This window comes from Citrobacter sp. RHBSTW-00671, assembly GCF_014103415.1.
Lineage (GTDB): Bacteria > Pseudomonadota > Gammaproteobacteria > Enterobacterales > Enterobacteriaceae > Citrobacter.
Genome location: NZ_JABXPR010000001.1, coordinates 3,797,080 through 3,854,750 on the forward strand (window position 1 = coordinate 3,797,080; position 57,671 = coordinate 3,854,750).

The following is a 57,671-nucleotide window of genomic DNA, read 5'->3' on the forward strand; positions in this document are numbered from 1 at the left end:
TTGCCGGAACCCGATTCGCCAACAATCGCCAGCGTTTCTCCACGTTTCAGACGAAACGACAGATTTCGTACGGCGCTGATACGCTGCTGCTCTTGTTCGAAGGCGATATTCAGGTTGCTGACGGACAGTACGTCACTGACATCAAGCTCATCACTGTGTGGCAACGCTATCTCCTTTTTCCCGATAAATACCGGTGGTTGGCGTATCGCCAGCGTATCCCCATGCGCGGTACATACCTTCGCTGTTAAACGGCAAAGCCACATTCCCTTCATGATCGATAGCAATTAGTCCACCGCTGCCGCCCAGCGCCGGCAATTTTTCCATCACCACGCGCTCGCACGCCTCTGACAGACTCAGGCCGCCATAATCCATCAGCGCTGCAATGTCATAGGCCGCCAGCGCGCGAATGAATACTTCTCCGGTTCCCGTACATGAAACCGCAACGTTGGCATTGTTGGCATAGCAACCTGCACCAACCAAAGGACTGTCGCCCACCCGCCCCGGTAATTTGTTGGTCATTCCACCGGTCGAGGTCGCCGCAGCCAGGTTGCCGAAAATATCCAGCGCCACCGCGCCGACGGTGCCCATTTTGGTGTTCTCATCCAGCGGAGTGCCGCTATGATCAAGTACCGTTTTACCCTCAGCACGCGCCACCAGCAGTTGCGCATAGCGTTCAGGGGTAGAGAAAACATCAGCAGGAACCCGTTCCATGCCCTGCGCAATGGCAAAATTTTCCGCCCCTTCGCCAATCATCATGACGTGAGGACTGCGTTCCATCACCAGACGCGCCGCAAGGATCGGGTTGCGCAGATGACTGACTCCGGCAACAGCCCCCGCTTGCAGGGTATTACCATCCATGACGCAGGCATCCAGTTCATGGGTTTCATCACGGGTATACACAGCACCAATTCCGGCGTTAAACAGAGGGCACTCTTCCAGTAGCCGCACGGCCTCAGTGACAACATCCAGCGCGCTTCGGCCCGCTTCCAGCATACGTTGACCGGTTTCAACGATTTCTGACAGCGCCTGTATGTAACGCAACTCCTGCTCCTGGCTTAGCTCTGCGCGGGTTATTGCCCCAGCGCCGCCGTGAATTGCAATGACTGCTTTGCCCATTTTTTTCATCCATTAAGGTGGCAGGTAACGGGGTTATAAATATCAGAATTTCTGTGAGTTATTGATTCGATTTTTGAATATAGAAAGATGCAGACGTCATGTAAAGGTAAAGGCCCCTTCTACAGAGCCAATCCGTTTAACCTACGGATAGCGGCAAAATAAGCGGCGGTTGTTCACGAATACGCCAGGCTTATTCCCGATGCGGTTAGATAAACTATTTCAGCAGCCCGGCAATCTGTGTTTTTGCGTACCCGACAAAACGTTCAACCGACGGCATCGATACGCCCCAATCCACGGTGGTTAACCCCAGATACTCCGCACGCGCAGCCTGCAGCGTGGCGGCATGCTCAGTGGGCAATTGCGGTATCAGCCAGGATGCGGCCGTCTCTTTAGCAACAATATTACCGGTCACGACGCTATACCAGATTCGCGCCAGAGTAAGGATGATATTGCGCTCATCCCCTTCTAAATCGGCCGGTTTCTGCCACATATCCAGGATATGTCGAAATGTTTGTACGATATCGCTAAAAGGGATGACGTTGAATAATGTCTCAGCGGGTTTACCGAACAACGGTACGCTGGCACGCCGGGCCTGGGTCAGCAGAATGGCAAGGTCAGGATCCACCTGCGCCGGTTCATACACGCCAGCGCAGATATCTTCACGCAACCATTCGCCAAACTGCATTTCTCTCGCCGGTGGAAATCGCCACGGTACAATCTGCGAGAACAGTACAACGGTCACTTCCAGCGCCCGATAGCTATCGGCACTGCCCGGCGGGGCTGATATTTCCAGAAAACCCTGCATCAATTCTTTTCTTTGCTGCGTATCCAGCGGTTGCCTGATGGTAACCAGTAAATCGACGTCGCTTTGGGGTTTTAATCCCCCTTCAACTGCAGAACCATACAAATGAATGGCAACCAGATTCCCCTCGAAAATCTGGCGGATGAGCGCACTGGCGGCATCCGCCTGGCGTCGAATGGCGTCCGGAATATGATGAGTCATTTAGCCCCCAGGGAAAAAAGCAGAATCATTGAGTTTATACGGCATTTTTCCTGTAGCGCTATCCTCTGGCAGAAAACCGTTTTCAGATCCGATCCTAAGCCTGAGGTGGCATACTGTCCGCGTCCATTTTCTGACATAATAACCGGATTCGATTTTGCCCCGCAGGAGTCTTCACATGGAATTTACCGCCGGACTGATGCCGCTTGAAACGGCTCTATCTCAGATGCTTTCGCGTATTACCCCACTCACCGCCGTCGAAACGCTGCCGCTGGTTCAATGTTTTGGTCGCATTCTGGCGACCGATATCGTCTCTCCCATTGATGTCCCAGGATTCGATAACTCGGCAATGGATGGTTATGCGGTGCGTTTGGCCGACCTGCAATCCGGCCAGCCGCTCTCCGTGGCAGGTAAAGCCTTTGCCGGCCAGCCTTTCCATGGTGAATGGCCTGCGGGAACCTGCATTAGAATTATGACGGGCGCCCCGGTACCCGCCGGTTGTGAAGCCGTCGTCATGCAGGAGCAGACTGAACAAACTGACGACGGTATTCGTTTTACCGCCGACGTCCGCAGCGGACAAAATATTCGTCTGCGCGGTGAAGATATCGCCAACGGCGCGGTGGTATTCCCCACCGGAACTCGTCTGACAACCGCAGAACTTCCTGTTCTGGCCTCGCTCGGTATTGCCGAAGTACCGGTCGTTCGCAAAGTTCGCGTGGCGTTGTTCTCTACCGGTGATGAACTGCAACTGCCGGGTCAACCGCTGGGCGACGGACAGATTTACGATACCAATCGTCTGACCGTGCATCTGATGCTGCAACAGTTGGGCTGTGAAGTAATCAACTTAGGGATTATCCGCGACGATCCTAACGCGCTGCGCGCCGCATTTATCGAAGCCGACAGCCAGGCCGATGTTGTCATTAGCTCCGGCGGCGTGTCGGTGGGTGAAGCAGACTACACCAAAACCATTCTGGAAGAGTTGGGAGAAATCGCCTTCTGGAAATTGGCCATCAAACCGGGTAAACCGTTCGCTTTCGGCAAACTGAGCAACAGCTGGTTTTGCGGCCTGCCCGGAAACCCGGTGTCTGCGGCTCTCACCTTTTATCAACTGGTACAACCGCTACTGGCGAAACTCAGCGGTAACACCGCCTGCGGGCTGCCGCCACGCCAGCGCGTGCGCACCGCATCACGCCTGAAGAAAACGCCCGGCCGTCTGGATTTTCAGCGCGGTGTATTACAGCGTACCGCAGAAGGCGAACTGGAAGTCACCACTACCGGACACCAGGGCTCGCATATTTTTAGCTCCTTTAGCCTCGGCAACTGCTTTATCGTGCTGGAGCGCGATCGCGGTAACGTTGAAGCTGGCGAGTGGGTAGAAGTCGAGCCGTTTAACGCCCTGTTTGGAGGCCTGTAATGGCGGAACTCAGCGACCAGGAGATGATGCGCTATAACCGGCAAATCATTCTGCGCGGCTTCGATTTTGAAGGTCAGGAAGCGCTCAAAGAAGCACGGGTACTGGTCGTGGGTCTGGGCGGGCTCGGTTGTGCGGCCACCCAGTATCTGGCGGGCGCTGGCGTCGGGCAGTTAACCCTGCTCGACTTTGACACCGTGTCCGTCTCAAACCTGCAACGCCAGACGTTGCATAGTGACGCAACCGTTGGCCAGCCAAAAGTAGAGTCGGCACGCGACGCACTGGCGCGGATTAATCCTTATATCGCTATTACGCCGGTGAATGCCCTTCTCGACGATACCGCAATTCATGCGCTCATCGCCGAACACGATTTGGTGCTGGACTGCACCGATAATGTCAGTATCCGCAATCAGCTGAATGCCGGCTGTTTCGCCGCAAAGATTCCGCTGGTATCCGGCGCGGCAATCCGCATGGAAGGACAAATTACGGTCTTCACATACCAGGAGGGTGAGCCCTGCTATCGCTGCCTGAGCCGCCTGTTCGGTGAAAATGCCCTGACCTGTGTAGAAGCGGGTGTAATGGCTCCTCTCATCGGTGTGATAGGTTCACTTCAGGCGATGGAAGCCATTAAGCTGCTGGCAAACTACGGTAAACCGGCATCCGGTAAAATCGTGATGTATGACGCCATGACCTGCCAGTTTCGCGAAATGAAGCTGATGCGTAATCCAGGGTGTGAGGTTTGTAGTCGGTAAAAAAGTCGGGTGGCGGCTTCGCCTTACCCGACCTACAACGGCCCGAACGCAGGCCGGGTAAGCGTTAGCGCCACCCGGCAACAGCATCAGAGAGACGTCCGCCCAAACGCGCTCTGCCAGTCGTGTTCAAACTTCGCCACAGCGGCATCAACCGCCGGGGCGCTAATCAGTTGCTGAGCGACATCCAGCGGCAGCGTAATAGCTTCACAGCCCGCCAGCAGGCAGTCCAGCGCCTGGCGTGGGGTTTTAAAACTGGCGGCCAGTACTTTGGCGTGCGGGGCATGCATTTTCAGTAAGCGCTGCAGGGCGTTCACCGTCTGAATACCGTCTCCCCCCTGTGCATCCACGCGATTAACATAGGGTGCAATATACTCTGCGCCAGCCAGCGCAGCTAATAGCCCCTGAGCAGCACCGTATACCGCAGTACCCAGCGTCGGGATACCTTCTTTCTTCAGCAGCTTAATCGCCGCCAGACCTTCAGCTGTGACCGGCACTTTCACCACAATCTCAGGAATAATCGTCCGTAGCTTACGCGCATCGCTGACCATTCCTTCGGCGGTAGTCGCCATTACCTGAGCAAACAGACGTCCTTGCCCTCCCATCGCTTCCTGCAATTGCGGCAGGAGCACGTCCAGCGTCTGCTTACCTGCCGCCACAATGCTCGGATTGGTTGTCACCCCCGCCAGCGGAAAAACACGCGCCAGCGCTTTTACCGCCGCAACGTCAGACGTATCTAAATAGAGTTCCATAACCTTTCCTCAAACGAATAATTAGCATGAATAAAAGGTAGCACGGCGAAACCTCACGGTTAGTTGACGCACGTCAATATAACTTTCATTCGAAAGTAATTTAATCTTTATACGAAAGAAAAGAGGCCGCTTATGATTTTTAATATTCAGCGCTATTCCACTCACGATGGCCCCGGTATTCGTACCGTGGTGTTCCTTAAAGGATGCTCCCTGGGCTGCCGCTGGTGCCAGAATCCGGAAAGCCGCGCCCGTACGCAGGATCTGCTCTATGACGCGCGTTTGTGTCTCGACGGTTGCGATCTGTGTGCGCAGGCTGCACCGGAAGTGGTTGAACGTGCGCTGAATGGCCTGCTTATTCACCGTGAAAAACTGACCGATGAGGCCATCACGGCGCTGACCCACTGCTGTCCGACCCAGGCCCTGACCGTCTGCGGAGAGACAAAAAGCGTGGACGAGATCATGGCGACCGTCCTGCGTGACAAACCGTTTTACGATCGCAGCGGAGGGGGCCTCACCCTGTCCGGCGGCGAACCGTTTATGCAACCGACGTTAGCGGCAGAGCTATTCAAAGCCAGCCATGATGCAGGTATTCATACGGCGGTCGAAACCTGTCTGCATGTCCCATGGAAATATATTGCGCCTTCATTACCTCATATCGATCTGTTTCTTGCTGATTTAAAACATGTGGCTGACGCCCCGTTTAAACAGTGGACCGATGGGCGTGCCTCTCGCGTGCTGGAAAATCTGAAAAAATTGGCTGCCGCGGGTAAAAAAATGATTATCCGCGTACCGCTGATTCAGGGATTCAATGCCAACGCTGAAGATATTCAGGCCATTACCGATTTTGCTGCCGACGAACTGCACGTCGATGAGATCCATTTTTTGCCCTACCACACCCTTGGCATCAACAAATACCACTTACTCAATCAACCCTACAACGCCCCGGAAAAACCGCTTGATGCGCCTGCACTGCTCGAATTTGCCCAGCAGTACGCCAGCCTTAAAGGTTTAACCGCGACCCTACGAGGATAACCGCCATGACGACTCTGAAACTGGACACACTCAGCGACCGCATCAACGCGCATAAAACAGCACTGATCCACATCGTGAAGCCGCCGGTGTGTACCGAACGCGCCCAGCACTATACCGAGATGTACCAGCAGCATCTGGATAAACCCATCCCGGTACGTCGTGCGCTGGCACTGGCTCATCACCTGGCGGAGCGCACCATCTGGATCAAGCATGACGAGCTGATCGTTGGCAACCAGGCAAGCGAAGTACGCGCTGCACCTATTTTCCCGGAATATACCGTGTCGTGGATCGAAAAAGAGATCGACGACCTCGCCGACAGGCCGGGTGCAGGCTTCGCGGTAAGCGAGGAGAATAAACGCGTATTACACGAGGTGTGTCCGTGGTGGCGGGGTCAGACCGTGCAGGATCGCTGCTACGGGATGTTTACCGACGAGCAAAAAAGTCTGCTGGAAACCGGCATTATCAAAGCCGAAGGTAACATGACCTCCGGCGACGCACACCTGGCGGTAAACTTCCCGCTGCTGCTGGAAAAAGGTCTCGACGGCCTGCGCCACAAAGTTGATGAGCGCCGCTCCCGCATCAACCTGACATGTCTGGAAGACCTCCATGGCGATCAGTTCCTGAAAGCGATAGATATCGTGCTGGAGGCCGTCAGTCTGCACATTGAGCGTTTTGCCACGCTGGCACGTAAAATGGCGTCCACAGAAACTCGCGCCAGCCGTCGTGATGAACTGCTGACCATAGCGGAAAACTGCGAGACGATCGCCCATGAGCCGCCCAAAACCTTCTGGCAGGCGTTGCAACTGTGCTATTTCATTCAGTTGATCCTGCAAATTGAATCGAACGGTCACTCAGTATCGTTTGGCCGAATGGACCAATATCTCTATCCGTTCTACCGTCGCGACGTTGAGCTGAACCAGAGCCTCGACCGCGAGCACGCCATTGAGCTGCTGCACAGCTGCTGGTTGAAACTGCTGGAAGTGAACAAAATCCGCTCCGGCTCCCACTCGAAAGCCTCGGCGGGCAGCCCGCTGTATCAGAACGTCACCATTGGTGGTCAGAATCTGATCAATGGTCAGGCGGTGGATGCCGTCAATCCACTTTCCTACGCCATTCTGGAGTCCTGCGGCCGCCTGCGTTCTACGCAGCCAAACCTGAGCGTGCGTTATCACGCGGGAATGAGTAATGACTTCCTGGATGCCTGCGTGCAGGTGATCCGCTGCGGCTTTGGCATGCCAGCCTTTAACAACGATGAAATCGTTATCCCGGAATTTATCAAACTCGGCATTGAACCCGAGGACGCCTATGACTATGCGGCCATCGGTTGCATCGAAACCGCCGTGGGAGGCAAATGGGGCTACCGCTGCACGGGCATGAGCTTTATTAACTTTGCCCGCGTGATGCTTGCGGCACTGGAAGGTGGGCGAGATGCCACCAGTGGCAAAGTCTTTCTGCCACAGGAAAAAGCGCTCTCGGCTGGTAACTTCAACAATTTCGACGAAGTTATGGAAGCATGGGATACGCAGATCCGCTACTACACGCGTAAATCTATTGAGATTGAATATGTCGTCGATACCATGCTGGAAGAGAACGTGCATGACATTCTGTGTTCCGCACTGGTAGACGATTGTATTGAGCGCGCGAAAAGCATTAAGCAAGGTGGCGCGAAGTACGACTGGGTATCAGGTTTGCAGGTGGGCATTGCCAACCTCGGTAACAGCCTGGCAGCAGTGAAGAAACTGGTCTTTGAACAGGGCGCTATCGGTCAACAACAACTGGCCGCCGCGCTGGCCGATGATTTTGACGGTCTGACCCACGAGCAGTTGCGCCAGCGTTTAATCAACGGCGCGCCGAAATACGGCAACGACGACGATTCCGTTGATACGCTGCTGGCTCGCGCTTATCAGACTTACATCGACGAACTGAAACAGTATCATAATCCGCGCTACGGCCGCGGCCCGGTTGGCGGTAACTACTATGCCGGGACCTCTTCCATCTCCGCAAACGTACCCTTTGGCGCGGCAACCATGGCAACGCCGGATGGTCGTAAAGCGCACACTCCACTGGCAGAAGGCGCCAGCCCGGCTTCCGGTACGGACCATCTCGGCCCAACGGCGGTAATTGGCTCGGTGGGTAAACTGCCGACCGGTTCGATTCTCGGCGGCGTGCTGTTAAATCAGAAGCTCAATCCGGCCACGCTGGAAAATGAATCCGATAAACAAAAGCTGATTTTCCTGCTGCGCACCTTCTTTGAAGAGCACAAAGGCTGGCATATTCAGTACAACATCGTGTCTCGTGAAACGTTGCTGGACGCGAAAAAACACCCGGATCAGTACCGTGACCTGGTCGTTCGTGTCGCAGGCTATTCCGCTTTCTTCACTGCGCTGTCTCCGGATGCGCAGGACGACATTATCGCCCGTACTGAACACATGCTGTAAACAATATTGCTGGCCGGATGAGACTCCACACTGCCATCCGGCACACTACCCTCCCCATTGCCGGATGCGCTGACGCTTATCCGGCCTACAACGACAGCACAACCCCCCGTCTTTCACGCACCTGTGGCGTGAAAGACGGGGGAAAACTTTCATTCGAAATTAAATTTGTGCTTCAGGTCACATTGTTATTAGAATATTTCTGGTCGCAGTTATGAGCCAGGAGCCAGTATGACCATCAACGTTATCGTCACTGATATGGACGGAACGTTTCTCGATGACGCCAAAAAGTACGATCGCGTACGATTTATGGCGCAGTATCAGGAACTGAAAAAACGCAACATTGAATTTGTCGTGGCCAGCGGCAACCAGTATTACCAGCTCATCTCTTTTTTCCCGGAACTCAAAGATGAGATCTCTTTTGTCGCCGAGAACGGTGCATTGGTGTTTGAGCATGGTAAACAGCTGTTTCACGGCGAACTGACGCGCCATGAATCGCAAATTGTGATTGGTGAACTGCTAAAAGATAAGCAGCTCAATTTTGTGGCTTGTGGCCTGCAAAGCGCCTACGTTAGTGAAAATGCCCCAGAGTCTTTTGTCGCGTTGATGTCAAAACACTACCATCGCCTGCAACCCGTGAAGGATTATCAGGATATCGACGATGTGCTGTTCAAGTTCTCGCTGAATCTGCCCGATCAGCAAATCCCGCTGGTTATCGATCACCTGCATACTGCTCTCGACGGTATTATGAAACCCGTCACCAGCGGCTTTGGGTTTATCGATCTGATTATTCCAGGTTTACATAAAGCCAACGGTATCAGCCGCCTGCTAAAACGCTGGAACCTGTCACCACAAAACGTCGTCGCCATCGGAGATAGTGGCAACGATGCGGAAATGTTGAAAATGGCGCACTACTCTTTCGCCATGGCTAATGCAGCCGAGAACATCAAATTTATTGCCCGCTATCAGACCGACGATAATAACCATCAGGGTGCACTGAACGTGATTCAGGCCGTGCTGGATAACACTTCGCCTTTTAACGCCTGATCCTGCCAACCGGAGTACCTGCTCCGGTTCTCACCGTTTTTGCATTCCGTGCACGCCATCAAGTTTTTAAACTTGCATTAACTTATTTTTAACTTATATTGCACTTGTAAGTTAAATAAGTTTCAAATGAAAGTTATGCGAGGTGGTTATGGCTTTTACTTTTACCAGCGACACATTGCCCGCCGACCACAAAGCGGCAATCCGTCAGATGAAGCAGCAGCTGCGGGCACAGCTCGGGGACGTCCAGTTGATTTTCAATCAACTTAGTGAGGGCATTGCCAGCCGCGTGGCGGAAATCAACGCCCTCAAAGCGCAAGGTTCTGCGGTCTGGCCGGTGTTGTCTTATGCGGATATCAGAGCGGATCGCGTGAGTGCAGCGCAGCGTGAAGAAATTAAGCGTCGCGGATGCGCGGTGATTAAAGGCCATTTCCCTCGCGAACAGGCTCTGGGTTGGGATCGGTCAATGCTGGACTATCTGGACCGCAACCATTTTGACGACGTCTATAAAGGACCGGGCGATAATTTCTTCGGCACCCTGAGCGCATCGCGTCCAGAGATCTATCCGATCTACTGGTCACAGGCGCAAATGCAGGCCCGTCAGAGTGAAGAAATGGCCACGGCACAGTCCTTTCTCAATCGCTTATGGACGTTTGAAAGTAACGGTAAGCAGTGGTTTAACCCGGATGTCAGCGTTATCTACCCTGACCGGATACGCCGTCGTCCACCGGGAACGACGTCCAAAGGGCTGGGCGCGCACACGGATTCCGGCGCGCTGGAACGCTGGCTTCTCCCGGCATATCAGCAAGTTTTTGCTCATGTTTTCAACGGTAAACCTGAAGATTACGATCCATGGCAGGCAGCGCATCGCACCGAGGTAGAAGAGTATACGGTAGATAACACCACGAAGTGCTCAGTGTTTCGGACTTTCCAGGGTTGGACTGCACTGTCCGATATGCTGCCAGGCCAGGGGCTACTGCATGTTGTTCCTATTCCGGAAGCGATGGCTTATGTGCTGTTGCGTCCCCTGCTGGAGGATGTCCCGGATGATGAACTGTGTGGCGTCGCGCCCGGCAGAGTGTTGCCGGTGTCAGAGCAATGGCACCCACTACTGATGGAGGCGTTAACCAGCATTCCACAACTGGAGGCCGGAGATTCAGTGTGGTGGCATTGTGATGTGATTCACGCCGTCGCACCGGTGGAAAATCAGCAGGGTTGGGGCAACGTAATGTACATCCCTGCCGCACCGATGTGTGAAAAGAATCTGGCCTACGCCCATAAAGTGAAGGCGGCCCTGGAAAAAGGCGCATCACCGGGTGATTTCCCGCGTGAGGACTATGAAACAAACTGGGAAGGCCGTTTTACGCTGGAGGATTTGAATATCCACGGTAGACGCGCGCTGGGGATGGAATAATCCCTCCCCTTGCATCGTTTTTAAAACAGTCCGGTTTTCTTCACTATATGATAAAAAACCGGATGTTTTTTATTCTACTGAAATTGCTGCCAGTTTCCATTTACCATTTTCTTTGAGCATAGTAACGTTAATTTCACCGGAATCTCCGTTTTTAAACACAACGCTTCCAGACAAAGAACCAACATCATTATTTACATTGAAACTATCGAAACTGTATTCATTAATATCATCAAAATGAACAGACTCAGTTACGAGCTTAAAATCCTCGCTGTTCATTTTTCTTTGCAGAGAAGAAGAGCTTGCCTGATAAGCCTGAATATATTGTCCGTCACGGAGCAAGTCTATCTCCGTTCGCGCAGCATCCTTCAAATCACCCATCGTAGAAAAAAGGAAAGAACCCAGGCCAATAAAAATAATCAGTGCGGCAATCACCGCTCCCGCAATAACAAATTTCCTTTTCTTCTTGTCTGCTAACAGACCACGAACCTGCCATCCCGCATCACGAACAATATCAAAAATAGGGTCGGTAATTTCCGTTGATACAAATTTATAGCCATCAATTTTACCGAAGCTACCATCTTCTTTTTTACCCCATGATCCTCCAGCAGAAAACTCAAGGCGTTTCCCTATTTGGACAGATTTGCTTAATCTGAACCCACCCAAATCTGCATCCCACTCAACATCGGTCGTTTTTTCCCGATAGCTAATTTGCTTTTTACTTTCATTGAAAAGCAGCCTTAGCTCATATTGTTTTTGCAATCCGTGTTGACTGAAATAATCTATCCACTCAGCATCTACGATATTCCAGGACGCAACAATATCATTGCCATCTTCACGTAAAATGAAAGGATGTTCGTTGCTGTTGTTTAACTTCAATAATTTTAATTTAAGATTAGCTAAAGAGAGCGGTTCCATCTGACTCATTTCCTTTCCTTGTGTAGGTAGTTATGGAAAGCATCTTAGCCACAATTGTGGCTAAGATTAATCAGTAGAACTTTTTTTCAGAAAAGTGCGGGGAGAGAGACTTATTCGACGCCTTTAGTCCGCAGATAATCTTCGTAGTTCCCGGTGAAGTCGATCACGCGTTCCGGCGTAATTTCAATCACGCGGGTTGCCAGCGAACTGACGAACTCACGGTCGTGAGAAACGAAGATCAGCGTACCCTGATACATTTCCAGTGCCATGTTCAGCGATTCGATTGATTCCATATCCAGGTGGTTGGTTGGTTCATCCATAACCAGGATATTCGGTTTCTGCATCATCAGCTTACCGAACAACATGCGCCCTTTTTCACCACCGGAGAGCACCTTCGCAGGCTTCTTGATGTCATCCTGGCTGAACAGCAGACGACCGAGGAAGCTGCGCACAACCTGCTCATCATCGCCTTCTTGTTTCCACTGGCTCATCCACTCGAATACGGTCAGATCGTTTTCGAACTCGTATTCATGATCCTGCGCGTAGTAACCGACCTGGGCGTTTTCAGACCACTTAACGGTACCATTGTCCGGCTGCAAATCGCCAACCAACGTTTTCAGCATGGTGGATTTACCCACGCCGTTGGCACCAATGATGGCAACCTTCTCTCCCACTTCCAGCAGCAGATTAAAGTTTTTAAACAGCGGGCCTTCCTCGAATCCTTTAGTCAGGGCTTCCACTTCCAGCGCGTTACGGAACAGTTTCTTATCCTGCTCGAAACGGATGAACGGGTTCTGACGGCTGGAGGCTTTCACTTCATCAAGTTTAATCTTATCGATCTGACGCGCACGAGAGGTCGCCTGACGAGATTTAGATGCGTTGGCGCTAAAGCGGCTGACGAAGGATTGCAGATCGGCAATCTGTGCTTTTTTCTTGGCGTTATCAGCCAGCAGACGCTCACGAGCTTGAGTCGCCGCCGTCATGTATTCGTCATAGTTGCCCGGATAAACGCGCAGTTCGCCGTAGTCCAGATCCGCCATGTGCGTGCAGACCATGTTCAGGAAGTGGCGGTCGTGCGAAATGATGATCATGGTGCTGTCACGCTCGTTCAGCGTCTGCTCCAGCCAGCGGATGGTGTCGATATCCAGGTTGTTCGTTGGTTCGTCGAGCAGCAGAATGTCCGGGTTAGAGAACAGCGCCTGTGCCAGAAGGACACGCAGTTTCCAGCCGGGTGCGACTTCGCTCATCGGGCCGTAATGCTGCTCTACCGGAATACCGACGCCCAGCAGCAGTTCACCCGCACGGGCTTCCGCAGAGTAGCCGTCCATTTCACCATACTGAACTTCGAGATCAGCCACTTTATAGCCGTCTTCTTCGCTCATCTCGGCCAGGCCGTAGATACGGTCGCGTTCCTGCTTCACTTCCCACAGTTCGGCATGACCCATAATAACGGTGTCGAGAACGGTGAACTCTTCAAAGGCGAACTGATCCTGACGCAGCTTACCAATGCGTTCGTTCGGATCGAGTGAAACGTTACCCAGCGTCGGTTCGAGGTCGCCGCCGAGAATTTTCATAAAGGTGGATTTACCGCTACCGTTCGCGCCAATCAGGCCGTAACGATTGCCGCCGCCAAATTTGACGGAAATATTTTCAAACAGCGGCTTACTGCCGAACTGCATAGTGACGTTGCTGGAAACTAACACTGGCGTATCCTGAAAGAGAAAGAAATATGTGACAAACCGCTTATTATGCCATAACTCTGCAATAAGATCGCGCCGTTCATGCTGCACAGATAAAGTGAAAGCAAAAGGAAAAAAGTGTGATTTAGTACACATCCGAATTCCTTGTTGCTCAGAATGCACATATAATGCGTGCCCAACACTACATAAATCTCAACCCACTAGCCTGCTTGGCTTCAGAATCTCGCAAAAATGAATATGAAATTGACAACGCTTTTCGCGGCGGCGCTCGCGGTAGTTGGTTTTTGTAACACTGCTTCAGCCGTCACGTACCCGCTGCCTACCGATGGTAGTCGTTTAATTGGCCAAAACCAGGTTATCACCATCCCTGAAGGCAACACCCAGCCGCTGGAATACTATGCGGCAGAGTACCAAATGGGTCTGTCCAACATGCTGGAAGCGAACCCGGGCGTGGATACCTTCCTGCCGAAAGGCGGCACCGTACTGAACATTCCTCAGCAGCTGATCCTGCCGGATACCGTGCATGAAGGTATTGTGATTAACAGCGCCGAAATGCGTCTGTACTACTACCCGAAAGGTACCAACACCGTCATCGTTCTGCCGATCGGTATCGGTCAGTTAGGTAAAGACACCCCTATCAACTGGACCACCAAAGTTGAACGTAAGAAAGCGGGCCCAACCTGGACGCCAACCGCTAAAATGCATGCGGAATACCGTGCTGCGGGCGAACCGCTGCCAGCCGTTGTTCCTGCGGGTCCGGATAACCCGATGGGTCTGTACGCGCTGTATATCGGCCGTCTGTATGCTATCCACGGTACCAACGCTAACTTCGGCGTAGGCTTACGCGTCAGCCACGGTTGCGTGCGTCTGCGTAACGATGACATCAAGTTCCTGTTTGAAAACGTGCCGGTCGGTACGCGCGTCCAGTTTATCGATGAGCCAGTGAAAGCCACCACTGAACCAGACGGTAGCCGTTACATTGAGGTACATAACCCACTGTCTACCACTGAAGAGCAGTTCGAAGGTGGCGAAATCGTACCGATTACGCTGAACAAGAGCATTACCAGCATCACCGGCCAGTCTGACGTCGATCAGGCCGTCGTTGAGCAGGCGGTACAGAACCGCTCTGGTATGCCGGTTCGTCTGAACTAAGCACATACCTGAAACGAAAAAGGCGGATGAATCATCCGCCTTTTTTATTGCCTCAATGCCGCTTTCACAGTAATAGCAACAAACCATACCCCACCAGCGCCGCCCATATCAGCATCGGCACCGAATACAGATGAAAACGCCACCAAATGCGTCGGTCATTTGCCATGCGTAAAGCAATCAGATTCGCCAGCGACCCCGGCAACAGGCCAAACCCACCGATATTAACTGCCCAAGCCAACAATAGCGTCGGCGGAACATAGTTGAGCAACAAAATCGTGCTGGGAACGTTACTGATAAACTGCGACAAGCCGATTGCCGTCAACCAGAGCCCTGGTGCTGAAAGCGTGCCAATCTGACTGGTTATTCCGTGTAACGCCGGTAACTGCGTCAGCAAATGCACATCAATAAACATCGCCATAAACACCAGAAGCAACGTCCAGTCCACGCTTAAAATCACACGACGAGCCAAGATCATGAACCCTGTCGCCACAATCGCCAGACCCCACAGCTCAAGCTTGAGCTCCAGTGCCGTCAGAAAGACGATATACAGCGCCAGGCAGCTCCACACCAGGCGCGGTTGCCAGTCAGGCGCGCGTGTACCGCTATGATAGTGCAGTGTTTTATGTGGGAAACTGAACCAGCACAACACCAGCAACGTCAGCATCATGGCCCCCGCAAGCGGCGCCATTTGACAGGTAAACGCAGTAAATGACAGGCCAGAGCGCCCCCACATCAGAATATTTTGCGGGTTTCCTATGGGGGTAAGCAACGAACCGGCGTTCACCGCCAGCGCCTCAAAGATAATGAGGCGGTTTACCGGGATCGCGCACAGTTTTTTCAGGGTAATGGTGAGGGGAACCACAATAAATAAGGCGACATCGTTGGTCAGAAAGGTCGACAGCAGCGCCGCCGCCAGCACCATAAATATCGCCAGTTGGCGCTCCGTGTGGAAGCGGCGGGTCATCTTGCGCCCTAATACATCAAAGTAACCGCTTAGCTCCACGCCTTTGGTTAGCAGCATCAGGCCGCTCAGGGTAATAATGGTGTGCCAGTCAATGGCCCCAGGCCAGGCCCGGGGTGTAAATGGCACAAACAGGCTCAGAATAGCCCCGATGAGGATTAACAGCTGGAAAAAACGATCGCGTTGTAAGGCGCGAAGAAGAGGAAAACTCATTCAGAGCCTGTTCCTTGCTGTTGCGTAAACCGACTAAAAGCCTCCAGCGTTTCCTTACTGACATGATGCTCCATTCCCTCCGCATCGCGACGGGCAATTTCCGGGCTAATACCTAACATCAGCAGGAAGTTTTCCACAATCTGATGGCGTTCCCGGCTCTCCTGCGCCAGACGCTCACCTTCAGCGGTTAAAAACACCCCACGCCAGGGGATCATTTCAATCAACCCAACGGAGGCGAGGCGCTTAAGCATTTTGGCAACCGTCGGCTGGGAAACCCCAAGACGGGCGGCCATATCCACCTGACGCGCCTCACCCACCTCAATGATGAGATCGGAAATCAGCTCTACGTAGTCATCAATCAGCTCACGGCGATGCGCCTCGCGGACCTGACGAAATCCTTCAACGTGTTCTTCGACATTCACCAATTGCGTCACTTTTTTTGTTGTTGGCATACCTGCGCGACGACTCATTCTGCTTCCTCGTTCCTGTGACGCGTTAACAGCATCTGATTAGAGAACGCTCATTGTAAACCAGAGTTGCGTGGGCACAAAAAATTAACGTTTTAGCAATAGCTATATAATATAGCCTGTGCTATATCTGTATATAATAAAGACATCCCTCAAGGACTGATGGGATCGTGAAGTCAGGAGGTTTATATGAATGAATTTAAGAGGTGTATACGCGTGTTTAGCCACTCTCCCTTTAAAGTACGGTTGATGCTGATCTCTATGCTGTGTGACATGATTAACGGCAAACCAGAGCAGGATAAACCCTCAGCAAAATAATGCGGCGTCGCGGTACGCCGCTTCATTTCGTTGCCGTAACCTGATTACGGTGATAGGTTTCGTCCGAATAACCCTTCTTTTTGCCTGTTTTGCAGTTGCCCTCTCAAAACAATTTCTTTGTAGTAGTTGACCTTCTCATGCACACACTCTATCTTTTCGCAGCCCTGCATATATTGCGGCTCGCGGATGCGGACCCATTCCCTCTTCTCGCTCTCTCAGGCAGGCATGACCCTTTGCGCCAGGGGTAGCACATGGCGTTTTTGCAACAGTGGCATATGAATTTAACCCTCAAAGATTCACTTATTGCTCGTAGCCGGGCTATGAGTCCGTGGACTGGCTTTTATTTTTTACAGTCTCTGCTGATCAACCTCGCGCTGGGCTACCCACTAAGCCTTCTTTATAGCGTTGCCTTTACCTGTGTATTGATGCTGTTGTGGCGTACTGCGCCGCGCACGCAAAAAACGCTGATTGGCATCTGTTCGCTGATTGCAGCGATGTATTTCCCATTCGGCCAGGCTTACGGCTCGCCAAACTTTAATACGTTGTTGGCGCTGCACTCGACTAACATGGAAGAGTCGACCGAAATCCTGACCATCTTCCCCTGGTACAATTACCTGGTTGGCGTGTTTATTTTTGCGCTCGGCGTTATCGCCGTACGGCGTAAAAAAGACGAGCAAAAACGTCGCTGGAACAAGTACGACAGCCTGTGCCTGCTGTTTAGCATCGTTGCATTCTTTGTTACTCCGGTACAAAACCTGGCATGGGGCGGCGTTTTCAAGTTAAAAGATACCGGTTACCCGGTTTTCCGCTTTGCCAAAGACGTTATCGTCAACAATAACGAAGTGCTCGACGAGCAAGAGCGCATGGCTAAGCTGTCGAGCGTGAAAGACAGCTGGACGGTAACCGCCGTGAAGCCGAAATATCACACCTATGTTGTGGTCATCGGTGAAAGTGCCCGACGTGATGCGTTAGGCGCGTTTGGCGGTCACTGGGATAACACGCCGTTTTCCAGCACCGTTAATGGCTACATTTTTGCTGATTACATTGCCGCCAGCGGCTCCACGCAAAAATCGCTCGGCTTAACGCTAAACCGGGTCGTCGATAATAAGCCTCAGTTCCAGGATAACTTTGTCACGCTGGCCAACCGCGCTGGGTTCCAGACGTGGTGGTTTTCCAATCAGGGGCAGATCGGTGAATACGATACGGCAATAGCCAGCATCGCGAAACGGGCCGATGAAGTGCACTTCCTGAAAAACGGTGACTTCGAAGCCGATAAAAACACCCGTGATGAAGCCTTGTTGAAAATGACCGCTCAGGTGCTGGCCACCGAACGCACCCAGCCGCAACTGATTGTGCTGCATTTAATGGGTTCTCACCCGCAGGCCTGCGATCGTACTCAAGGGAAATATGACACGTTCGTCCAGTCGAAAGAGACCTCCTGTTATCTGTACACCATGACGCAAACCGACGATCTGCTGCGCCAGCTTTACGAGCAGTTGCGTAACAGCGGCAGTAGCTTCTCCATGGTCTATTTCTCCGATCATGGCCTCGCCTTTAAAGAGCGCGGAAAAGAGGTGCAGTACCTGGCCCATGACGACCAGTTCCAGCAGAACTTCCAGGTGCCCTTTATGGTACTGTCCAGCGATGACAAAGCGCATCGGGTGATTAAAGCCCGCCGCTCGGCGAATGATTTCCTGAGTTTTTTCTCACAGTGGACGGGGATCAGCGCGAAGGAGATTACCAACAGCTACCGCTTTATCTCAGAGAAAAAAGCCGGGCCAGTGTATATCACCAACTTTAAATTGCAGAAGGTGGACTACAACCATTTGGGCACCGATGTCTTCGAGACCAAATAGTCTCCTTCCAGGCCGGATAAGGCATTTTGCCGCTATCCGGCACGTAACAATGCCTGATGCGCTGTGCTTATCAGGCATTCAACGACACGCCTTCCTGTATTGCAGGCAAAAAAAATCCGCCCAGAAGGCGGATTTTTTATATCACCGAAGTGATTAGAAGCGGTAACCAACACCCGCGATCCAGGTACCTACGTCAACGCTACGAATACGGCTCTGCTCGTAAGAGAAGTCCAGAGCAACGTTTTCGATCGGGTTGAACTGCACACCGGCACCGTAAGAGAAACCGTAGTCGCTGGTGTCGTGTTTGTCAGCAGGCGTTGCTGCATCCTGGAATTTACCGTAGCCAACACCTACAACACCGTAGACGCTTGCCCAGTCATTCAGACGGTAAGCCGGACCTGCAGTGATGCCGTAGTATTGGGTTTTGTTGTAATCGCCAAACGAGTCGGTACGATCTTTTTCAGTGTAAGTGAAGGAACCGATCACGCCCAGCGGGCTGTTGTCCTGCTCGTAACGATACTTCAGGTTGAAACCGTTCATTTTGTTCGCTGCGCCCTGAGCATCGCTCTGAGCGTAACCACCCGTAACGGTAGAAGTAGCAGCTACAGCGGTACCTGCGGAGAAAGCCAGAACAGCGGCCAGTGCTGAAAGACATGCAATTTTTTTCATAACCACCTCAAATGTGCTTCAAGTAAATCTTAAGTTTTAAATATACCAAAAACTGATGGGAAACTCTTTGCGATTCGCGATGTCTAACGGATCTTTTCATGTAACAGAACGTTTCAGAAACCCGCTATCTCTTTCAATTAACATCACTTTTCTAATGATTTATGCCATTATTGCGCGCACAACACGGCACATTCATCCAGATGATTCCTAATCGCGCAGATTATTAATCCATCGTTTTCATGCCATTGTACGGATCTCAGTAATTTTTTTTTCAACGAATACTCAACCAGCCGAGCGTATTTCCATTACACTCGCTGTTTTACTTTTCTATACACAAACTCATGCGCATCGCAGCAAATCTGCGGCGTCCCGCGGGGGAAGGTGTGTAACCATCATTTGACAGGAGAAAGGATGCCGGGGTCGTCACGTAAAGCGCCAGTCTGGTTGCCTATTTTGGTTTTGCTGATAGCTATGTCCTCTATTCAAAGCGGCGCATCGCTGGCGAAATCGCTGTTCCCTCTCGTCGGTGCGCCAGGCGTTACCGCCCTGCGCCTCGCGCTGGGAACGCTCATCCTTATCGCATTCTTTAAACCCTGGCGTTTACGTTTTGCCAAAGAGCAACGTCTTCCCCTGCTGTTTTATGGTTTGTCTCTGGGTGGGATGAACTATCTCTTTTACCTGTCAATTCAGACTGTACCGCTGGGTATTGCCGTAGCGCTGGAATTTACCGGCCCGCTTGCGGTGGCGTTGTTTTCCTCCCGACGCCCGGTGGATTTCATCTGGGTTGCGCTGGCCGTACTCGGACTGTGGTTCCTGCTGCCGTTAGGTCAGGGCGTTTCCCACGTTGATTTAACCGGTGCCGCGCTGGCATTGGGTGCTGGCGCCTGTTGGGCTATCTATATTCTTACCGGGCAACGCGCAGGCGCAGAGCATGGCCCGGCAACGGTCGCCGTTGGCTCATTAATCGCCGCGCTGGTTTTCGTGCCGATTGGCGTCATTCAGGCAGGTGATGCCCTGTGGCATTGGTCGATTCTTCCATTGGGCTTAGCGGTAGCGGTCCTCTCTACTGCGCTCCCCTATTCGCTGGAAATGATCGCATTAACGCGACTGCCTACACGTACCTTTGGAACACTGATGAGTATGGAGCCTGCACTGGCGGCGGTGTCCGGGATGATTTTCCTCGGGGAAACGCTGACGTTTATCCAGACGCTGGCTCTGGGCGCGATTATTGCCGCGTCAATGGGCTCTACGCTCACCATCCGTAAAGACCCGCAAATTAAACAAGTTGACGTGAATTAACCTGCCAATATTCTGCATGGTTTGCATAATCATGCAGAATATCTTGTTATCTATCCCTACTATTATTATCGCCCTCTACCTCTGCGTTGAAGCACGCTATTTATGTTGAGGCATAGCATTAACACAACAATAACATTTCGCCGCAATAAAATAATTCAACAGATTGATTTATATCGATATTTTATATTTTCATTCGCCTCGCTATTAAAGTGATAGGTAACACCGGAAAAATAAAACTGAAATTAGCGCTATACTTATCCTCGTTGAAGATTTGGGACGTAAACATCAAGAGGATATGAAATTATGAGTACCGCAAAACTGGTAAAAACAAAAGCATCTGCCCTCCTTTATACCCGCAACGATGTAACAGACAGCGATAAAAAAGCGACCGTTGAACTGCTGAATCAGCAGGTGATCCAATTCATCGACCTGTCACTGATCACCAAACAGGCACACTGGAATATGCGCGGCGCAAACTTCATTGCCGTACATGAAATGCTGGATGGTTTCCGGACTGCACTGACCGATCACCTCGATACCATGGCTGAGCGTGCCGTACAGTTAGGTGGTGTGGCACTGGGGACAACGCAGGTTATTAACAGCAAAACGCCGCTGAAAAGCTACCCGCTGGATATCCATAACGTACAGGACCACTTAAAAGAGCTGGCCGAACGTTATGCCGTGGTTGCTAACAGCGTACGTAAAGCGATAAGTGAAGCAAAAGATGAGGATACAGCAGATATCTTCACTGCGGCTTCCCGTGACCTCGACAAATTCTTGTGGTTTATCGAAGCGAATATCGAATAACAGACATATAAGAAATACCTATATTACCCTCGCATTTGCGGGGGTTTTGCACTTCTATGGTGCATAACATTGATCATTCGCCACTTCAAAGTAAATTATTTGTAATAATCACTTCACACAATCGTTAACGAAAGATTGTTTTATCAACAATTTTTACGCTAAATAGTCATACCGTTTGCACCGCGCCCGTCATGCACCAAATGAGTGCCCTGAAACGGTGCAAACAGCCCACTTTGCCCTACTTATTGTGCAACAAAATGAGACGCCCTCTTTTTAAAACAATGAGTTGCAAAATTGGCACGATTTTTTCATTAAGCCATATGTTCTCGCAGGGGATCGCCCCGTGGATATAAAAGGAAATCCTATGAAGTCTGTATTAAAAGTTTCACTGGCTGCACTTACCCTGGCTTTTGCGGTGTCCTCCCATGCCGCAGATAAGAAACTCGTTGTCGCAACCGACACCGCCTTTGTTCCCTTTGAATTCAAACAGGGCGACAAATACGTTGGTTTTGATGTGGATCTGTGGGCTGCCGTGGCCAAAGAACTAAAGCTGGATTATGAACTGAAACCTATGGATTTCAGCGGCATCATCCCGGCCCTGCAAACTAAAAACGTCGATTTGGCGCTGGCAGGTATCACCATTACCGAAGAGCGTAAAAAAGCCATCGACTTCTCTGACGGCTACTACAAAAGCGGCCTGTTAGTGATGGTTAAAGCGAACAATAACGATGTCAAAAGCGTAAAAGATCTGGACGGTAAAGTCGTCGCAGTGAAGGGCGGTACCGGCTCAGTGGATTACGCCAAAGCGAACATCAAAACCAAAGACCTGCGTCAGTTCCCGAACATTGATAACGCGTATATGGAACTGGGTACCAACCGCGCAGACGCGGTACTGCACGATACACCAAACATTCTGTACTTCATCAAAACTGCCGGCAACGGTCAGTTCAAAGCTGTAGGCGATTCCCTGGAAGCCCAGCAGTACGGTATCGCCTTCCCGAAAGGCAGCGATGCACTGCGTGAGAAAGTGAACGGCGCGCTGAAAACGCTGAAAGAGAACGGTACTTACAACGAAATCTACAAAAAATGGTTCGGTACTGAACCTAAATAATAATCTACAGCACAGGCCCGGTAACGTGATGCTTACCGGGTCTGCGCCAGCATTTTTGAGACCTGTAGGCCGGATAAGTACATCCGGTAAAACGGGCATTTGACTCTTTTCACCACGGTAACAGGAACGACATATGCAGTTTGACTGGAGTGCCATCTGGCCCGCCATCCCGCTTTTGATAGAAGGCGCCAAAATGACCCTGTGGATTTCAATCCTCGGTCTGGCCGGCGGGCTGATTATCGGGCTTGCAGCGGGTTTTGCGCGTACCTTCGGCGGTTGGATAGCCAACCATGTAGCGCTGGTCTTTATCGAAGTCATCCGCGGTACGCCAATCGTTGTACAGGTCATGTTTATCTACTTCGCCCTGCCAATGGCGTTTAACGATTTACGTATTGACCCCTTCAGCGCCGCTGTTGTCACCATCATGATTAACTCCGGTGCCTATATCGCGGAAATCACGCGTGGCGCGGTACTCTCAATCCACAAAGGATTCAGCGAGGCTGGCCTGGCGCTTGGACTTTCTCGCACGGAGACCATCCGCCACGTTATTTTACCTCTTGCGCTGCGTCGTATGCTGCCACCACTAGGCAACCAGTGGATCATCAGCATCAAAGATACCTCGCTGTTTATCGTCATTGGCGTCGCTGAACTGACGCGCCAGGGTCAGGAAATCATTGCGGGTAACTTCCGCGCCCTGGAAATCTGGAGCGCCGTTGCGGTGTTCTATCTGATCATTACGCTGGTGCTGAGCTTCATTCTGCGTCGTCTGGAAAGAAGGATGAAAATCCTGTGATTGAATTTAAAAACGTTTCTAAGCACTTTGGTCCAACCCAGGTGCTACACAACATCGATCTGAATATTAAACAAGGTGAAGTCGTGGTGATTATCGGGCCATCTGGCTCCGGTAAATCTACGCTGCTGCGCTGCATTAACAAGCTGGAAGAAATTACCTCCGGTGACCTGATTGTTGACGGTCTGAAAGTCAACGATCCCAAGGTCGATGAACGGTTAATCCGCCAGGAAGCCGGAATGGTGTTTCAGCAGTTCTATCTGTTCCCCCATCTGACGGCGCTGGAAAACGTCATGTTTGGCCCGCTACGCGTACGCGGGGCGAATAAAGAACAGGCGGAAAAACTGGCCAAAGAGCTGCTGGCAAAAGTCGGTCTGGCCGAGCGTGCCCACCACTACCCTTCAGAGCTTTCCGGCGGTCAGCAACAGCGTGTTGCCATTGCCCGTGCGCTGGCGGTGAAGCCGAAAATGATGCTGTTTGACGAGCCAACCTCGGCGCTGGACCCGGAACTGCGTCATGAGGTTCTGAAAGTCATGCAGGACCTGGCAGAAGAAGGGATGACCATGGTGATTGTGACTCACGAAATTGGCTTCGCCGAAAAAGTAGCCTCACGCCTGATTTTCATCGATAAAGGACGTATTGCCGAAGATGGTAATCCGCAAGCCCTGATTGAAAATCCACCCAGCCAGCGTTTGCAGGAATTTTTGCAGCACGTTTCATGATGCCTGATACCTCCCTTCAGCCGGAAGGGAGGTTTTTCACCAGAATCCTCTCATTTCAATCCTCTCCCGCCCTGACATCTATACTTATCCTTTTGAATTTGTTTTCTCATGGGAGGAGTGATGCGCTGGTTCCTGTTCATCTTCTTTTGTCTTCTGAGCATGCCGACTCACGCGGTAACGATACCCGGCGTTCCCTCCCCGGCCTCAACCAGCCCGCAAACTGGCCCCACGACAGAACCCGATATCGAACAAAAAAAGGCGGCCTATGGCGCACTGGCGGATGTGCTGGAAAATGAGAGTTCACGCCAGGAGCTGATCGGTCAATTGCGCAAAGTGGCGGCCACGCCACCTCCCGAACCGGTGCCCACCATTGTCCCACCAACGTTAACGGAAGAAAAAACGGTGCTGGAGAATGTCACGGATATCAGCCGTCATTATGGCGAGGCTCTCTCAAGCCGCTTTGCCCAGCTGTATCGCAACATTACTGACGCCCCCCACAAAACCTTTAATCCACAAACATTCTCGAATGCCCTGACCCATTTCCTTATGCTGGCGGTATCTGTTTTTGGCTTTTACTGGCTGATACGGCTTTGCGCACTGCCGCTGTATCGCAAAATGGGGCAGTGGGCGCGACGGAAAAACCGCGAGCGCAGTAACTGGTTACAGCTTCCCGCCATGATCGTTGGCGCGTTCATTGTCGATTTACTGCTGCTGGCGCTCACCCTGTTTGTCGGGCAGATATTGAGTGATCGAATGAATGCCGGTAGCCGCACGATTGCATTCCAGCAGAGCTTGTTTCTCAATGCCTTCGCACTGATTGAATTTTTTAAGGCCATTTTGCGCCTGATTTTTTGCCCGGCGGTGACAGAGCTGCGACCATTTAACATTCAGGATGCAGGCGCACGCTACTGGAACCGGCGTCTGAGTTCATTAAGCAGTCTGATTGGTTACGGGCTTATTGTGGCGGTCCCCATTATTTCGAACCAGGTCAATGTACAGGTCGGCGCAATGGCTAACGTCATCATCATGCTGTGCATCACGCTGTGGGCGCTGTACCTGATTTTCAGAAACAAGAATGAGATTACCCAGCACTTACAGAATCTTGCCGCACGCTCTTTAGCCTTCTTTAGCCTGTTTATCCGTGCTTTTGCGCTGGTCTGGCATTGGCTGGCCAGCGCCTATTTCATTGTGTTGTTCTTCTTCTCACTCTTTGATCCGGGAAATAGTCTGAAATTCATGATGGGCGCAACGTTACGCAGCCTGGTGATCATCGGGATCGCCGCCTTTGTATCCGGCATGCTATCCCGCTGGATTGCCAAAACCATTACCCTTTCACCGCACACCCAGCGCAGCTATCCGGAATTACAAAAGCGGCTAAATGGCTGGCTGTCAACGGCGTTAAGCGTGGCCAGGATCCTGACAGTGTGTGTCGCCGTTATGCTGCTACTCAACGCCTGGGGACTGTTCGACTTCTGGAACTGGCTGCATTACGGCGCAGGCGAAAAAACGGTCGATATTCTGATCCGCATCGCACTGATTCTCTTCTTCTCTGCTATCGGCTGGACGATCCTTGCCAGCCTGATAGAAAACCGCCTGGCTTCAGATATTCACGGTCGCCCGCTGCCCAGTGCGCGGACTCGCACGCTGTTGACGTTATTTCGCAACGCGCTGGCAGTGATCATCAGTACCATCACGATCATGATTGTGTTGTCAGAGATTGGCGTCAATATCGCCCCATTACTGGCCGGGGCCGGCGCGCTGGGGCTGGCGATCTCTTTCGGATCACAGACACTGGTGAAGGATATTATTACTGGGATATTTATCCAGTTTGAAAACGGCATGAATACCGGCGATCTGGTCACTATCGGCCCGTTAACCGGCACGGTCGAACGCATGTCGATCCGTTCTGTTGGGGTACGCCAGGACACAGGGGCATACCACATCATCCCGTGGTCCTCGATAACAACCTTCGCCAACTTCGTCCGTGGGATCGGATCGGTCGTTGCGAATTACGACGTCGACCGTCATGAAGACGCGGATAAAGCCAATCAGGCGCTGAAGGATGCGGTCGCTGCGGTGATGGAAAAGGATGATATTCGTGGGCTTATCATTGGCGAGCCGTCGTTTGCCGGGATTGTCGGTTTGACCAATACGGCATTCACCTTAAGGGTCTCGTTTACCACCCTGCCGCTGAAGCAGTGGACGGTACGTTTTGCGCTCGACAGCGAGGTGAAAAAACACTTCGATCTGGCCAACGTGCGCCCCCCGGTACAGACCTATCAGGTACTGCCTGCACCGGTGTCAGGCCCGCAATCAACGGCAGCAGAACCGCTGCCGCCGAGCGAGCCCACGATTTAGCGTTGACGCGCCATAAAACGACGACGCTGATCGTTATCCATAAAGGTCCAGGCAATAAAGCGACTCTGCTTTTGCCCCTGGGCCATCTCTTTTTTAACCACTTTCACCGCGCCAGCATCGGTTAACGCATGGTACAACGGAGGCAGATTCTCACCCCGCGATACCAGCGTGGTGAACCACATCACCTGACGACCAAAGGCCTGGCTTTCTGCGATCATTTTCTTGATGAACGCCACTTCACCTCCTTCGCACCACAGCTCCTGCTGCTGGCCGCCAAAGTTCAGCGCGTCATCTTTGTCTTGCCCCAGATTGCGGCGTTTGCGCTCGCTTCCGGCACGGGCAGAGGCAGCAGAATCATGGAATGGCGGATTACACAACGTGGCTTCGTACTGCTCATTCTTGTGAATAATGCCGTTGAAGATAGCTGAAGCATCTTTCTGACGACGCAAACGAATCGCCCGGGTTAAGCCAGGGTTGCCATTGATGATTGCCTGAGCGCTGCTAAACGCTTCACTACTGGTTTCGCTGCCGGTAAAACGCCAGCCGTATTCATGCACGCCGATCAGTGGATAAATGCAGTTCGCCCCTACCCCAACATCCAGCACGCTGGCATTTGCAGGGATGGTTCCGGTGGTTTCACCCAACAGGTCGGCCAGATGGTGAATGTAGTCCGCACGACCCGGAACCGGCGGGCACAGGAAACCTTCCGGGATATCCCAGTTTGCCACCGCATAATAATGCGCTAGCAGTGCTTTATTGAGCGCCTTCACTGCCTGCGGATTCGCGAAATCAACACTCTGCTCGCCGCCTGGCGTGAGGATGAGAAATTGCGTCAGCTCAGGGGTAACCTGGCATAACGTCGCAAGATCATAACGGCCATTGTGGCGGTTGCGTGGATGTAATCCCGGTTTCTGGGGGGGCATAGCATTCTCCTTTTAACAGCGGCGTAAGATACCCGCATAACGCCACGGGGTAAACATACACTGCAGGGAAATTTCATTTTTTATGCGAATTGTATCGTTCAAAAAACAGCCTGTTGTTGGTCGATTTTTTGCGGCAAATGCCCTGCAATGACAACCTAAACTTATCAGGCACGATCTGTTGTTTCTCAGAGGATATCATCATGAAGAAATGCCTCACATTCCTTGCCGCTACCGTACTTACCGGCATGACATTTGCGACTTTTGCTGCACAGCCCAATACCAGTCCTGCCACCGGTCCACTACAAGCCTCCGGTACGATTTCCGTGAGCGGAGCATCAAGCCTGGATGACCTTGAAGGTAAGCTGGCAGAAAAAGCGAAAGAGCAAGGCGCGAAAGGCTTTGTGGTTAATTCCGCTGGCGGTAAAAATCAGATGTACGGTACAGCAACTATCTATAAGTAACTCTCCCTCAGCTCAACTGCATTCGCCCTGAATGCAGTTTGCTGTCCTTTCTTTCTGAAATCCCCTGCATGAACTGTAACCACCATGTTGGAATTTTGAGTTCAATGTAAATAAATGTATTTATTTTTGAAGTAATGAATGCTAAAACGTCGCTCTTATTGATAATGCTTATCAAAATTATTATCAATTACGCATTTCATTCAGGCGAGACCTGCAGGGTATAACGTCCACAGAGATGTCCCTTCGTTTGAGTGAAACCTTCTAATCAATAATAAGTCATTCATTAACATGGATAAAAATCGCAATCTGCCGTCTAGTAGTTTTCACTCGCTCACCTTCTTTGCCGGCCTGTGTATTGGCCTGTCTCCTGTAGCCCAGGCCGTCGCCGCAGGCTCACAAGAGACAAAGCAGGAAGATACGCTGGTCGTTGAAGCAGCTAAGCCCTCGCTGTATGCCCCAACGCACTCTGCCGACCCGAAGTTCTCTCGTCCGGTGGCTGACACCACTCGCACCATGACGGTCATTTCTGAGCAGGTTATTAAGGATCAGGGAGCAACCAATCTTACTGATGCGTTGAAAAACGTGCCGGGTGTTGGTGCATTTTTTGCGGGTGAAAATGGTAACTCCACCACCGGCGATGCGGTGTATATGCGAGGAGCTGACACCTCAAACAGCATTTATATCGACGGTATTCGTGATATTGGTAGCGTCACGCGTGACACCTTCAATACGGAACAGGTTGAAGTGATTAAAGGGCCTTCCGGCACCGACTATGGTCGCAGTGCCCCCACAGGCTCCATCAATATGATCAGCAAGCAGCCGCGCACCGATTCAGGTATTGATGCCTCAGCCAGCGTCGGTAGCGCCTGGTTCCGCCGGGGAACGCTGGATATCAATCAGGTCATCGGTGACACCACCGCAGTGCGCTTAAACCTGATGGGTGAGAAAACGCATGACGCCGGACGCGATAACATTAAAAATGAACGCTACGGCGTGGCCCCCTCTATTGCCTTTGGCTTAGGCACCGAAAACCGACTGTATCTGAACTATCTACACGTCACCCAGCACAACACACCGGACGGAGGAATTCCGACTATTGGTCTGCCTGGCTACTCAGCGCCGTCTGCTGGAACGTCGGCCCTGAATCATTCCGGAAAAGTAGATACACATAATTTCTATGGTACCGACTCCGATTACGACGACTCGACGACCGATACCGCGACAATGCGTTTCGAGCATGACCTGAGTGACAGCACGACCCTTCGTAACACCACGCGCTGGTCGCGCATTAAACAGGATTATCTGATGACCGCGGTCATGGGCGGCGCATCAAACATCACGCAGCCAACTCGCAACGTCGATACCTGGAGCTGGTCACGGGTGGCGAATACCAAAGATGTCAGCAACAAAATCCTCACCAACCAGACCAACCTGACGTCAAAATTTTATACCGGTGCTGTCGGACATGACATCAGTACCGGCGTGGAGTTGACCCGTGAAACACAGACCAACTATGGCGTAGCGCCACTCACCCCGCCACCGGTCAATATTTACTCACCGAACAGCAACGTGAACATTGGCGGATTATCCCGTAATGGCGCCAACGCCAACGGACAGACCGATACTTTCGGTATTTATGCCTTCGATACGCTGCAAATTACGCGTGATATTGAACTGAACGGTGGTATTCGTCTGGATAATTACCGAACCGAGTATGACAGTGCAACTGCGTGCGGCGCTTCTGGTCGCGGTGCCGTCGCGTGCCCAACGGGCGCTGCCAAAGGTTCTCCGGTCACCACCGTCGACACCGCGAAATCCGGTAATCTGGTGAACTGGAAAGCGGGTGCGCTGTACCATTTGACCGAGAACGGCAACGTTTACATCAACTACGCGGTTTCTCAGCAACCGCCGGGCGGCAGTAATTTTGCCCTTGCTCAAAGTGGGACCGGTAACAGCGCCAACCGTACCGATTTTAAACCGCAAAAGGCAAAGACCAGCGAAATCGGGACGAAATGGGAGGTGCTGGATAAACGCCTGCTGTTGACCGCCGCCGTTTTCCGCACGGATATCGAGAACGAAGTTGAACAGAACGATGACGGGACATACTCCCAGTATGGCGAAAAACGTGTTGAAGGCTACGAGCTCTCCGTGGCAGGAAATATTACCCCGGCATGGCAGGTGATTGGCGGTTATACCCAACAGCGCGCCACGGTGCATAGCGGTCAAGACGTCGCGCAGGATGGTTCATCTTCCCTGCCGTATACGCCGGAACATGCCTTCACGCTGTGGAGTCAGTACCAGGCCACTGATGATGTTTCCGTTGGTGCCGGTGCTCGCTACGTAGGCAGCATGCATCGCGGTTCGGACGGCGCCGTTGGGACACCATCCTATACCGAAGGCTACTGGGTGGCGGATGCCAAGTTAGGCTATCGCGTAAACCGTAATCTCGATTTCCAGTTGAACGTCTACAACCTGTTTGACACCCAATACGTATCCTCCATTAACAAAAGTGGATACCGTTACCATCCGGGCGAGCCAAGAACCTTCCTGCTCACCGCGAATATGCATTTCTAATCCATTGTGTGGGGCGCAAGCCCCACTTTCAGGAGAAACTCTGATGATGTACCACATTCCCGGCGTCCTGTCGGCGCAGGATGTAGCCTGGTTTCGCGAACAACTGGAAACCATAGACTGGGTTGATGGCCGTGTCACAACGGGCGCTCAGGGAGCACAGGTTAAAAATAACCAGCAGGTTGACACGCGAAGCGAGCGCTATATGGCATTGCAACAAGCGGTGCAGAACGCCGTGAACAACAGCGCGTTGTTTTTCGCTGCCGCACTGCCGAAAACCCTCTCTACACCGCTGTTCAATCGTTATCAGAACAACGAAACCTACGGTTTTCACGTTGATGGCGCGGTGCGTAGCCATCCAGAAAATGGCTGGATGCGAACTGACCTTTCCGCGACCTTATTTTTAAGCAATCCCGACAGCTATGACGGCGGGGAACTCCGGGTAAATGATACTTACGGACAACACACGGTGAAGCTTCCTGCAGGCGATCTGGTACTTTACCCCTCCAGCAGTCTGCACTGCGTCACGCCGGTTACCCGAGGAAACCGTGTGGCATCGTTTATGTGGGTCCAGTCGATGATCCGTGATGACAAAAAACGCGCCATGCTGTTTGAACTGGATAAGAACATTCAATCACTGAAAGCGCGCCACGGAGAAAGTGCGGAGATCCTGTCGTTGCTTAATCTTTACCATAACCTGCTGCGCGAGTGGTCCGAAATCTGATACGCCCGTAGGCGCTCATTTTTCCCCCATCTCATTCGCTATAATTATTCTATAAACGAGTTTTATAAAACGAATGACAGGAGGCACACATGGCATCCGGCTGGGCAAATGACGACGCCGTGAACGAACAGATCAACAATACGATTGAAGATGCTGTTGCCCGTGCCCGTGGCGAGTTACCCACGGGAGAAAGTCTGCATGAATGTGAAGAATGTGGCAATCCTATCCCGCAGGCGCGCCGTGAAGCGGTACCTGGCGTGCGTTTGTGCATCTCCTGCCAACAGGATAAAGATTCACATAACTCTGCATTTTCAGGATATAATCGCAGAGGTTCGAAAGACAGCCAGCTACGTTGACTCATCTTTACCAAAAGTTTCAGCGCATACGATTTCCTTTACGAGCACGCTTTTTCACCCACGGTGTAGCAAAATGTGCCGTTGTCACTTTCTCTGTAAAGCGCAATGACAAGAACTGTAAATCCCTCTTCTGAATTTATTAATATTCAATAAGTTATTTGTCATTCAATTTTTTTGATTGATGTCGTCAATTCTATTCGATTTTCTCTCACCGAAAAAAACGTGATACTTCTCACATCGACAGAACAACGTCTACTGAACAGAACATCGACTAACCGAATAAACCTGCGAGAGAAAAATCATGAAAAACATTAAATTTGCTGTTGCTGCTATCGCCCTGTCTACCCTGTCATTTGGTGTTTTCGCTGCTGAGCCGGTTACCTCCACTCAGGCGCAAAGCATGAATAAAATGGGTGTGGTATCTGCTGATGGCGCCACCACGCTGGACGGCCTGGAAGCAAAACTGGCTGAAAAAGCGGCTGCTGCTGGTGCAAGTGGTTACAGCATCACCTCCGCTGTCGGCAACGACAAAATGAGCGGCACCGCGGTTATCTACAAATAACCAACAGAATTCCTGTACGACCCAATGCTCCAACCCTCATTGACCCTGTTTGTTACCCTTTGTTTGCCCGTCCGCCACTGGACGGGCTTTTTTTTTATCTAGTGTTCAAGCCGTTGGCGAAACGCCTGCAATACCGCATCCGGCATACCGATTTGCCGTGCCGCCTCACATATCGCTTGCCAGCTTCCGGCATCAAGCGGGATACCCTGCGCCAGCCGCTCTTCACGGGTATTCACTTCCCACTCGCCCGGTAACAGGATAGGCGCATCCTCAGCATGCGGCGACGCTTTGACCCATTCAGCAAATGCCGAAACCTGATTGTCACAGTCCGGGGCACCGAATAGCGTTGGGTTAATGATGATCGTGGTCATGCAGTTAATAATGGCGTCTGCGCTGTTCTGCAAACTGGCTTCGTGGGTCGTTTTACCGCCAGAGAGCGCACCGCCCATGATTTCACACATTGCCGCCAGCGCGTAGCCTTTATGCTGGGCGAAGGTGAGCAGCGCGCCCAATGGCGATTCCTGCATAACGGCAGGATCGGTGGTAGGAGCCCCCAGGGCATCAATCAGACAACCCGGCGCAACCGGCTCACCTTTGTGCCACGCCACGCGCGTTTTACCAAAAGCGATGGCGCTGGTCGCGTAGTCCAACAGCAACGGGAAATCATTTTTACGTGGAAACACGACGCAGAAAGGGTTGGTGCCAAAACGGCTATCACGGCCATGGAACGGGGCAACCATCGGGATCCCCACCACATTCACAAAGTGTATAGAGACAAAGCCCGCCGCCGCACACTGCTCCGCCCAGTAGCCAATGCGCCCAATATGATGAGAATTATGCAGTGCTACCGCAGCAATTCCGTACTGCTGAGCTTTCTCAATCCCCAGCGCGATAGCTTCATGCGCGGCTACCTGACCAAATGCGCAATCCCCATCCAGCGTAACCACTGCCCCCGCCTCTTTCACCACTTTCGCATGACGATTGATCTGCAAATGCCCCTGCGAGAATGAGCGAATGTAGCTTGGGATCATCCCGATACCATGTGAATCATGGCCGGCGAGGTTTGAGGCAATCAGATGATCGGCCACCAACTGCGCTTCATGCTCGTCACTCCCCATCTGGCGGAAAACGGCCTGAATAAACGCATGCAGCGTTGGCGCGTGAAAGCGATGTCCACTGTTCATTGTAATCTCCTGTTGTGTTGCGTGTTTGTTGTGTTTCTTATTTTTCAACAAACTATGCTGCGCTACGGTAGCCAGGAGGTCAATAAACGTGCAGAAATTTCACGTTGCAGAGGGTGCAGGACAGGAACGACTGACGGGCCAGATGACAGGCCCGTCGGGATGAAGAAAGGGTCAGAAGCTTTGGTCGACGCGATCAAACCCGTCTGCCAGCGTGGCGGATTCCCCGGTGGCCACCAGACAGCAAGCCATCTGAATTTTCAATGAGGCCGGTATCGGCTCGCTTCCGGCCAGACAGCGTTCAATCCAGCGGGCGGTCGTCTCCGGATCTTTTGCTACCGGCAGTGGGACGGGCTCATCAGGCATTTCACTCTGGCGGTCCTGTAGCACACGCACTCCCGTCGGGTCTATCAGGCTAATCTGCGGACAGCGTTGCGGGTTGGCATACACTTCGCCTTCCGTGCCGTGCATCAGCAAACCACGGCCGCCAATGTCGCCGAAAAATTTCGCCACTCGCGAGACATATTCAGGATGAGAAACACTGGCAAGACGCAGCGCGGCATCTTCTGCAAACGGCGTGGCCAACTTCGCCAGCGTGTGCGCACTGTTGCGCACGCCCATTCTCCAGCGCATCGCCAGTTGCGTCTCCAGCGGCGGACACAGCGCACGCACCGGAATAAACACCGGTTCATGGCCATCCAGTTTTGCCTGTGCCTGGCCAGCATGCAGCGTGGGCATGATCCCCATCAGTTCAAAAATGGTTTCTGTCAGCACGCGGGTTGGATCTTCGCTGACGCCGTGTACCAGCACCGGGAATCCCAGTTTATGCAGTAAGATAGCCAGCAGCGGCGTCAGATTGGCCTGCTTGCGCGCGCCATTGTAACTGGGGATAACAATAGGCATGGGTTTGGCAACAGGCGGCGTCAGGCGAATGGTATGGTTTTGCATCGCTTCATAAAAGCCCAGCATCTCCGCTTCCCCCTCGCCTTTGATGCGCAGCGCAATCAGCACGCCGCCCATCTCAAGGTCGGGGACATCGCCATTCAGCATATGGGTATACAGTCCGCGAGCAGTATCCTGGTCCAGGTCACGCGCGTGATTTTTACCTCGCCCAATCTCTTTGATGATTTTGCGGTAATCCATCGATAACTCCTTTCCTGTTGCTCGCATCGTTAACGCCGACGGCGGCGCGTGGGTTTCGCTTTTTCTTTTGGTTTTACTATAACGTCTGGCACAGCAGGTTGCTCTATCGGAAAAATGGGTAACGCATTCAGTAAACGCTTGCCATAGTTTTTGGTCAACAACCGCTTATCGTAGATCACGACTTCACCCCAGCAGCCATGGCTACGAATGAGTCGCCCAACTTGCTGGATCAAATTGAACGACGCTGCCGGTAAGCTTTGCACCTCAAAAGGGTAGCGGTTCAGGCTTTTCAGCCACTCGCCCTCAGTGACCACTACCGGACTGTCGATGGGCGGAAAGGCGATTTTGTGAATATGTACCTGAGTCAGCAATTCGCCTTTCAAATCCAGACCTTCGGCAAAAGATTGCAGTCCGACCAGTACGCTGCGTTCGCCGTTTTCTACCCGCTTTCGGTGTAACTCCACCAGACGATAGCGCGGCTGGTCACCCTGTACCAGCAGCAGCAAGCGCAGATCGGTAACGTGCTCCAGAAAACGCTGCATCGCCCGCCCGCTGGCAAAAAGCACCAGCATGCCCTGATGCTTTTTACTTTCCAGTTGCTCGCGGAAATAGGCCGCCATTTCCGCGATATGCTGCTCTTCGTTCTCCATCAACGGTTCGTAGCGCATCTTTGGAATGACGATTTTGCCCTGTTCAACGTGGTTAAACGGTGAATCCAGCGCGACAAAGCGGTCTCCTGCTTTTTCTTTCAGACCGCTCATCTCCTGCAGACGCGAGAAGCTATTGAGAGAACGGAGCGTGGCAGAGGTCACAATAATATGCGGTACGCTACGCCACAGCAGTCGTTCGAGCTGATCGCTCACGCGGATCCCGACACAATGGAACCAGACGTGGATCTGCCCATCGCGCACCTCGCGCGTTGCCCATTTACTCACCGGCGCGCCTGACGACTGCGCCAGCGACGCCAGGCGCCACAATTTGCTTTGCGCCTCGAACATGCCCAATGCCCGGTTCATCTGCAAAATAACCCGATGTAGACGCACAATATCGTGGGTACCGGTTTTTTCACTGAGATCGTTGAGGAACAGTTCTGCCAGGCCACGCAGCATTTCCGTCAGTTTCGCCAGTCGCTGGCAGATCTCCATCACTTCACCAGGCAGTTCTCCCATTGCAAAGCGGTGTTCCGCTTCCTGCGTGGCGGGCATATAGAGATTAAGGATGTTATTAAGTGAAGCAATCAGCTCATATAGCTCTTCACAGTGAGCGTTCAACCGCTCGGCGTTCGCCAGCGGCGGCGTGGTTTTCGGGCGGAACTGCTCCATGCAGGTTGCTACTAATTTGCAGAACAGATCCAGCTGAAGTCGATACCAGGGGGCGCTGATTTCTGCACTCATCTCCAGCGCATCGCGGGCGACATCCGGCAAATGATGGCCTTCATCAAGGACTAACAGCAGGTTTTTCGGCTCTGGCAGTACGGCTTCGCTTTCCATTGCCGCCATCACCAACGCGTGGTTCGCCACCACTACTTCAACTTCCTGAATCTCACGGCGGGCGACAAAAAAAGGACATTCACGATAGTAGTGGCAGTTGCGGTTCAGACAGCTCGCTTTATCGGTGCTCAGACGCTGCCAGAGTCCGTCATCAATGGCGATATCCGTGTGATCGCGCAACCCGTCCCATTTATAGCTGTCGAGATCGCCTTTCAGCCTGGCGCAGCGCTTTTGTTCTTCCTGGTTATTGGGCGTCAGATCATCGTCGAGAAAGGCCAGCAGATCCTGTTGATTGGGTTCGGTACTCGCCAGCGCAGCCAAATTGCGCGGGCAGACATAACGACCACGACCAAAAGCAGCGGTAAAACGCAGATCGGGGATGATTTTACGCAGTAGCGGCAGGTCTTTGCTGTAGATCTGATCCTGCAGCGCGACGTTAGCGGTACTGACCACCAACGTTTTCTGTTCTTCACGCGCAATGGCGATACCGGGGATCAGGTAAGATAACGTTTTCCCTACACCGGTCGGTGCTTCAATCGCCAGATGCCGTCCCTCTTCCCCTGCCAGCGTTTTCGCGACATCGGCAATCATCTGCCGCTGCGGTGCTCGGGGAATAAAGTCGGGGATCTGTTCCTGAAGCGCCTTGTACCAGGCGGCTATTTGCGCTTTTAGCGCCGCGGTTAATGCCATGAGAAAACCTGAAATACTGTATAAACAGCCACCATTGTGGCACATTTCAGACGCTCAATGTACCTTTTTCCCCCATTCTGGAAAGCGGCTCGCAGCACTGGCTTAAATTGCCGGATGGCGGCTTACATGCCTTATCCGGCCTACAATCCGGGTTTGCGCCTTATTCGGCCTACAGTGAGGTACATTGCAAGCCGAATAAGAGTGTCGGTTAATAGTATCCCAACAACTTCCACCACAGCATGCCCACGGCAAAAATGATAATCACATTCGCCGTCACCACGCAGAGGTTGATTTTGTAAAAGCGCGGACGTTCAAAATACCCTTGGGCAAAATAGATCGGGCCTGGCCCACCACCGTACTCCGTATTACCCCACATCAGGTTACTGAAGATACCAAAGCAGATAGCAACCATCATCGGCGGCGCGCCTGCTGCGATCGCCGTTGCCGCAAAAGGGGCATACAGTGCAGCGACATGCCCGGTCGCCGTGGCAAAGAGATAATGAACGTAAATATAAAGGATCCCCAGCATAACAAAGGATTCTATCGCGCCAAATCCCTGAATACCGCTGCCCAGTTTTATCGTCATCCATTTAATAAAGCCCAGATCGGCAAGTCCGGTCGCCAGACTAATAATGACGCTAAACCAAATCACCGTATCCCAGGCCGCGTGGTCATTGAGCAGGCTTTTCCAACTGACTGCGCCAGAGGCGAACAGATAGGCAGCCAGCCCCAGCCCGACAGAGGTCGCCGATAATCCCGTGATCAAGCTGGTGCCCCAGCCGACCAACGCCAGCACAAAGCCAAAAGCCACCTTTTTCTCGTTGCTGCTCATCGCACCGAGTTCACCCAACGCCTGCTTGCCCATCGCTTTTGCTTCTGGCGTCCGCTTAAGCTCAGGGTCCAGCAATTTATAGACCAGAAGCGGCATCAGGCAGAAACAGGCCATCGCCGGAACCACTGCGGAAATAAACCATCCGCCCCAGGTTATCTCAACGCCTAACGAGGATTTTGCCAGACTGGCCACCAGCGGATTCGCCGCCATCCCGGTGAGGAATATCGCCCCGGTAATCGGCGTAAACTGAAAGCACACCATGGTTAAGAAATCGCCGATGCGCTTGCCGGTTACCCCAGGCGCAGAGCCCAGTACGTCATTGATTGAACGGGTGATGGGAAAAATTATCCCCCCGGAGCGGGCAGTAACCGACGGCATTGCCGGGGCCATAATCAGATCGGACACCCCCAGCGAGTAGGCGATACCCAGGCTGCTGCCGCCAAAAAGCGACAGCATTTTGTACGCGATACGTTTCCCAAGCCCTGAGGTAACAAACCCCAGAGATAGGACATAAGCGCAGAAGATAAGCCATACCGTGCCGGAAGCAAACCCGGAAAGCGCTTTTGCCTCTGGCAAGGTTTTGGTAAAAATGACCACGCAAAGCGCAATCAACATCACCGCCCCCGACGGGAGCGGTTGGGTAAGAATAGCGGCAATGGTCGCGGCAAAAATGGCAAACATATGCCAGGCCTGAGGCGTCAGACCATCAGGTACGGGGTAAAACCAAATGATCCCCCCAATGGCCAGCGGTATCAGGAACGACAGAATGGATTTTCCCGCGACAGAATTCGTTGACATAAAAATATCCTTATTCCGTTAACCCGAGCACCGTCATTTCTGCGACAGATATTTGGCCAGCACCTGATCGACCATCGCGGGTGCCATTCCCAGGTAATTCGCCGGGTCGGTCAGTTCTTCAATCAACTGTGGGTCCAGTCGTTCACAGACGGATGGCATCGCATTCAGCACATCCGCCAGTCGTCCCCCTTGTTCATTGACGATACGACAGGCGTCATACACGACGTCATGCGCATCCTGACGACCGATATACGGTGCCAGTCCCATCATGACTGCTTCAGCCACAATCAGTCCGTTGGTCATGCCGAGGTTACGTTTCATCGCAGCCTCATCAACCACCAGCCCCGCCAGCATAAAGTTGGCCTGATGCAATGCCCCGGCGCTGAGGACAAAACTTTCCGGGATAGCAATCCATTCCGCATGCCACGGTCCGGTCGCCCGCTCCAGATCCTGCACCATCGCATCCAGCATCAGTCCCGCTTGCTGGCGTACGCCTTTCGCACAGGCCAGCATCAGCTCACTGGAAATAGGGTTACGTTTCTGCGGCATAGTACTGCTGGCTCCGCGGCCTTTGACAAACGGTTCATACAGCTCACCAAACTCGTTTGATGCCATCAGCATCACGTCATACGCAATTTTGCCCAGCGAACCGGTCATTACCGCCAGCAGGTTTACGGCTTCGGCAAAACCATCACGCGCAACGTGCCAGGTGGAGGTCGGTACATTGAGTCCCAACTCTTCCATCATCGCTTTTTGTACCGCCAGCCCTTTATCCCCCAGCGATGCCAGCGTACCGGCCGCACCCGCAAACTCGCCAACCAGTACACGCGGACGCGCCTGGGCAAGACGTTCAGCGTGACGTTCGAACATATCCAGCCAAATAGCGGCTTTATAACCAAAGGTCACTGGCAGCGCTTGCTGCAGATGGGTTCTTCCCGCCATTGGCGTATCGCGGTAACGGCGTGCGAGGTCAGCGAGCGTCGCACGAAGTTTGTCCATATCGGTTTCAATTAACGCAAACGCATCACGAATTTGCAGAACGACCGCGGTGTCCATGATGTCCTGCGTGGTTGCGCCCCAGTGCACATAGCCACCAGATTCCCCGGCTTGTTTCGAAATCTGGTGTACCAACGGCAGGATGGGATAACCCACAATCTCGGTTTCATGGCGCAGCAAATCGAAATCCAGCGAATCGGCATTACATTTCTCGGCAATTTCCTGCGCCGCAGCCTCGGGTATCACACCGCAGCGAGCCTGGGCTTTGGCTAAGGCCACTTCCACTGCCACGTATTTGCGTACCAGCTCGCGATCGTCAAACACCGCGCGCATCGCCGGTGTGCCGAAAGAATCCCTGAACAGAACAGAATCAAGTACATTCGAAGCCATAAATCCCCCTGGAAAATCTGATAATGATAAGATGCGTGTTTCGGGTCGTTTGTTGGATGAACAAAGACCGCCTCAATGTCCAGACATAATCAAATGTCCGTACATTTAAATGTACGGACATTTATAGTATTCATGAGGAATGTATGGAATAGTCCGTACATATTTTTGTGATGAAGATCATTAATTTTTTGATGAAACCGCGATGAAAGAATCTCTGTACAAGCGAATAGCACGTGAACTGGCACAGCAAATTTCGGTGGGTACCTTTGCTCCCGGCTCACTGTTTCCCACAGAAATGGAGTTGTGTGAAACGTGGCAGGTCAGCCGCCACACCATAAGAGAGGCGTTGAGGGAATTAACAGAACAGGGGCTGATTTCGCGGCGTAAAGGTGCAGGAACACGCGTTTGCGAACCACAGGCAAACGGTGTTAATCACCCGCTATCGCATCTGGAAGATCTGTTACTGCTGGCAAAAAACAACCTGCGCGTGATTAAGAAAATCGACGAGATTGTGGCGGATATTGAGCTTTCCCAGATGATTGGCTGCCCGCCAGGTTCCCGTTGGCTGCACATTGCCAGCACTCGCGAAGATGCGCAAAACCCCGACGCGCCAATCTGCTGGACCGACAGTTATGCCAGCACGGATTACGCCAAGTTGCGCACGTACATCCGCGACGATCCACACTCGTTAATCAGCGATTTGATCGAAACGCATTACGGCATTAAAAGCCATGAAGTTCACCAGACGATTACGGCCGTCGGCGTGCCCAGGAAGATGGCAAAAATCCTTAACGTCGCACCTGATTCTCCGGCGATGAGAATTGTGCGTCGCTATCTGGACAGGGAAGGAAAGGTTTTTGAAACGACGATTTCGATTCATCCGGCAGGACGCTATACCTGCTCAATCGTACTGAAATCGCAAAGTTCCGGGGAATGATGCATTGCGTATCCGACCTACGCGACAGGCAGGCCGGATAACATGTTTACGCTGCCATCCGGTAACGTAACTTACTGTGCAGACGAAGGTTTGCGCGGACGGCGCGGCGGACGAGGCTTATCGCCCGCCGGTTTGCCTTCGCTGCTACGCGGTTTCGCTTTTGGCGCACCGCCATCCTGACGACGCGGCTGCTGCCCACGACCCGCACCACCCTGACCACGACCACCGCCGCCACGCTGCTGACGTCCGTTCTGGATCGGCTCAGCTTTGATTGACGGGTCTGGCTCATAGCCCGGGATCGCAATACGCGGGATCTCTTTTTTCAGCAGCTTCTCGATATCGCGCAGCAACTTGTGTTCATCAACGCACACCAGCGACAACGCTTCACCGGTTGCCGCCGCACGGCCGGTACGGCCAATACGGTGCACGTAATCTTCCGGTACGTTTGGCAACTCGTAGTTCACAACATGCGGCAACTCTTCGATATCCAGCCCGCGCGCTGCAATGTCGGTCGCCACCAGCACACGAATATCCCCGGATTTAAAGTCAGCCAGCGCACGCGTACGCGCCCCCTGAGATTTATTGCCGTGGATCGCCGCACTGCGAATACCGTCTTTGTTCAACTGTTCTGCCAGATGGTTCGCGCCGTGTTTAGTACGGGTAAATACCAGCACCTGCTGCCAGTTACCCTGACCAATCATCTGCGACAGCAGTTCACGTTTACGTTTTTTATCCACGAAATGCACATGCTGAGTCACCTGCTCTGACGCGGTATTACGACGCGCCACTTCAATTTCCAGCGGGTTGTGCAGCAGCTTTTCGGCCAGCGATTTAATGTCGTCAGAGAACGTAGCCGAGAACAGCAGGTTCTGACGTTTTGCCGGCAGTTTCGCCAGTACGCGACGAATATCATGGATAAAACCCATATCCAGCATGCGGTCGGCTTCATCCAGCACCAGGATCTCAACCTGATCCAGCTTCACCGCATTTTGGTGTTCCAGATCGAGCAAGCGCCCCGGCGTTGCAATCAGTACATCCACACCACCGCGCAGTTTCATCATCTGCGGGTTAATGCTGACGCCGCCAAAAACCACCAGCGAGCGAATATTCAGATACTTACTGTAATCACGCACGTTTTCGCCAATCTGAGCCGCCAGTTCGCGGGTTGGCGTGAGGATCAGCGCACGTACCGGACGACGGCTTTTGCCATGCGGCTGATGGGTAATGAGATGTTGTAACAGCGGCAGGGTAAAACCTGCCGTTTTACCCGTGCCGGTCTGGGCGCTGGCCATCAGATCGCGGCCTTCCAGCACGGCAGGGATCGCCTGCTGCTGAATAGGGGTAGGTTCACGGTAACCCTGCTCGGCAACGGCACGTAAAATATCAGGGTTTAAACCAAGGGAATCAAAAGACATAACAACTCCGAACCACCCTGACCGTTACCGGTGTCGTTTTCAGGGAGATACATATAATAGAGATGACAAAAACCACAATGTCATGAAGGGGCGGAGTGTAGCAGTTTTTGTGATATACCGCATAAATTTCCCGCCCACGGAAAATACGTCGACAGACTGGACAAGGTGACGTATGAGTCATAATCTTAATCAATCGATTGATTAAGTTCAGAGTCGCGCAATGAATACACCCACCATGACAACCAAAGGTGAACAGGCGAAAAATCAGCTCATTGCCGCCGCACTGGCGCAATTTGGCGAGTACGGCCTGCACGCCACTACGCGTGATATTGCGGCTCAGGCCGGACAAAACATTGCGGCCATCACCTACTATTTTGGCTCAAAAGAAGATTTATATCTCGCCTGCGCCCAGTGGATTGCAGATTTTATCGGCTCACAGTTTCGCCCTCACGCGGAGGAAGCAGAGCGACTGTTTGCTCAGCCAAAGCCAGACCGGGCCGCGATGCGCGAACTTATCCTGCGCGCCTGCAAAAATATGATCATGCTGTTAACCCAGGACGACACGGTTAACCTGAGCAAGTTTATTTCACGCGAGCAGCTTTCCCCCACCGCGGCTTATCAACTGGTGCATGACCAGGTTATCAATCCGCTGCATACCCACCTGACACGTCTGATCGCTGCCTATACTGGCTGCGATGCCCATGATACCCAAATGATCCTGCACACCCACGCCATACTTGGCGAGGTGCTGGCCTTTCGCCTGGGTAAAGAAACGATTCTGTTACGTACGGGCTGGTCACAATTTGATGAGGATAAAACCGCGCTGATTTACCAAACGGTCACCTGTCATATCGATCTTATTCTGCAAGGTTTAACGCAAAGGAGTCTGGAGTCATGAAAAAACCTGTCGTTCTTGGGCTGGTTATCGCGGTCCTCGTTGCCGTGATTGCCGGTGGAACGTGGTGGTATCAAAGTCGGCAAGATAACGGCCTGACGCTGTACGGCAACGTCGATATCCGTAGCGTCAACCTGAGTTTTCGCGTCGGTGGCCGGCTGGCCTCGCTGGCGGTTGACGAAGGCGATGCCATTACCGCAGGCCAGGTGCTGGGCGAGCTGGATCGCGCCCCGTATGAAAACGCGCTGATGCAGGCGAAAGCCAATGTTGCCGCCGCCCAGGCGCAGTACGACCTGATGCTGGCAGGTTATCGGGAAGAAGAGATCGCGCAAACTGCCGCGGCGGTAAAACAGGCGCAGGCCGCCTATGATTATGCGCAGAACTTTTATAATCGACAGGTAGGACTGTGGAAAAGCCGCACCATCTCCGCCAACGATCTGGAAAATGCCCGTTCATCGCGTGACCAGGCGCTGGCCTCGTTAAAATCCGCGCAAGATAAACTCGCGCAATATCGCAGCGGTAACCGTGTGCAGGATATTGCGCAGGCAAAAGCCACGCTCGAACAGGCTCAGGCTGAGCTGGCACAGGCAGAGCTTAATTTGCATGACACCACGCTGACCTCACCGTCTGACGGCACGCTGCTTACCCGTGCGGTCGAACCCGGTAGTATGCTCAGCGCAGGCGGTACGGTACTGACGCTGTCGCTCACCCACCCGGTCTGGGTTCGCGCCTATGTTGACGAACGTAATCTGAGCCAGGCGCAGCCGGGACGTGAAATTTTGCTCTACACCGACGGTCGGCCGGACAAACCGTATCACGGTAAAATTGGCTTCGTGTCACCTACCGCAGAATTTACCCCGAAAACGGTGGAAACCCCGGACCTGCGTACTGACCTGGTTTACCGTCTGCGTATTGTCGTGACTGACGCAGACGATGCGCTACGCCAGGGAATGCCGGTGACGGTAAAATTCGGTACCGAGGCGCGGCATGAATGACGCCGTCATTACGCTGAATGGTCTGACGAAACGCTTTGCCGGGATGGAAAAACCGGCGGTTGCCCCACTCGACTGCACCATTCATGCAGGCTACGTCACCGGGCTTGTCGGGCCTGATGGCGCCGGAAAAACCACGCTAATGCGGATGCTGGCGGGTCTGTTAAAACCCGATGACGGTAGCGCCACCGTGATCGGCTTTGACCCCATCAAGGACGACAGTGCGCTGCATGCGGTACTGGGCTATATGCCGCAGAAATTTGGCCTGTATGAAGATTTAACCGTCATGGAGAACCTCAATCTCTATGCCGATTTGCGCAGTGTCACCGGCGAAGCGCGAGAAAAAACGTTTGCCCGCCTGCTGGAATTTACCTCGTTGGGGCCATTTACCGGGCGTCTGGCTGGCAAACTTTCCGGTGGGATGAAACAGAAGCTGGGGCTGGCCTGTACGCTGGTCGGCGAGCCCAAAGTATTGTTGCTTGATGAGCCGGGTGTCGGCGTCGATCCCATCTCCCGTCGTGAACTGTGGCAAATGGTGCACGAACTGGCCGGGGACGGCATGCTGATCCTCTGGAGTACCTCATATCTGGATGAGGCAGAGCAGTGCCGCGATGTGCTGCTGATGAACGAAGGCGAACTGTTGTACCAGGGCGAACCAACTCAACTGACGCAAACCATGGCGGGCCGCAGTTTCCTGATGAGCAGTCCGCAGGAAAACAACCGTCGGTTGCTGCAGCGGGCATTAAAACTACCGCAGGTCAGCGACGGGATGATTCAGGGTAAATCGGTACGTTTGATCCTGAAAAAAACAGCCACTGCGGACGATATTCGTCGGGCGGACGGGATGCCGGAGATTAACATCAGCGAAACGACGCCTCGCTTCGAGGATGCCTTCATTGATTTACTGGGTGGTGCCGGTACGTCGGAGTCCCCGCTGGGCGCTATCCTGCATACCGTGGAAGGCACGCCAGGCGAAACGGTGATCGAAGCCAAAGCACTGACCAAGAAATTTGGTGATTTTGCGGCCACCGATCATGTGGATTTTGCCGTACAACGTGGTGAGATTTTTGGCCTGCTTGGGCCGAACGGTGCCGGTAAATCCACCACCTTTAAAATGATGTGCGGTCTGCTGGTCCCCACCTCCGGCAAAGCGCTGGTGCTGGATATGGATCTGAAAGTCAGCTCCGGCAAAGCGCGCCAGCATCTGGGTTATATGGCGCAAAAATTCTCCCTGTACGGCAACCTGACGGTTGAGCAGAATCTGCGCTTTTTCTCCGGGGTCTACGGTCTGCGCGGCCGTGCGCAGAAAGACAAAATTGGGAGTATGAGCGAGGCATTCGGCCTGAAAAGTATCGCGTCTCACGCTACCGACGATCTGCCGCTGGGCTTTAAACAGCGTCTGGCGCTGGCCTGCTCGCTGATGCATGAACCCGACATTCTGTTCCTTGATGAACCCACTTCCGGGGTCGATCCCCTCACCCGTCGGGAGTTCTGGCTGCATATCAACAGCATGGTAGAGAAAGGGGTTACGGTGATGGTCACCACCCACTTTATGGACGAGGCGGAATACTGTGATCGTATCGGGCTGGTGTATCGCGGCAAGCTGATTGCCAGCGGCACGCCTGATGACCTGAAAGCACAAGCAGCCGATAGCGACACGCCGGACCCAACGATGGAGCAGGCGTTTATTACGCTTATCAATGACTGGGATAAGGAGCATACGCATGAGTAGCCACTCTCTCTCCTGGCGGCGCGTGCGGGCGTTGTGCGTGAAAGAAACACGCCAGATCGTCCGCGATCCCAGTAGCTGGCTGATTGCCGTCGTGATCCCGCTGCTGCTGCTGTTTATCTTCGGCTACGGGATCAACCTCGACTCCAGCAAGTTGCGGGTGGGGATTTTGCTTGAACAGCAAAGCAAAGAGGCGCTGGACTTTACCCATACCATGACCGGCTCGCCCTATATTGATGCCACCATCAGCGATAACCGTCAGGAATTGATTGAGAAAATGCAGGCCGGACGCATTCGCGGGCTGGTGGTGATCCCGGTAGATTTTGCCCAGCAGATGGCGCGACCCAACGACGTGGCGCCCATTCAGGTCATCACCGACGGCAGTGAGCCAAACACGGCTAACTTTGTGCAGGGCTATGTCGAAGGTATCTGGCAGATTTGGCAAAAGCAACGGGCGGAAGACCGGGGTGAATCGTTCGAGCCACTGATCGATGTGCAGACCCGGTACTGGTTTAACCCGGCGGCCATCAGCCAGCATTTTATTATTCCCGGGGCGGTCACTATCATTATGACGGTCATTGGCGCGATCCTCACTTCGCTTGTGGTGGCGCGTGAGTGGGAACGTGGCACCATGGAAGCGCTGCTGTCTACCGAAGTCACCCGCGTCGAACTGCTGCTGTGTAAGCTTATCCCCTATTACTTTCTTGGCATGCTGGCGATGCTGCTGTGTATGCTGGTGTCGGTATTTATTCTGGGCGTGCCGTATCGCGGTTCGTTACTGATCCTGTTTTTCATTACCAGCTTGTTTCTGCTCAGCACGCTCGGTATGGGTTTACTGATTTCCACCATCACCCGCAATCAGTTTAACGCCGCACAGGTGGCGCTGAACGCCGCCTTCCTGCCCTCAATTATGTTGTCGGGATTTATCTTCCAGATAGACAGCATGCCGGCGATTATCCGTGCGGTGACTTACATTATTCCCGCACGCTATTTCGTCAGCACGTTGCAAAGTCTGTTTCTGGCGGGAAATATTCCGGTGGTGCTGATTATCAACGTGCTGTTTTTAATCGCTTCGGCGGTGATGTTTATTGGCCTGACGTGGCTTAAAACTAAACGTCGGCTGGATTAAGGGGACTGGCATGTTTCATCGCTTATGGACATTAATTCGCAAAGAGCTGCAATCGCTGCTGCGTGAGCCGCAGACGCGGGCCATTTTGATTTTACCGGTACTGATTCAGGTCATTCTGTTCCCGTTCGCCGCAACGCTGGAAGTCACTAACGCCACTATCGCTATCTATAACGAAGATAACGGTAAACATTCGGTGGAATTAACCCAGCGTTTTGCCCGCGCCAGCGCCTTTACCCATGTTCTGCTGCTAAAAAGCCCACAGGAAATCCAACCCACTATCGACACGCAAAAAGCACTACTGCTGGTGCGCTTCCCGGCAGACTTCTCGCGTAATCTGGATACTTTCCAACAAGCCCCCATGCAGCTCATTCTCGATGGGCGCAACTCCAACAGCGCGCAGATTGCCGCGAATTATCTGCAGCAGATCGTTAAGGCGTATCAGCAGGAGCTGATGGACGGCAAGCCGAAACCGAACAACAGCGAGCTGGTCGTGCGTAACTGGTATAACCCTAATCTGGATTACAAATGGTTCGTGGTTCCGTCGCTGATCGCCATGATCACCACCATCGGCGTGATGATCGTCACCTCACTGTCGGTCGCCCGCGAACGCGAACAGGGCACACTTGATCAACTGCTGGTTTCCCCACTGACGACCTGGCAGATTTTCATCGGTAAAGCGGTGCCCGCACTGATTGTTGCCACCTTTCAGGCCACCATCGTACTGGCCATCGGCATCTGGGCCTATCACATCCCGTTTGCCGGTTCACTGGGTTTGTTCTACTTCACCATGGTGATTTACGGGTTGTCGCTGGTGGGATTTGGCTTGCTGATTTCGTCACTGTGCGCGACACAGCAGCAGGCATTTATCGGCGTCTTTGTCTTTATGATGCCGGCGATTTTGCTGTCCGGATATGTCTCTCCGGTCGAAAATATGCCGGTATGGTTGCAAAATCTGACATGGATAAACCCGATCCGTCACTTTACGGACATCACAAAACAGATTTACCTAAAGGATGCGAGTCTGAAGATTGTCTGGGGAAGTTTGTGGCCGCTATTGGTAATAGCGGCCACTACAGGCTCAGCGGCGTATGCGATGTTTAGACGCAAAGTGATGTAACTTTTTGTCTTTCGCCAACAGCGAGACCACTGCGGGTCCGGCAAGGATCGCCAGCCCCGCCAGCGCCAGTAACACGTTGTTTTGCAGCACACGCGACAGCAGCCACAGTACGATCATTGCCGCACCGAAATACCACGTGGTCGTCAGCTCTTCCAGCACATCAGCCACATCGCGCCAGCGTTGTTCATGGTGACGTTGCAATGCCAGCATTAAGATAACCGTTACGCCATACACGACGCATAATCCCAGGCCGACGTGCACCAGCTTGCCGCTCATCCAGCCCATTACCAGCAACGCCACTACCAGTAAATGCAACACAATCTGCCAGCAACTTAGACCCGTTGCGACACGAACACGTTGTTGCCACCTCATGGCTTTTCTCCTGAAGGATTTTTAACTAATTATTCAGAGTACCGGACTTTACGGAAAATTCCGCAACACCGCATCTTTTTGTGACGGCGACTACACTATTTATTTCGCCACAGAATTCGCGATACGGTCAAAACCCCCGCATCCCGAAGGATGACGGAGAGAGTCAGGAAAGTGACGCCAACGGGAGAATCATGAGCGAATCAGCAGACCGATTTTCATTCAATGTGCTCACCATTAATACTCACAAGGGTTTCACCGCCTTTAACAGACGCTTTATTTTGCCCGAGCTGCGGGATGCCGTCAGGGCAGTTGGCGCAGATATTGTGTGCCTGCAGGAAGTGCTGGGCGCTCACGACGTACACGCACTGCAGATAGAAAACTGGCCGGATACCAGCCACTACGAGTTTCTGGCCGACAGCATGTGGAGCGATTTCGCCTACGGGCGCAATGCCGTGTATCCACAGGGGCATCACGGCAACGCCGTGCTATCGCGCTACCCCATTGAACATTATGAAAACCGTGATGTATCCGTTGGCACGAGTGAAAAGCGTGGTGTGCTTTACTGCCGCATTGTGCCGCCGATGCTTTCCCGCCCGATTCATGTAATGTGCGTCCACCTCGGTTTGCGTGAAGCCCATCGCCTGGCACAGCTCAGCATGCTGGCAAATTGGGTCAATGCCCTGCCCGACGCGGACCCCGTGGTGGTTGCTGGCGATTTTAACGACTGGCGACAACAGGCAAATTATCCGTTGAAGGGCCAGGCCGGTCTTGACGAGATTTTTACTCGCGCTCACGGTCGCCCGGCACGAACGTTCCCGGTGCGATGTCCTCTACTGCGCCTCGACAGGATCTATGTAAAAAATGCTAACGCCAGCACGCCAACCGCGCTGGCGCTGCGACACTGGCGACATTTGTCCGATCATGCCCCGTTGAGCGCGGAGATTCGTGTATGAAAATCGGCTGGCGTGAAGGTAATCAAATTCAGCTACTGGAAAACGGCGATCAATACTATCCCGCCGTATTTCACGCGATTGAACAGGCGGAGCAAAAAATCATTCTGGAGACCTTTATCTGGTTTGAAGATGCGGTTGGGAAACAGCTGCATGCCGCGTTACTCGGCGCTGCCCATCGAGGAATCAAAGCGGAGGTGTTGCTGGACGGCTACGGCTCGCCGGATCTTAGCGACAGCTTTGTCGAAGAGTTAACCGCGGCGGGTATTGTTTTCCGTTATTACGATCCGCGCCCACGCCTGTTCGGGATGCGCACCAATCTGTTTCGCCGGATGCATCGCAAAATTGTGGTCATTGACGATCGCATCGCCTTCGTCGGCGGCATTAATTACTCCGCCGAACACATGTCTGACTACGGACCGGAAGCCAAGCAAGATTACGCTGTGCGTGTTGAAGGCCCAATTGTGGTCGATATTCTTACCTTCGTGCTGGCGAGCCTGCCGGGACAAAGCGCCGTACGCCGCTGGTGGCGACGGCATCACCGGGCAGTCGACAATCATCGCCCCGGCGAAGCGCAGGCGCTGTTCGTCTGGCGTGATAACGAGGAACATCGCGATGATATTGAACGCCATTATTTGAAAATGCTCGCGCAGGCAAAGCGGGAAGTGATTATTGCCAATGCCTATTTCTTCCCCGGTTATCGTCTGTTGCATGCACTACGTAAAGCGGCGCGACGCGGCGTACGGGTAAAACTCATCGTTCAGGGCGAGCCTGATATGCCTATTGTGAAAGTGGGTGCCCGGTTGCTGTATAACTATCTGGTCAAAGGGGGCGTCCACGTCTACGAATATCACCGTAAGCCGCTGCATGGCAAAGTGGCGCTGATGGACGATCACTGGGCTACCGTCGGCTCCAGTAATCTCGACCCGCTCAGCCTGTCGCTGAATCTGGAAGCCAATCTCATTATTCATGACCGCACATTTAACCAGACCCTGCGCGACAACCTGAACCCTATTATTGCGCAGGACTGCCAGCGGGTTGACGAATCCATGCTGCCAAAACGTACCTGGTGGAACCTGACCAAAAGCGTATTGGCATTTCACTTTTTACGCCACTTCCCGGCACTGGTCGGTTGGCTGCCGGCGCATACTCCACGCCTGACTGAAGTGGAGTCGCCGGCACAACCCGCGATCGAAACACAAGATCGCATTCACGCTGAAGATACTGGAGGAAAGACCTGATGGCGAAGTCGGGCGAAAAACCTGCGGGTAAAAAACGAGGAGGCGATGGCTAAATCATCGTGACTTTAGTGCCGGATGCGGCTTAACGCCTTATCCGGCCTACTTTCAAGGCCGGATAAGGCACAGCGCTATCCGGCGACAAGCATTATCGACGATTGCCGAAGATGCGCAGCAACATCAGGAACAGGTTGATGAAGTCCAGATACAGCGTTAACGCACCGAGGATCGCATACTTACGCAGATTCGAACTATCACGCAGGTCGATCTGCTCACCGATGTTTTTCAGCTTTTGCGTATCGTAGGCCGTCAGGCCGACAAACACGATCACCCCAATGTAGGTCACCGCCCACATCAGCGCTTCGCTCTTCAGCCAGAAGTTAACCAACGAGGCCAGAACGATACCAATTAACGCCATAAACAGCATGTTACCCAAGCCGCTGAGATCGCGTTTAGTGGTGTATCCGTACAGGCTCATGATACCGAACATCCCGCCGGTCACCACGAAGGTGCTGGCGATAGACGAGTAGGTATAAACGATAAAAATACTCGATAGCGTCAGCCCGGTTAACGCCGAATAGAGCATAAACAGCGTCGTTGCCATTCCGGCACTGAGCTTTTGCACCATTCCCGACAGGACAAATACCAGTGCCAGTTGCGCAATGATCAGCCCAAAGAAGGTGATTTTGCTGGAAAAGACAAACATCATCACCGCAGGCGTATTCGCCGCGTACCATGCAATAAACGCCGTCAGTAACAACCCACAGGTCATCCAGCCGTAGACCTGCGCCATGTAGGTTTGCAGGCCGGAACGGGCCTGCACAATAGAATCGGATCGTGGGAATCGGTCCATGACAATCTCCTGAGTCAGTATGTGCCTAAACCAATTGTACTCTACCAGCGTTTTGCTGCTTGCTTATCGCTGTCGCGGGCGTCAACCCAACGTTCACCTTCTGGCGTGGCTTCACGTTTCCAGAACGGCGCACGCGTTTTCAGGTAATCCATAATGAACTGCCCGGCATCAAACGCGCTACTACGATGCGCACTGGTCACACCGACAAAAACAATTTCATCGCCCGGCCACAGTTCGCCAATGCGATGGATCACCGTTACCCGTCCCAGCGGCCAGCGCGTACGCGCTTCGTCGACGATTTCCGCCAGCGCTTTTTCAGTCATCCCCGGATAGTGTTCCAGCGTTAATGCCTGCACGCTGTCGCCCAGATTATGATTGCGAACTTTACCGGTAAAGGTGACCACCGCGCCGTCTTCATCGCGCCCGGCAAGCCAGGGGTACTCGTCACCTACGCTAAATGGCGCATGGCCAACAACAATTCGCGTTTCAGCCATTTTAGCCTCCGGTCACTGGCGGGAAGAAAGCCACTTCATCACCCGCCCTGAGAGGATGATCAAAGCTAACCAGCGTCTGGTTTACCGCCGCCAGCAGCTTGCCATCTTCCAGCGCCAGTGCCCAACGATCGCTTTTGCCCGCCAGATGCTGGCGCAGTACTTCTACCGTTGGAAATTCAGCCGTCACCTCTAGCGCATCGGTGTTAACCAGTTCGCGCACCTGGGCAAAGAAAAGAACCTTAATCATGTGCATCCACCTTAAAATCCCCCGACTTGCCGCCACTTTTTGCCAGCAAACGTACCGGACCAATCACCATATCCTTTTGTACTGCTTTGCACATGTCGTAAATGGTCAACGCCGCAACGGAAGCCGCCGTTAACGCTTCCATTTCAACGCCGGTTTTTCCCGTCAGCCGACATAGCGTTTCAATGCGGACACGGTTGTGTTCCGGTTCGGCCTGCAGGTTGACTTCAACCTTGCTGAGCATCAGCGGATGGCACAGCGGGATCAGATCCCAGGTACGTTTGGCCGCCTGAATACCCGCAATGCGGGCCGTAGCGAAAACATCACCTTTATGATGGCTGCCATCGATAATCATCGCCAGCGTTTCACTGCGCATGGTCACGAATGCTTCAGCTCGCGCCTCGCGTACCGTCTCTGCTTTGGCAGAAACATCCACCATGTGCGCTTCGCCAGCGGCATTAATATGGGTTAATTGCGACATACTTATTTCTTCAAATGTGGGTGGAAGTTACACGGACGTGTACGGGCATCGAGCTGCGGCGCAATAATATTTTCCCAGGCAGTACGACACGCTTTGGTCGACCCCGGCATGGCGAAAATCAGCGTTTTATTTGCCACCCCGGCAACCGCACGAGACTGCAGCGTCGCCGTACCAATCTCCTCAAAGGACAGCATACGGAACACTTCGCCGAAGCCTTCGACTTCTCGGTCAAACAGCGGCAGCAGCGCTTCCGGCGCCTGATCGCCTTCGGTTAAACCGGTACCGCCGGTAATGAGCACCACTTGCACATCATCACTGGCAATCCACGCAGAAACCTGGGCGCGAATCGCATAGCGATTCTCTTTGACAATCGCCTTATCAACAATCTGATGACCCGCTTCCAGCGCAGAGTCGCGCAGATAATGGCCGGAGGTGTCATCTTCTTCGCCACGACGGTTGGAAACAGTAAGAATAGCAATGCGTGTCGGGATAAATTCAGCGCTTACCTGACTCATGAGAAACTCCTTTTAGCGATCAGCCGCCAATGTAAGATAAGTTTTGCGTAATACCGGTATTGTTCTGATGCAGGAAATGGGTCTGCTTTTTCTCCAGCAACGCGGCAGAGATACGTTCTTCAAGCGCAGCCTGCTGGGCGTCGTCGGTCAGCAAATCACGCAAGTTCACCCCGCCTTCACCAAATAAACACAGATGAAGTTTACCGACGGATGACACACGCAGGCGATTGCAGGTGGCGCAGAAGTCTTTCTCATAAGGCATGATCAGACCAATTTCACCGGCATAATCAGGATGACAGAAAACCTGAGCCGGACCGTCGCTGCGCTGGCGTAACTGGTGGATCCAGCCGCGCTTAAGCAGTTCATCGCGCAGTACCTGCCCGGAGATATGGTGTTTGCGGAAGAGAGAACTGCCTTCCCCCGTTTCCATCAGTTCAATAAAACGTAGCTGAATCGGCCGTGGTTGAACCCAGGCCAGGAAGGTGTCCAGTTGATGATGGTTTACATCGCGCATCAGCACGGTGTTGACTTTCACTTTTTCAAAACCGGCATCAAAGGCGGCGTCAATCCCCGCCATCACCTGCTGAAACTTATCCTGCCCGGTAATGGCGTGAAACTGACGGGCATCGAGACTGTCGACGCTGACGTTAAGTGCCGTCAGCCCGGCATCGCGCCATGCAGCAGCATCGCGCGCCAGACGATAACCATTGGTGGTTACCGCAATTTGACGGATAGCGTCGTTTTCACGTACGGCAGCAATAATGTCGGTAAAATCGCGACGCAGTGACGGTTCACCTCCTGTCAGACGCACTTTTTCCGTTCCCAGGCTGGCGAACGCACGCGTGACGCGGCGAATTTCATCAACGGTCAGAAAGCCGTTATTAGTCACGCCACCTGGCTTATAGCCATCTGGCAGACAGTAGGTGCAACGAAAGTTACACACATCGGTAATCGACAAACGCAAGTAGTAAAACTTACGCGCGAATGCATCGGTAAGTTGAGAGCCCATGTACACCTTTCCAAATACGGGAGACGAAGTCATTTCTTCCTGCGCCCTGGTGACAATCGTATTCACGTATTGTCACGGCCAAAGCACCGTATCATTTGACCCAGGTGCAGAGGCTAGAGTGTTTATACTCGTCATGCTTCGAGTACATTGTGGTTATGCCGATACTAGCGTGTAAATGACACTTTTGCCATGTACACTTTCGCTGTATAAATATATATATAGCGACATGATCGTGCAATTTCGCTACAGAATAAGCAAAACTCATGGTTTTGCATTGATATACATCATCTTGCTATCAGGTGGATGTCGTCAGAAAGAGGTAGATCGCAGAAAATTATTTTCTGCCGATGGCGACTGGATAATTGCTGGAAACACGCTAATTACGTTACTGTAGCGCCGATCAATTGATATCAGGAATAACTATGCGCACTCGTACGCTGGCAGATCTGGATCGCGTTGTCGCTCTCGGCGGAGGGCATGGATTAGGACGCGTTCTGTCGTCACTTTCCTCTTTAGGTTCACGCCTGACGGGCATCGTCACGACCACCGATAACGGCGGTTCCACGGGGCGAATTCGCCGTTCAGAAGGCGGCATTGCCTGGGGAGACATGCGGAACTGTCTTAACCAATTAATTACCCAACCAAGCGTTGCATCGGCGATGTTTGAGTACCGTTTTGGCGGTAATGGCGAACTTTCCGGTCATAACCTCGGAAATCTGATGTTAAAGGCGCTCGATCACCTCAGCGTGCGGCCTCTGGAAGCCATCAATTTAATTCGCAGCCTGCTAAAAGTTGATGCGCATTTAATTCCCATGTCAGAACTGCCGGTAGACCTGATGGCGCTCGACGATCAGGGACATGAAGTGTATGGCGAAGTAAATATCGACCAGCTCACTACCCTGCCGCAAGAATTAATGCTCTCACCTAAAGTTCCCGCCACGCGAGAGGCGATTGAAACCATCGCGGAAGCGGACCTGATCCTGATAGGACCGGGGAGTTTTTATACCAGCCTGATGCCGCTACTGCTGCTTGACGAAATGGCGCAGGCATTGCGTCGCACACCAGCGCCAATGGTTTATATCGGCAATCTGGGACGCGAACTCAGCCTGCCTGCCGCCAGCCTGACGCTTGCCGATAAGCTGGCTATCATTGAGCAATATGTTGGTAAGAAGGTGATTGATGCGGTGATTGTCGGACCAAAAGTCGATGTTTCGGCCGTGACCGACCGCATTGTGATTCAGGATGAACTGGAGGCCAGCGATATCCCCTACCGTCATGACCGTCAGTTGCTGCATAGCGCGCTGGAGAAAGCGGTGCAGGCGTTAGGTTGAACGTATTTGCCTGATGCGCTGCGCTTATCAGGCCTACAGGTGCGCGTGTAGGCCGGATAAGGGATTTATCCCGCATCCGGCCCCCACTTACGATGCCGCGATAAACAATTCACGCAACTGATGCAACTGGTCACGGATCTGCGCGGCCTCTTCGAACTCAAGGTTCTGCGCATGCTGCATCATCTGACCTTCCAGCTCGTGAATCTTCTGCTGCAGCGCTTTCGGCGTCATGTCCAGCTCAACAATCTCGGATTTCGCCCCGGCACGCGACTTCCCTTTACCTTTCGCTTTGGTCTTCGCAATATTCTGACCCAACGCCAGAATATCAACGACTTTCTTGTTTAGCCCCTGTGGCGTAATACCGTGCTCTTCGTTATACAGTTGCTGCTTCTCGCGACGACGTTCGGTTTCACCAATGGCCTTCGCCATCGATGCGGTAATTTTATCGCCGTAGAGAATCGCTTTCCCGTTGATGTTACGCGCTGCTCGACCGATGGTCTGGATAAGCGATCGTTCCGAACGCAGGAACCCTTCTTTGTCTGCATCCAGAATCGCCACCAGAGAGACCTCTGGCATGTCCAGACCTTCTCGTAACAGGTTGATACCCACCAGCACGTCAAACTCGCCCAGGCGCAAATCACGGATGATTTCCATGCGTTCCACGGTATCAATGTCGGAGTGCAGATAGCGCACCCGCTCGCCATGTTCTTCGAGGTATTCGGTGAGGTCTTCCGCCATGCGTTTGGTCAGCGTCGTCACCAGCACGCGTTCGTTAATCGCCGCACGGATGCGGATCTCAGACAGCAGGTCATCAACCTGTGTCGCCACCGGACGCACTTCAATGACCGGGTCCAGCAGCCCCGTCGGTCGTACCACCTGATCGACCACGTCATCACCGGATTTCTCCAGCTCATAATTACCCGGTGTCGCTGAAACATAAATGGTTTGCGGCGCCAGCGCCTCGAACTCTTCAAACTTCAACGGACGGTTATCCAGCGCCGACGGCAGACGGAATCCATACTCAACCAGCGTCTCTTTTCGTGCCCGGTCGCCGCGGTACATCCCACCAATTTGCGGAATCGTAACGTGGGATTCATCCACCACCAACAGACCATCGGCGGGCAGGTAATCAAACAGCGTCGGCGGCGGCTCGCCCGGACCGCGTCCGGACAGATAGCGTGAATAGTTTTCAATACCCGAGCAGTAACCCAGCTCGTTCATCATTTCCAGATCGAACTGCGTACGCTGGCTTAAACGCTGTTCTTCCACCAGCTTGTTGTTCGCCAGCAGGATTTTGCGGCGCTCCGCCAGCTCGACTTTAATTTCTTCCATTGCCTGCACAATACGTTCGCGTGGCGTCACGTAGTGGGTTTTCGGGTAAATGGTGAAGCGAGAAATCGTGGATTCAACCTGCCCGGTTAGCGGGTCGAACAGCGACAAGCGCTCAACTTCTTCATCAAACAACTCGACGCGCAGCGCGATATCGTCAGATTCGGCCGGAAAGATGTCGATCACCTCACCACGCACGCGGAACGTCCCGCGCTGGAATGCCTGATCGTTACGCGTGTACTGCAGTTCAGCCAGCCGGCGCAGGATCGCGCGCTGGTCGATAATCATCCCCACCGTCAGGTGCAACATCATCTTCAGATACAGATCCGGATCGCCCAGACCGTAGATCGCGGAAACCGAGGCCACCACCACCACATCCCGCCGTTCAAGCAGGGCTTTGGTCGCCGACAAACGCATCTGCTCAATGTGTTCGTTGACCGAGGCATCTTTCTCGATGAAGGTATCAGAGCTCGGGACATAAGCCTCTGGCTGATAATAGTCATAGTAGGAGACGAAATACTCAACCGCGTTATCCGGGAAGAACTCTTTCATCTCGCCGTACAACTGGGCTGCGAGGGTCTTGTTAGGGGCCAGCACCATCGTCGGACGCTGTAAATCCGCAATCACGTTGGCGATAGTGAATGTCTTCCCCGACCCCGTCACCCCGAGCAGCGTCTGATGCGCCAGACCATCCTCCAGCCCTTCTTCCAGGCGACGAATCGCCTCAGGCTGATCGCCAGAGGGTTTAAAAGCGGAATTCAGTTTGAACGGTTTACTCATGAGCAGCTACCTGAAGCAATGGGCGGGCAGGTGTGTAATTTTACTCGCAGCAGTATATTTTGCCAGTAAAATATACTGGATGAAAAAACAGTAACGCACCAGAATATTTCTGTTACGCCCTCAGAATGCCCGTCAGAGCAGGCTAAAATTTTGGCACTGGCGAGATAAAACACCAGTAAAAATGTGTTATCCCCAAACCAATGACTTTTTTAACATTTGTCAAGACGGCAGATGAAAGTTTTATGGCAACGCATGACACTTCCGCGACAGCCATTGCTTTTATCTAACATTCTGTATTTCAATAACTATTCTCTCGAGCCGTCTTTCGCATCAATTTAGTCGCAGGCCGCGTCTTCTCTCGCTTACATTGTGTTTTCTAACTCTAATACACAAGGTTATCCACAGGAATAGTGGATAACTGCCTCCAGCCCGTGCTGACTGCCGCCTGGCAAA

53 protein-coding genes and 1 riboswitch (1 of these 54 running past the window's edge) are annotated in these 57,671 nt (G+C 52.8%); of the genes, 29 read left to right on the forward strand and 24 right to left on the reverse strand.

Features of this window, described 5'->3' with window-relative positions; all coding sequences use genetic code 11:
- From gsiA to HV261_RS18185, 3 genes are all read right to left on the reverse strand, one after another.
- Positions 1 to 164: the 5' portion of a glutathione ABC transporter ATP-binding protein GsiA gene (gene gsiA, locus HV261_RS18175; protein ID WP_202039059.1), read on the reverse strand. Its footprint begins 1,708 nt before the window's first position; only the first 164 of its 1,872 coding nucleotides appear in the window; its start codon is at positions 162 to 164; the stop codon falls past the left edge of the window.
- The gene (gene iaaA, locus HV261_RS18180) at positions 151 to 1,116 is read right to left on the reverse strand and encodes a beta-aspartyl-peptidase (RefSeq protein WP_202039060.1); all 966 of its coding nucleotides are present in this window, start codon (positions 1,114 to 1,116) and stop codon (positions 151 to 153) included. The genes gsiA and iaaA overlap by 14 nt, the downstream gene beginning before the upstream one ends.
- A gap of 214 nt (positions 1,117 to 1,330) precedes the next feature.
- Positions 1,331 to 2,119, reverse strand: a complete 789-nt coding sequence (locus HV261_RS18185) for an aminoglycoside adenylyltransferase family protein (protein WP_137384306.1) — start codon at positions 2,117 to 2,119, stop codon at positions 1,331 to 1,333.
- A gap of 175 nt (positions 2,120 to 2,294) precedes the next feature.
- On the opposite strand from HV261_RS18185, the gene moeA reads away from it, so the two are divergent.
- Together moeA and moeB are read left to right on the forward strand one after the other, a co-directional pair.
- Entirely contained in the window at positions 2,295 to 3,530 is a 1,236-nt protein-coding gene (gene moeA / locus HV261_RS18190; RefSeq protein WP_202039061.1) for a molybdopterin molybdotransferase MoeA, read from the forward strand.
- Positions 3,530 to 4,279, forward strand: a complete 750-nt coding sequence (moeB, locus tag HV261_RS18195; RefSeq protein WP_137384308.1) for a molybdopterin-synthase adenylyltransferase MoeB — start codon at positions 3,530 to 3,532, stop codon at positions 4,277 to 4,279. The genes moeA and moeB overlap by 1 nt, the downstream gene beginning before the upstream one ends.
- An 86-nt stretch (positions 4,280 to 4,365) precedes the next feature.
- On the opposite strand, the gene fsa is transcribed toward moeB, so the two are convergent.
- Positions 4,366 to 5,028 carry a fructose-6-phosphate aldolase gene (gene fsa, locus HV261_RS18200; RefSeq protein WP_137384309.1) on the reverse strand — a complete coding sequence of 221 codons (663 nt, stop codon included), beginning with the start codon at positions 5,026 to 5,028 and terminating at the stop codon, positions 4,366 to 4,368.
- Between the two features lie 132 nt (positions 5,029 to 5,160).
- Between fsa and HV261_RS18205 the strand changes: the two genes are divergently transcribed.
- The 4 genes from HV261_RS18205 (at position 5,161) to HV261_RS18220 (ending at position 10,953) form a co-directional block, all read left to right on the forward strand.
- Positions 5,161 to 6,060: a glycyl-radical enzyme activating protein gene (locus tag HV261_RS18205; RefSeq protein WP_202039062.1), complete on the forward strand. Its 900-nt coding sequence runs from the start codon at positions 5,161 to 5,163 to the stop codon at positions 6,058 to 6,060.
- Between the two features lie 5 nt (positions 6,061 to 6,065).
- Positions 6,066 to 8,498: a glycyl radical protein gene (locus HV261_RS18210; RefSeq protein ID WP_202039063.1), complete on the forward strand. Its 2,433-nt coding sequence runs from the start codon at positions 6,066 to 6,068 to the stop codon at positions 8,496 to 8,498.
- A gap of 228 nt (positions 8,499 to 8,726) precedes the next feature.
- Complete coding sequence (locus HV261_RS18215; protein WP_137384312.1) at positions 8,727 to 9,542, forward strand: Cof-type HAD-IIB family hydrolase; 816 nt, start codon at positions 8,727 to 8,729, stop codon at positions 9,540 to 9,542.
- A gap of 148 nt (positions 9,543 to 9,690) precedes the next feature.
- Entirely contained in the window at positions 9,691 to 10,953 is a 1,263-nt protein-coding gene (locus tag HV261_RS18220; RefSeq protein ID WP_202039064.1) for a DUF1479 domain-containing protein, read from the forward strand.
- Positions 10,954 to 11,022: 69 nt separating this feature from the next.
- On the opposite strand, the gene HV261_RS18225 is transcribed toward HV261_RS18220, so the two are convergent.
- Both HV261_RS18225 and HV261_RS18230 read right to left on the reverse strand, forming a co-directional pair.
- Entirely contained in the window at positions 11,023 to 11,877 is an 855-nt protein-coding gene (locus HV261_RS18225) for a hypothetical protein (protein WP_326929163.1), read from the reverse strand.
- Positions 11,878 to 11,978: 101 nt separating this feature from the next.
- Positions 11,979 to 13,571, reverse strand: a complete 1,593-nt coding sequence (locus HV261_RS18230) for an ABC-F family ATPase (RefSeq protein WP_137384314.1) — start codon at positions 13,569 to 13,571, stop codon at positions 11,979 to 11,981.
- Positions 13,572 to 13,799: 228 nt separating this feature from the next.
- On the opposite strand from HV261_RS18230, the gene ldtB reads away from it, so the two are divergent.
- Positions 13,800 to 14,720, forward strand: coding sequence for a L,D-transpeptidase LdtB (ldtB, locus tag HV261_RS18235; protein WP_137384315.1), 921 nt, complete (start codon positions 13,800 to 13,802; stop codon positions 14,718 to 14,720).
- Positions 14,721 to 14,784: 64 nt separating this feature from the next.
- Here the strand turns inward: ldtB and HV261_RS18240 are convergent, their stop codons facing one another.
- Positions 14,785 to 15,894: an anion transporter gene (locus tag HV261_RS18240; RefSeq protein WP_202039065.1), complete on the reverse strand. Its 1,110-nt coding sequence runs from the start codon at positions 15,892 to 15,894 to the stop codon at positions 14,785 to 14,787.
- Positions 15,891 to 16,364: a manganese-binding transcriptional regulator MntR gene (gene mntR / locus HV261_RS18245; protein WP_003831586.1), complete on the reverse strand. Its 474-nt coding sequence runs from the start codon at positions 16,362 to 16,364 to the stop codon at positions 15,891 to 15,893. Before mntR ends, HV261_RS18240 begins: the two co-directional genes overlap by 4 nt.
- 186 nt (positions 16,365 to 16,550) lie before the next feature.
- Here mntR and mntS point away from each other — a divergent pair, with 186 nt between their 5' ends.
- Both mntS and HV261_RS18255 read left to right on the forward strand, forming a co-directional pair.
- On the forward strand, positions 16,551 to 16,679 hold the full coding sequence (gene mntS, locus HV261_RS18250; RefSeq protein WP_137384317.1) for a manganase accumulation protein MntS: 129 nt from the start codon (positions 16,551 to 16,553) through the stop codon (positions 16,677 to 16,679).
- A gap of 275 nt (positions 16,680 to 16,954) precedes the next feature.
- Positions 16,955 to 18,535, forward strand: a complete 1,581-nt coding sequence (locus HV261_RS18255; protein ID WP_202039721.1) for a phosphoethanolamine transferase — start codon at positions 16,955 to 16,957, stop codon at positions 18,533 to 18,535.
- Between the two features lie 153 nt (positions 18,536 to 18,688).
- Here the strand turns inward: HV261_RS18255 and ompX are convergent, their stop codons facing one another.
- Positions 18,689 to 19,204: an outer membrane protein OmpX gene (gene ompX / locus HV261_RS18260; protein ID WP_048212190.1), complete on the reverse strand. Its 516-nt coding sequence runs from the start codon at positions 19,202 to 19,204 to the stop codon at positions 18,689 to 18,691.
- Between the two features lie 411 nt (positions 19,205 to 19,615).
- On the opposite strand from ompX, the gene rhtA reads away from it, so the two are divergent.
- The 6 genes from rhtA to ybiO all read left to right on the forward strand — a co-directional run bounded on the left by rhtA (position 19,616) and on the right by ybiO (position 26,291).
- Entirely contained in the window at positions 19,616 to 20,503 is an 888-nt protein-coding gene (gene rhtA, locus HV261_RS18265; RefSeq protein ID WP_202039066.1) for a threonine/homoserine exporter RhtA, read from the forward strand.
- A 303-nt stretch (positions 20,504 to 20,806) separates the two neighbouring features.
- Entirely contained in the window at positions 20,807 to 21,310 is a 504-nt protein-coding gene (dps, locus tag HV261_RS18270) for a DNA starvation/stationary phase protection protein Dps (RefSeq protein WP_005123679.1), read from the forward strand.
- A gap of 364 nt (positions 21,311 to 21,674) precedes the next feature.
- Entirely contained in the window at positions 21,675 to 22,421 is a 747-nt protein-coding gene (glnH, locus tag HV261_RS18275; RefSeq protein ID WP_005123681.1) for a glutamine ABC transporter substrate-binding protein GlnH, read from the forward strand.
- A 133-nt stretch (positions 22,422 to 22,554) separates the two neighbouring features.
- Positions 22,555 to 23,214 carry a glutamine ABC transporter permease GlnP gene (glnP, locus tag HV261_RS18280; RefSeq protein ID WP_005123684.1) on the forward strand — a complete coding sequence of 220 codons (660 nt, stop codon included), beginning with the start codon at positions 22,555 to 22,557 and terminating at the stop codon, positions 23,212 to 23,214.
- Positions 23,211 to 23,933, forward strand: a complete 723-nt coding sequence (gene glnQ / locus HV261_RS18285; RefSeq protein ID WP_006685365.1) for a glutamine ABC transporter ATP-binding protein GlnQ — start codon at positions 23,211 to 23,213, stop codon at positions 23,931 to 23,933. Before glnP ends, glnQ begins: the two co-directional genes overlap by 4 nt.
- A 120-nt stretch (positions 23,934 to 24,053) precedes the next feature.
- Positions 24,054 to 26,291 (forward strand): mechanosensitive channel protein, encoded by a 2,238-nt coding sequence (gene ybiO / locus HV261_RS18290; RefSeq protein WP_202039067.1) that lies wholly within the window; start codon positions 24,054 to 24,056, stop codon positions 26,289 to 26,291.
- Here the strand turns inward: ybiO and rlmF are convergent.
- Positions 26,288 to 27,214: a 23S rRNA (adenine(1618)-N(6))-methyltransferase RlmF gene (gene rlmF / locus HV261_RS18295; RefSeq protein WP_202039068.1), complete on the reverse strand. Its 927-nt coding sequence runs from the start codon at positions 27,212 to 27,214 to the stop codon at positions 26,288 to 26,290. The two genes, ybiO and rlmF, sit on opposite strands and share 4 nt — an antisense overlap.
- A 200-nt stretch (positions 27,215 to 27,414) precedes the next feature.
- Here rlmF and mcbA point away from each other — a divergent pair, with 200 nt between their 5' ends.
- From mcbA to ybiJ, 5 genes are all read left to right on the forward strand, one after another.
- Entirely contained in the window at positions 27,415 to 27,675 is a 261-nt protein-coding gene (mcbA, locus tag HV261_RS18300) for a DUF1471 family periplasmic protein McbA (RefSeq protein ID WP_137384321.1), read from the forward strand.
- A 288-nt stretch (positions 27,676 to 27,963) separates the two neighbouring features.
- Entirely contained in the window at positions 27,964 to 30,249 is a 2,286-nt protein-coding gene (locus HV261_RS18305; protein WP_137384322.1) for a catecholate siderophore receptor Fiu, read from the forward strand.
- A gap of 43 nt (positions 30,250 to 30,292) precedes the next feature.
- Positions 30,293 to 30,970: a PKHD-type hydroxylase YbiX gene (gene ybiX / locus HV261_RS18310; protein WP_202039069.1), complete on the forward strand. Its 678-nt coding sequence runs from the start codon at positions 30,293 to 30,295 to the stop codon at positions 30,968 to 30,970.
- An 89-nt stretch (positions 30,971 to 31,059) separates the two neighbouring features.
- Positions 31,060 to 31,326 (forward strand): DksA/TraR family C4-type zinc finger protein, encoded by a 267-nt coding sequence (locus HV261_RS18315; protein ID WP_048212198.1) that lies wholly within the window; start codon positions 31,060 to 31,062, stop codon positions 31,324 to 31,326.
- Positions 31,327 to 31,627: 301 nt separating this feature from the next.
- Entirely contained in the window at positions 31,628 to 31,888 is a 261-nt protein-coding gene (gene ybiJ, locus HV261_RS18320) for a DUF1471 family protein YbiJ (protein WP_048212199.1), read from the forward strand.
- A 98-nt stretch (positions 31,889 to 31,986) separates the two neighbouring features.
- Here ybiJ and HV261_RS18325 read toward each other — a convergent pair whose 3' ends face one another.
- The 5 genes from HV261_RS18325 to HV261_RS18345 form a co-directional block, all read right to left on the reverse strand.
- A complete protein-coding gene (locus HV261_RS18325; RefSeq protein ID WP_202039070.1) occupies positions 31,987 to 33,072 on the reverse strand; it encodes a malate/lactate/ureidoglycolate dehydrogenase in 1,086 nt (361 codons plus the stop codon).
- A gap of 171 nt (positions 33,073 to 33,243) precedes the next feature.
- A complete protein-coding gene (ybiB, locus tag HV261_RS18330; RefSeq protein WP_202039071.1) occupies positions 33,244 to 34,212 on the reverse strand; it encodes a DNA-binding protein YbiB in 969 nt (322 codons plus the stop codon).
- A 29-nt stretch (positions 34,213 to 34,241) separates the two neighbouring features.
- Positions 34,242 to 36,392 carry an ATP-dependent DNA helicase DinG gene (gene dinG, locus HV261_RS18335; protein WP_202039072.1) on the reverse strand — a complete coding sequence of 717 codons (2,151 nt, stop codon included), beginning with the start codon at positions 36,390 to 36,392 and terminating at the stop codon, positions 34,242 to 34,244.
- Between the two features lie 208 nt (positions 36,393 to 36,600).
- Entirely contained in the window at positions 36,601 to 38,022 is a 1,422-nt protein-coding gene (locus HV261_RS18340) for a DASS family sodium-coupled anion symporter (RefSeq protein ID WP_202039073.1), read from the reverse strand.
- Positions 38,023 to 38,055: 33 nt separating this feature from the next.
- Complete coding sequence (locus HV261_RS18345) at positions 38,056 to 39,408, reverse strand: class-II fumarase/aspartase family protein (protein WP_202039074.1); 1,353 nt, start codon at positions 39,406 to 39,408, stop codon at positions 38,056 to 38,058.
- A 202-nt stretch (positions 39,409 to 39,610) separates the two neighbouring features.
- Here HV261_RS18345 and HV261_RS18350 point away from each other — a divergent pair, with 202 nt between their 5' ends.
- On the forward strand, positions 39,611 to 40,345 hold the full coding sequence (locus tag HV261_RS18350; protein ID WP_202039075.1) for a GntR family transcriptional regulator: 735 nt from the start codon (positions 39,611 to 39,613) through the stop codon (positions 40,343 to 40,345).
- Between the two features lie 71 nt (positions 40,346 to 40,416).
- On the opposite strand, the gene rhlE is transcribed toward HV261_RS18350, so the two are convergent.
- The gene (rhlE, locus tag HV261_RS18355) at positions 40,417 to 41,760 is read right to left on the reverse strand and encodes an ATP-dependent RNA helicase RhlE (protein WP_202039076.1); all 1,344 of its coding nucleotides are present in this window, start codon (positions 41,758 to 41,760) and stop codon (positions 40,417 to 40,419) included.
- Positions 41,761 to 41,980: 220 nt separating this feature from the next.
- On the opposite strand from rhlE, the gene cecR reads away from it, so the two are divergent.
- Genes cecR through HV261_RS18380 form a run of 5 tightly spaced genes read left to right on the forward strand, consistent with a single transcriptional unit; the run spans position 41,981 to position 47,622 of the window.
- Complete coding sequence (gene cecR / locus HV261_RS18360; RefSeq protein ID WP_202039077.1) at positions 41,981 to 42,658, forward strand: transcriptional regulator CecR; 678 nt, start codon at positions 41,981 to 41,983, stop codon at positions 42,656 to 42,658.
- Positions 42,655 to 43,650, forward strand: a complete 996-nt coding sequence (hlyD, locus tag HV261_RS18365; RefSeq protein WP_202039078.1) for a secretion protein HlyD — start codon at positions 42,655 to 42,657, stop codon at positions 43,648 to 43,650. Before cecR ends, hlyD begins: the two co-directional genes overlap by 4 nt.
- On the forward strand, positions 43,643 to 45,379 hold the full coding sequence (locus tag HV261_RS18370) for an ATP-binding cassette domain-containing protein (RefSeq protein ID WP_202039079.1): 1,737 nt from the start codon (positions 43,643 to 43,645) through the stop codon (positions 45,377 to 45,379). Before hlyD ends, HV261_RS18370 begins: the two co-directional genes overlap by 8 nt.
- Positions 45,372 to 46,505 carry an ABC transporter permease gene (locus HV261_RS18375; RefSeq protein WP_121584394.1) on the forward strand — a complete coding sequence of 378 codons (1,134 nt, stop codon included), beginning with the start codon at positions 45,372 to 45,374 and terminating at the stop codon, positions 46,503 to 46,505. Before HV261_RS18370 ends, HV261_RS18375 begins: the two co-directional genes overlap by 8 nt.
- A 10-nt stretch (positions 46,506 to 46,515) precedes the next feature.
- Entirely contained in the window at positions 46,516 to 47,622 is a 1,107-nt protein-coding gene (locus HV261_RS18380; protein ID WP_202039080.1) for an ABC transporter permease, read from the forward strand.
- On the opposite strand, the gene HV261_RS18385 is transcribed toward HV261_RS18380, so the two are convergent.
- Positions 47,584 to 47,994 (reverse strand): YbhQ family protein, encoded by a 411-nt coding sequence (locus HV261_RS18385; protein ID WP_048212208.1) that lies wholly within the window; start codon positions 47,992 to 47,994, stop codon positions 47,584 to 47,586. The two genes, HV261_RS18380 and HV261_RS18385, sit on opposite strands and share 39 nt — an antisense overlap.
- Positions 47,995 to 48,185: 191 nt before the next feature.
- On the opposite strand from HV261_RS18385, the gene HV261_RS18390 reads away from it, so the two are divergent.
- Both HV261_RS18390 and clsB read left to right on the forward strand, forming a co-directional pair.
- A complete protein-coding gene (locus tag HV261_RS18390) occupies positions 48,186 to 48,947 on the forward strand; it encodes an endonuclease/exonuclease/phosphatase family protein (RefSeq protein WP_202039081.1) in 762 nt (253 codons plus the stop codon).
- Positions 48,944 to 50,185, forward strand: a complete 1,242-nt coding sequence (gene clsB, locus HV261_RS18395) for a cardiolipin synthase ClsB (protein WP_202039082.1) — start codon at positions 48,944 to 48,946, stop codon at positions 50,183 to 50,185. Before HV261_RS18390 ends, clsB begins: the two co-directional genes overlap by 4 nt.
- A 145-nt stretch (positions 50,186 to 50,330) precedes the next feature.
- Here clsB and HV261_RS18400 read toward each other — a convergent pair whose 3' ends face one another.
- From HV261_RS18400 to moaA, 6 genes are all read right to left on the reverse strand, one after another.
- Positions 50,331 to 51,035 carry a Bax inhibitor-1/YccA family protein gene (locus HV261_RS18400; RefSeq protein ID WP_137384338.1) on the reverse strand — a complete coding sequence of 235 codons (705 nt, stop codon included), beginning with the start codon at positions 51,033 to 51,035 and terminating at the stop codon, positions 50,331 to 50,333.
- 41 nt (positions 51,036 to 51,076) lie between these two features.
- Positions 51,077 to 51,529 (reverse strand): molybdopterin synthase catalytic subunit MoaE, encoded by a 453-nt coding sequence (moaE, locus tag HV261_RS18405; RefSeq protein ID WP_137384339.1) that lies wholly within the window; start codon positions 51,527 to 51,529, stop codon positions 51,077 to 51,079.
- A 1-nt stretch (position 51,530) separates the two neighbouring features.
- Positions 51,531 to 51,776, reverse strand: a complete 246-nt coding sequence (gene moaD / locus HV261_RS18410; RefSeq protein WP_202039083.1) for a molybdopterin synthase sulfur carrier subunit — start codon at positions 51,774 to 51,776, stop codon at positions 51,531 to 51,533.
- Positions 51,769 to 52,254 carry a cyclic pyranopterin monophosphate synthase MoaC gene (moaC, locus tag HV261_RS18415; protein WP_137384341.1) on the reverse strand — a complete coding sequence of 162 codons (486 nt, stop codon included), beginning with the start codon at positions 52,252 to 52,254 and terminating at the stop codon, positions 51,769 to 51,771. The genes moaD and moaC overlap by 8 nt, the downstream gene beginning before the upstream one ends.
- A gap of 2 nt (positions 52,255 to 52,256) precedes the next feature.
- A complete protein-coding gene (gene moaB / locus HV261_RS18420) occupies positions 52,257 to 52,769 on the reverse strand; it encodes a molybdenum cofactor biosynthesis protein B (protein WP_048212213.1) in 513 nt (170 codons plus the stop codon).
- Positions 52,770 to 52,788: 19 nt separating this feature from the next.
- Complete coding sequence (moaA, locus tag HV261_RS18425; RefSeq protein ID WP_115602345.1) at positions 52,789 to 53,778, reverse strand: GTP 3',8-cyclase MoaA; 990 nt, start codon at positions 53,776 to 53,778, stop codon at positions 52,789 to 52,791.
- Positions 53,766 to 53,911, reverse strand: a riboswitch (molybdenum cofactor riboswitch). (Overlaps the previous gene by 13 nt.)
- Before the next feature lie 289 nt (positions 53,912 to 54,200).
- On the opposite strand from moaA, the gene yvcK reads away from it, so the two are divergent.
- Positions 54,201 to 55,109 carry a uridine diphosphate-N-acetylglucosamine-binding protein YvcK gene (gene yvcK, locus HV261_RS18430; protein WP_101741867.1) on the forward strand — a complete coding sequence of 303 codons (909 nt, stop codon included), beginning with the start codon at positions 54,201 to 54,203 and terminating at the stop codon, positions 55,107 to 55,109.
- 87 nt (positions 55,110 to 55,196) lie between these two features.
- Here yvcK and uvrB read toward each other — a convergent pair whose 3' ends face one another.
- Positions 55,197 to 57,218, reverse strand: a complete 2,022-nt coding sequence (gene uvrB, locus HV261_RS18435) for an excinuclease ABC subunit UvrB (RefSeq protein ID WP_202039084.1) — start codon at positions 57,216 to 57,218, stop codon at positions 55,197 to 55,199.
- Positions 57,219 to 57,671: the final 453 nt, after the last annotated feature.

Bases quoted from the DNA above. Each gene is read 5' to 3' on its own strand.
- iaaA (WP_202039060.1), bottom strand. From the start codon at position 1,116: ATGGGCAAAGCAGTCATTGCAATTCACGGCGGCGCTGGGGCAATAACC.
- HV261_RS18185 (WP_137384306.1), bottom strand. From the start codon at position 2,119: ATGACTCATCATATTCCGGACGCCATTCGACGCCAGGCGGATGCCGCC.
- moeA (WP_202039061.1), top strand. From the start codon at position 2,295: ATGGAATTTACCGCCGGACTGATGCCGCTTGAAACGGCTCTATCTCAG.
- moeB (WP_137384308.1), top strand. From the start codon at position 3,530: ATGGCGGAACTCAGCGACCAGGAGATGATGCGCTATAACCGGCAAATC.
- fsa (WP_137384309.1), bottom strand. From the start codon at position 5,028: ATGGAACTCTATTTAGATACGTCTGACGTTGCGGCGGTAAAAGCGCTG.
- HV261_RS18205 (WP_202039062.1), top strand. From the start codon at position 5,161: ATGATTTTTAATATTCAGCGCTATTCCACTCACGATGGCCCCGGTATT.
- HV261_RS18210 (WP_202039063.1), top strand. From the start codon at position 6,066: ATGACGACTCTGAAACTGGACACACTCAGCGACCGCATCAACGCGCAT.
- HV261_RS18215 (WP_137384312.1), top strand. From the start codon at position 8,727: ATGACCATCAACGTTATCGTCACTGATATGGACGGAACGTTTCTCGAT.
- HV261_RS18220 (WP_202039064.1), top strand. From the start codon at position 9,691: ATGGCTTTTACTTTTACCAGCGACACATTGCCCGCCGACCACAAAGCG.
- HV261_RS18225 (WP_326929163.1), bottom strand. From the start codon at position 11,877: ATGAGTCAGATGGAACCGCTCTCTTTAGCTAATCTTAAATTAAAATTA.
- ldtB (WP_137384315.1), top strand. From the start codon at position 13,800: ATGAATATGAAATTGACAACGCTTTTCGCGGCGGCGCTCGCGGTAGTT.
- HV261_RS18240 (WP_202039065.1), bottom strand. From the start codon at position 15,894: ATGAGTTTTCCTCTTCTTCGCGCCTTACAACGCGATCGTTTTTTCCAG.
- mntR (WP_003831586.1), bottom strand. From the start codon at position 16,364: ATGAGTCGTCGCGCAGGTATGCCAACAACAAAAAAAGTGACGCAATTG.
- mntS (WP_137384317.1), top strand. From the start codon at position 16,551: ATGAATGAATTTAAGAGGTGTATACGCGTGTTTAGCCACTCTCCCTTT.
- HV261_RS18255 (WP_202039721.1), top strand. From the start codon at position 16,955: ATGAATTTAACCCTCAAAGATTCACTTATTGCTCGTAGCCGGGCTATG.
- ompX (WP_048212190.1), bottom strand. From the start codon at position 19,204: ATGAAAAAAATTGCATGTCTTTCAGCACTGGCCGCTGTTCTGGCTTTC.
- rhtA (WP_202039066.1), top strand. From the start codon at position 19,616: ATGCCGGGGTCGTCACGTAAAGCGCCAGTCTGGTTGCCTATTTTGGTT.
- dps (WP_005123679.1), top strand. From the start codon at position 20,807: ATGAGTACCGCAAAACTGGTAAAAACAAAAGCATCTGCCCTCCTTTAT.
- glnH (WP_005123681.1), top strand. From the start codon at position 21,675: ATGAAGTCTGTATTAAAAGTTTCACTGGCTGCACTTACCCTGGCTTTT.
- glnP (WP_005123684.1), top strand. From the start codon at position 22,555: ATGCAGTTTGACTGGAGTGCCATCTGGCCCGCCATCCCGCTTTTGATA.
- ybiO (WP_202039067.1), top strand. From the start codon at position 24,054: ATGCGCTGGTTCCTGTTCATCTTCTTTTGTCTTCTGAGCATGCCGACT.
- rlmF (WP_202039068.1), bottom strand. From the start codon at position 27,214: ATGCCCCCCCAGAAACCGGGATTACATCCACGCAACCGCCACAATGGC.
- mcbA (WP_137384321.1), top strand. From the start codon at position 27,415: ATGAAGAAATGCCTCACATTCCTTGCCGCTACCGTACTTACCGGCATG.
- HV261_RS18305 (WP_137384322.1), top strand. From the start codon at position 27,964: ATGGATAAAAATCGCAATCTGCCGTCTAGTAGTTTTCACTCGCTCACC.
- ybiX (WP_202039069.1), top strand. From the start codon at position 30,293: ATGATGTACCACATTCCCGGCGTCCTGTCGGCGCAGGATGTAGCCTGG.
- HV261_RS18315 (WP_048212198.1), top strand. From the start codon at position 31,060: ATGGCATCCGGCTGGGCAAATGACGACGCCGTGAACGAACAGATCAAC.
- ybiJ (WP_048212199.1), top strand. From the start codon at position 31,628: ATGAAAAACATTAAATTTGCTGTTGCTGCTATCGCCCTGTCTACCCTG.
- HV261_RS18325 (WP_202039070.1), bottom strand. From the start codon at position 33,072: ATGAACAGTGGACATCGCTTTCACGCGCCAACGCTGCATGCGTTTATT.
- ybiB (WP_202039071.1), bottom strand. From the start codon at position 34,212: ATGGATTACCGCAAAATCATCAAAGAGATTGGGCGAGGTAAAAATCAC.
- dinG (WP_202039072.1), bottom strand. From the start codon at position 36,392: ATGGCATTAACCGCGGCGCTAAAAGCGCAAATAGCCGCCTGGTACAAG.
- HV261_RS18340 (WP_202039073.1), bottom strand. From the start codon at position 38,022: ATGTCAACGAATTCTGTCGCGGGAAAATCCATTCTGTCGTTCCTGATA.
- HV261_RS18345 (WP_202039074.1), bottom strand. From the start codon at position 39,408: ATGGCTTCGAATGTACTTGATTCTGTTCTGTTCAGGGATTCTTTCGGC.
- HV261_RS18350 (WP_202039075.1), top strand. From the start codon at position 39,611: ATGAAAGAATCTCTGTACAAGCGAATAGCACGTGAACTGGCACAGCAA.
- rhlE (WP_202039076.1), bottom strand. From the start codon at position 41,760: ATGTCTTTTGATTCCCTTGGTTTAAACCCTGATATTTTACGTGCCGTT.
- cecR (WP_202039077.1), top strand. From the start codon at position 41,981: ATGAATACACCCACCATGACAACCAAAGGTGAACAGGCGAAAAATCAG.
- hlyD (WP_202039078.1), top strand. From the start codon at position 42,655: ATGAAAAAACCTGTCGTTCTTGGGCTGGTTATCGCGGTCCTCGTTGCC.
- HV261_RS18370 (WP_202039079.1), top strand. From the start codon at position 43,643: ATGAATGACGCCGTCATTACGCTGAATGGTCTGACGAAACGCTTTGCC.
- HV261_RS18375 (WP_121584394.1), top strand. From the start codon at position 45,372: ATGAGTAGCCACTCTCTCTCCTGGCGGCGCGTGCGGGCGTTGTGCGTG.
- HV261_RS18380 (WP_202039080.1), top strand. From the start codon at position 46,516: ATGTTTCATCGCTTATGGACATTAATTCGCAAAGAGCTGCAATCGCTG.
- HV261_RS18385 (WP_048212208.1), bottom strand. From the start codon at position 47,994: ATGAGGTGGCAACAACGTGTTCGTGTCGCAACGGGTCTAAGTTGCTGG.
- HV261_RS18390 (WP_202039081.1), top strand. From the start codon at position 48,186: ATGAGCGAATCAGCAGACCGATTTTCATTCAATGTGCTCACCATTAAT.
- clsB (WP_202039082.1), top strand. From the start codon at position 48,944: ATGAAAATCGGCTGGCGTGAAGGTAATCAAATTCAGCTACTGGAAAAC.
- HV261_RS18400 (WP_137384338.1), bottom strand. From the start codon at position 51,035: ATGGACCGATTCCCACGATCCGATTCTATTGTGCAGGCCCGTTCCGGC.
- moaE (WP_137384339.1), bottom strand. From the start codon at position 51,529: ATGGCTGAAACGCGAATTGTTGTTGGCCATGCGCCATTTAGCGTAGGT.
- moaD (WP_202039083.1), bottom strand. From the start codon at position 51,776: ATGATTAAGGTTCTTTTCTTTGCCCAGGTGCGCGAACTGGTTAACACC.
- moaC (WP_137384341.1), bottom strand. From the start codon at position 52,254: ATGTCGCAATTAACCCATATTAATGCCGCTGGCGAAGCGCACATGGTG.
- moaB (WP_048212213.1), bottom strand. From the start codon at position 52,769: ATGAGTCAGGTAAGCGCTGAATTTATCCCGACACGCATTGCTATTCTT.
- moaA (WP_115602345.1), bottom strand. From the start codon at position 53,778: ATGGGCTCTCAACTTACCGATGCATTCGCGCGTAAGTTTTACTACTTG.
- yvcK (WP_101741867.1), top strand. From the start codon at position 54,201: ATGCGCACTCGTACGCTGGCAGATCTGGATCGCGTTGTCGCTCTCGGC.
- uvrB (WP_202039084.1), bottom strand. From the start codon at position 57,218: ATGAGTAAACCGTTCAAACTGAATTCCGCTTTTAAACCCTCTGGCGAT.